Source organism: Vibrio eleionomae, from assembly GCF_009874545.1.
In the GTDB taxonomy this organism is placed as follows: Bacteria; Pseudomonadota; Gammaproteobacteria; order Enterobacterales; family Vibrionaceae; genus Vibrio; species Vibrio nitrifigilis.
In genome coordinates, this window is record NZ_WEKT01000046.1 from 1 (window position 1) to 44,248 (window position 44,248).

Sequence of the window (44,248 nt, forward strand, 5' to 3'; positions counted from 1 at the left end):
AAATAAGGGTTAAAAGTAGTAAAAGCAAAGTAATCATTGGGCTGGTGGTTTTATGAACGCTTTCGGCAGGGGTGTAACGCCATTTGTTAGGTATCGACTAGATTTGTGTGAGTAATTATTTTAATGTTTTCACTAAATCAACCATCTAGGTAGAAGACAATGGAACAATCTTATACAGAATTTAATCGACATAAGAAGAAACTGACAGCAGCGTACGGTAAGGCGAGTCCTGATGTTATGGCGGGATTTCGTCATCTACAGCAAGAAGCGCTCAAAGAAGGGGCGTTAAGTACAAAACAAAAAGAACTGATCGCGCTTGGTATTGCTATTGCAGTTCGATGTGATGGGTGTATCGGAGCTCATGTCGCGGGTGCAATACATCAAGGCGCGACCAAGCAAGAATTAGTTGAAACCATCGATGTGGCATTATTAATGGGTGGTGGCCCTTCCATTGTTTATGGGTCTGAAGCCTATGCAGCGGTAGAAGAATTGCTAGGTGAATAAGTTCACCCAGCATCTTCTGTTTTGTTAGTGGTCTAGGCTTTATAGCGCAGGCCACTGATAATGGCAGCAATGACAGCTAATACCCCCCCAGTGACAAGGCAAATATGGGTTCCGTTGGTGGTGAATAAGTTAAACATCAACGCCACTAGAGCGGTACCGGATGTTTGCCCGACTAATCTTGCAGTACCTAACATACCACTTGCTCCTCCACTTCGGTTACGCGGAGCAGAACTCACGATCGTGTGATTATTGGGCGATTGAAATAGGCCGAATCCTGCCCCGCAAATGGCCATTCGAATTGCCACCTCAAAGTAACTTGGTGCGGTGGGTAGCAATGCGAGCGAGAACAGCCCAATAGAAAACACCGCTAAGCCGATAGCGCCTAATATCCCCGCATGAACTTTTTCGATTAATCGCCCAGCAATGGGGGCGGTGATCATGGTGGCTAATGGCCAGGGAGTTAAGAGAAATCCTGTTTCTGTTTCACTCAGCCCAAGCGTACGCTGGAAATAAAACGGTATGGAGACCATGGCGAGCATTTGCGCGCAGAAGGAACAGATTGACGTGCAAATAGAGAGAGAAAAAATAGGGATTCGAAGTAGATCGATGGGCAGTAAAGGAAAAGGGTTACTCAGTTGGCGGCGAACAAAAACGGTGCCAATAAGCAATGTTGCAATACATTCTATAGCGACGAAGGTTAAATTCTCACCTTGGGCGAAGCTGGTCAGGGCAATAAAAAACAATCCGAACGTTAACGCATTTAATACACCGCTGACACCATCAAATCTGCGATTGCCTTTCGTGTCATTTGCAGGCAGGTATTTGACTGCTAACGTAAAAGCAACGATCCCTAGCGGTACATTAATCGCGAATAACCATGGCCATGATGCCAACGATAAAATTAGAGCCGCTACCGTTGGACCTGCTGCTGCCGATATCGCGACGACTAGGGCATTAATGCCCATTCCTCGTCCTAACTTAGATTTCGGATAAATAAGCCTCAATAATGCTGTATTGACGCTCATTAAAGCCGCCGCCCCAAAGCCTTGTAGAATACGAGCAACGGTTAAGGTAAGCAGTGAATCTGATAAGGCACAGCAGAGCGACATTCCTGAAAACAGGATTAACCCTACTTTATATACACGGCGATAACCGATAATTTCTCCTAATGAAGAGAGAGAAAGTAAGGTCATGGTAATCACTAATTGGTAGCCGTTGACGATCCAAATAGAGGCGCCAGCACTAGTGTTTAAGTCTGTAGCAATACTAGGTAGAGCCACATTAGCGATGGTTCCATCGAGTACCGCCATAGTGATACCTAAAGCAATAGTGATGATAGCCCCAATGCGTTGTGGCATAGGTAAGCCATCAGTAGGGTTCATTAGATGTCCTGTATAACATGGTTGAAACGTGCGATTCGAGTTCTGGCTGGCGCAAGGAGAGTTATTCGTTCTAGATACGTGAGCCGTTAGATTTGGATATATTACCGAAATTATACTGAAGCACAAATGCAATACCCTATAAATTAGGTTATTGAGATGCACTCGGTTGTGTACAGAAACGAATCCAGTTAGTTTGAACGCATACGAACCATAACGTCAAAGGAAAGGAATCATGAAATTTGCAATGCTTGGTGCCGGTGGTATTGGTTGTTATTACGCAGCGAGGCTGATTGAAGCGGGGCATGAATGTATTTTAGTGGCTCGAGGCAATCATTTAACTGCATTACAACAGGATGGGTTACATATCGATCACGCTGATTTTCATTTTGATCAGCCTGTAACAGCGACCGATGTGGGAGGCTTATGTCGAGATCACGATAGTCAGAGTTTTCATTTATTAATTCTCGGGGCAAAAGGCGGCGCAACTCAAGCTATGTTGGCTGAAATGGACGATTGGTTGGGCACAAGTTCAGTGCCAATTTTATCCATTCAAAATGGTGTGACCAACGAGGGATTGATTGAAGCGTGTGTTGGGCGAGAAAGAACGATTGGCGGATTGGGTATTTATATCAGTGGCCATATTGTTGCTCCGGGGAAAATCAAAGCTCAAGGTGCTGGGCAAATTGATTTTGGCGCTTGGCCAACAACGGCTTTAAACCCGGAAATGGCTCAATTATGTCAACAGCTTTCGGAGGTATTTACTCAGGCACAGATTCCTAATCGACTCTATGATGATGTGCGTTACGCGTTGTGGCGAAAGTTAGTCATTAATAATGGCGTGAACCCTATTACTGCGTTAACCGATCTTAAAACGGGTGCGGTGACTCAAGATCCGGTGTTACGTAAAACGGTTTATACCATGATGGAAGAGACGGCCAGAGCAGCCAATGCGGCAGGCGTGCCTTTGAAGAAAGCAGATGTGGACGAAATGTTTGATCTTATTTGTCACTTTGGTGATATCAAAACATCGATGCAGGTAGATATGGAGCAAGGGCGCCATTTAGAAGTCCATGAAATTTGTGACCCTGTGATTGAATATTGTCGCCAGACGGATGAACCCGCAGTCACAACGGAGTTAATTGCGAGATTACTAGTGAATGCGGCAACTGCTTAATATGGCGTTATTTCAATTGTTCGCGCTAGGCGGCAAGATCATTGAATATAGACAAAGAAAAGCACATGATAGCTGATACCTAAATGACCTCAAGATACCGTGTTCAGAGCGTCATCAAGGTTACTTGGGTATAACGGATTGATTATAAGGAATAACCATGGAAAGGGTACTTACTGATCAACAACTTGAATCATTATTGGCAGATGATGCGCCGTTTGGCGACCTCACCACATCCCTGCTTCTTGCGCCTAAACATAGTATTCATATCGAGTTGACGGCTCGCTATGATATGACAGTTAGCGGTGTGGAAGAGGCGGCTAGAATGTTCGAGCTGAAAGGGGCGACTGCAACTGTATTGGTCTCATCGGGTGATCATTGCCGAGCGGGAGATCATATTCTAAATGCCTCTGGGAATGCTCATGCGCTCTTTTTGGTGTGGAAATCAGCTCAAGTATTGATTGAATGGATGAGTGGAGTTGCCAGCTGTACGGCGAGCATGGTGCAAAATGCCAAAGGGATGCCGATTGCTTGCACACGTAAGCAAGTGCCTAATACGAAGGCTCTTTCCGTTAAAGCGATTCGATCTGGTGGTGGAATAATGCATCGATTAGGCTCATCAGAGAGTATTTTGGTATTCGCAGAGCATCGGCAATTTAGCTCTTTAACGCCCCGCGCAATGTTACATCAATTTGATAAAAAATCACCAGAGCACAAACCTGTAGTTGAAGTTCACTCTGTTGAAGATGCGATGTCATGGTTGGATGCAAGAGCTCCGGTGCTCCAGCTGGATAAGTTCACTCCAGAACAAATCACGGTATGTCGGCAGTTTATTCAAGAGCATCAACTGAACACTAAATTAGGTATAGCGGGTGGTGTTAACCCCAATAATGTCGTAGAGTTTGTGGCTGCAGGTGCTGATTTTATTGTCACCTCTTTTCCTTACTACGCGAAACCTAAAGATGTCCAAGTACGCTTCTTTGAGGCTTAATTGTGCTTGAATTTGTAGAACGAAGTGGCTCCCATGCTAGATGATATACTCGATCACCACTTAAACATCGTGTTCTGCGGCACTGCTGCTGGCGCAGTATCGGCTAAACGGAACCAATATTATGCGGGCCCAGGAAATAAATTCTGGCCAACGCTGTATAAAATAGGTTTAACCCCTCGTCTTTTGTCACCCAGTGAATATCGTTCGGTTGGGCAATATGGCATTGGCCTCACTGACGTCGTCAAAGGGCAATCTGGCAGTGATGCTGATATCGATTTTAAAAGTTCAAACCCTCAAGTGCTTCGTGAGAAAATGTTGCATTATCAACCGAAAATATTGGCATTTAATGGTAAGAAATCGGCACAGGTATTTTTAGGTAAAACTCGAATCGCGCTGGGTTTACAAACAGATATGATTGGAAAGACGCAGCTAGTCGTACTGCCATCTACCAGTGGTGCAGCCAACGGGTTTTGGCAAGAATCTACTTGGTTTGAATTAGCTGGTCTGCTTGATATTTAAAGTGGTTTACAACAATCGATAATCAATCAAGGTTTGCTCGTTATGAGTGCCGATAAATGGTGAGAATAATTTGTCGGCACTAACCGCAATAGAATGGGGATTACATTGAGGCGAGAGAGAGTGATGGATTATTGCCATGATGTTTTCGTTGGCGAACAATAAAACCACACAAGACCAATCCTAATAGCATTGTGCCTAACGTACCGGGTTCTGGGGTTTCTACGGTTTGTGTGTCCGGATCTGAAACGGGTGTGACATGAGGGTGAGGGCGATGCATCGGCGGAAAATCTCGATGAGGCATGGTAGGAAATGAGAGCGTGCTGGTACTGATGATTCGAGGTTGATCATGCCCACATGCCCAAGCATTATCGGTTGGAATAACTCGTTCTCCTTGGTCAATCACATTAAATGCTTGTTCTCTATCAGATGGAGACCAAAATTGGCGATGATTAGATGGCATGTTGTTGTCAGAGTTCGTGATGGATGCAGATGTTGTGGTTACACCACTTTCTGTACCATGGGGCTGAAAATATTGGTCGAATAATGGGGAGCTATTATCGCATGGCGTAGCATTCGCCACTCCTGCAATGGTTAAACAAGCTGCAATAGTTAACGTTTTAAACATAATTAATAATCCACAATGAAGATGAGTCGTATCGCACAGTAGTTATATTTATGAGAATGTGCGGTATACCCAAGTAACCTTAAGGTTCTGTTTCAGCGCATACAACTCGCCTTTTGGCGCTCATCAATAAGCTCATATCTGCGCCCAGTAACGTTGAACAGGAATGACCATCCTCTCTGCGATTGAATTTGGTCTGTGCTCGTTGATGACGATCTGAATACTGTCTCTTGTGGTTATTTGGGTATGTCAGTTTACATTGAGATATTATTTCCAAAACTGATTGAAAAGAATGCAAAAAATGCTCAATAGTTGTTCAGTTTCATTATTGAGATTTTTCTTGCAAATTTGCGGTAAATTAATCTAAAAATGATATTTTAATCAGTAGGTTAAAGTTAGAAAGGGCAGTTAATAATAAAAATAAGCCATAACGACCAAATTATGACTTATTGAATAGGTTTGCTGTGCCAGATGAATGGCTTATTTGTTCAAACGAGCTTTGGCTTCTTCAACTTTTGAAAAGTCTAAACCAAGCTCATTGACTGCATCTTTAATTAATGCAGGATTTTGCATTACTTGTCCCATCAACGCTTGAAGCTGTTCTTGAGGTAAACCCAATTGGCCGATAGTCGCCATTGCAGCAAGAGGGTTCTGCGTTAATGCTTCGAAAAGCTCTTTAATTTGCTGATCGCTAATATTGTTTTCTTTTAGCATTGCGATAATTGGGTTCATCTCTTTACCTTTGTACATCATTAACAATGAGAAGCGTTAGTTTACATTGACTCTCTAGGAATTGCACTTCTCATGATTATCAGTCTTTTTCATCGCTTCATAGCGCAGCAATATTTAAGAGTATTTATTCTAACTAACTGTTAGTTAACATTTTAAGTGATATTGATCATCCTATGAGTCTCAATAATGAAATTGCCCATGTTTTTATAGTGGTTAATATAATGGAGTGCTATTCTACAACTATCTAAAATGATTGAGATAGACCGATGAGCCAAGCCCGAGAGCAATGCGGGATAAAGCATCAGGACGTGGAATATCGAACGCTGGTCAGCGAGTGTGCTTGTATATTGTTATTTTTGATAACGGCAGGCTCTGTTAGTGGTTATTTATTTTCGGTGCCAGCATTGTATCGGATATTTCCTGATGGACCTGCAACGAATTTGCTGACAGCCTTGACTGTAGGGTGTTGTGCTGTTTCTATTCTCTGTTTTTTGCACGATAAGCGCCGTCTGATGGCGTATTTTTTAATGCTAAGTAGCTTAGTTCTTATCTTTAAACTCCTCTCTTATTACACGCATTTAACCGTGGTCTTAGATTTAGATAGAGAAATTACCTTATTTCATCAACGATATGGCGACCACAAAACGAATCAGATGGGTATCAACACCGTGTGGATGATGGTGTTATTGACCTCCTCATTGTGGTTTTCTTTCTATCGGCGGCATCTCTTTGCTCAAGCACTGGCCATGTTATCTTTCATTATCCCATCAATATCTATTGTGGGGTATGTGTTTAATCTCAACAGTTTCTATGGGCAAATGTCGCTAAACACCATCATTTGCGGTGTATTTATGATATTCGTCACCTTAAGTATCAATGCCAAATATGGGCTAATACACGCACTACTAGCCACTACGGTTAGTGGCCGTTTAGCTCGCGTTCAATGTTTCTCTGGCATCGTGTTTGCGCTTGGCTTAAGCATTATGGTGGTGAGATGGCGCAATGACATTGATATCAACGTCCTGTTGCCTGTTATTATTATCTCGCTATTTTGGTTTTTATTATTGCAAGCATTTAGCAGCGCAATGGTCTTTTCGAAAATCGAAGCTAAGCGGCAGACGATGGAAAAGAAATTGATCCATGCAGCACAATATGATCCGTTAACGGGGTTATATAATCGCATGGCATTTTCGGATGAATCGCACAAAGCCATTCAGCGCCAATCTCGCGATGGCGGAAATATTTGTGTGCTATTGATAGATATCGACTTTTTTAAAAATATCAATGATACCTATGGGCATGATGTCGGCGATAAAGTCTTACGCTGCGTGGCAAGCACCATTAATCGTACCGTGAGAAATACAGATATTGTCGGCCGATTTGGCGGGGAAGAGTTTTCATTGTTACTCCCCAATACTACTTGGGAAGAAGGATTGCATGTCGCTGAAAAAATTCGCATTCGGGTTGCTCAACTCGGTTTGAGTTCTGTTGTCGGGAAAAAAGAAAAAGTATCGGTATCTATCGGCTGCTCTACTATTGATATTAATCACCCTAGCTTGGATGAATCTTTAAAATGGGCCGATTTGGCGTTGTATGATTCGAAAAATTCAGGACGTAATCAGGTTCAAGGCGAAATGGGACTCACGACACTACGTAGCCGCGCAAAACGTTATTCTAATTGTTAGAATAAGAGATACAGTTCAACTCGCAAACGTCAAAAAGCAACGGCCGATCAAACAGAAACAAAATAGTTGTGTAGGAGCTGTTTACCGCGATGGTAAACAGCTCTTATAATGCCGACTATGGAATCAAACCTGTTACTGTCTTTGCGAAAGCTAACAACCTTGTTAGTGCTCGCGTTAGTTGTCTCTGTCTATTCTGGTATTAGTTCAAATACCTGGAAGGATTTGAGTACCACTAAATTCAGCACTCAGCAGGTTTCTCACCATGTGACTCATGATGTTCATACCGTAAGTTTAACTCAGAAACAGATCCCAACGCTGCATAACACAGACAATCATGACGGGCTTTGGTATGCACCTGCAACCAATCAACGCTGTTTAAGTATGGCTGAAATCGGCTCTGACGTTGATCCACCTGCGTATGCTTTGGTTGCTGAGCTTCCTCATCCAATACACCCGTTGTTTAGTCACGATTTTGCTAGCGCACTGCCTCGTGATAATTGGGCCTTACTGCCACAAACTCGCAGTTTAAGATTGAACGGTTGGAAACAGTCCAACTTACAATATCGTTTTATCCAACAAGCCTAAATTTTCTATCTCGTCATTTTATTTCGTCATGCACCTTTGTTCCAAGCAATGGAATCAGAGTCGGTGCGTGGTATTTGCGGTTTCTACCGCGGCTCGAAAGAGATAGAAAGCAATTATGCAAAATTTAAATTATTCAACGTCGTCTCAACGACGTCGTCATGCTGTGCTTAACCACAACGCAATATGGAAATACGCAGTATTGATCATTGCCATCGTTATTATGGCTCTGAGTGCTTTACCCACTTGGTATGGTGAGAATGCTGCCATACAAATATCCCCCAAAGCTGGGTTGAATCTGACGCCGCCGGCGGTGGTGAATACCTTGGCAAAACATCAGATTGCGGTACGCCGTTTAGACAGTAATAAGCAAGGTATGCTGGTTGTTTTAGCTAACAATCAACAGCAAACGCAAGCAAAAGAGCTCTTGGCTTCTTTCGCTAAAGATCCGGAGAAATTGACTTTAGCAATGACGCCATCAGCCCCTAAATGGTTATTGAATTTAGGGTTCGAACCGATAAAGCTTGGCCTTGATTTACGTGGTGGGGTGCAGTTTTTATTGGAGGTTGATGTCGCGCCAGTCTATCACCAACAAAGTGAAGGAGTGAGTGATGCTGTGCGTCAATTTGCTCGGGACAATCAGCTTTATGGTGTGCGTATTCATCTACATCAAAATAACGAATTGCAAATCAATACGTCCGATCTAACTCAAGCCAAAATAGAGTCGTTCTTACGGCGTCAATATCCCACATGGAATGTCTCGCCTACCAAGCATGGCTTGACGCTCTCACTGAATACACAAGAGAAAGTCACGCTACGCAATATGACGGTAGAGCAAAATTTACAAATCATGCGTAGCCGAATTGAGGAGTTAGGGATCACTGAAGCATCTGTGCAGCGGCAAGGTGAAAGCCATATCTTGATTGAGCTTCCAGGTGTTCAAGACCCTGCCGCGGCTAAGGATGTCATTGGCGCGACCGCGACATTAAAATTCTATGCAGTCATGCCAGAGGGAAGTCGTAGCAGCCAATTGATAAAAGATACTCAGGGTAAGCCAATTTCTGTCGCCAAACAGCCAGTACTGACCGGAGAGCATATCTTAGATGCTCGGGCTGGGAATGGTGAGATGGGACAAGCGGAGGTCAATATCACCTTGGATTCCGTGGGCGGCGATAAGATGACGTCTTTCTCCAAAACTCATATTGGGAAACCGATGGCAACCGCATACAGCGAGTATAGCCGGGATCCTAAGGGGCAATTACACCAAACCAATCAGATCATTAGTGTTGCAACCATACAAAACGTCTTACCGGCAAAGTTTCGTATTACTGGAATAGGCAGTTATGAGCACGCTCAGCAACTCGCACTGTTGCTGCGTGCTGGATCAATGACTGCGCCAGTGACGATTGTTGAAGAGCGAACGATTGGCCCTAGTTTAGGAGCGGAAAATATTCATAACGGCTTTGCTGCGTTGGCATTGGGAATGGCCGTGACGTTGGTATTTATGGCGCTTTGGTATCGCCGATTAGGCTGGGTGGCAAATCTTGCATTGATTGCCAATATGGTGCTGCTTTTCGGTTTAATTGCGCTGATTCCCGGTGCGGTATTGACTCTTCCCGGTATTGCTGGACTGGTACTCACTGTGGGGATGGCCGTCGATACTAATGTGCTTATCTTTGAGCGAATTCGAGACAAGCTCAAAGAAGGGCGCAGTTTTGCGCTCGCGATTGATAGAGGTTTTGATAGTGCGTTTGCAACCATATTCGATGCCAACTTTACTACCATGATCACCGCTGTTGTTCTGTATGCCATCGGTAATGGTCCTATCAAAGGGTTCGCTTTGACACTAGGTTTGGGGCTGCTAACCAGCATGTTTACTGGTATTTTTTCTTCTCGAGCCATTATCAATTTGGCCTATGGCCGTAATCAATCGCGTGACGTGAGGGTATAAAATGAATATTACGATGAAAAGTCGCTGGCGTTACGGTTGCAGCATGGTGTCACTCTGTTTAATGGTGATGTCTGTGGTGATCATTAGTATAAAAGGGCTCAATTTTGGTCTTGATTTTACCGGTGGGGTCGTCAATGAAATCCGTATGGATAAGCACATCGATGCGAGTGAGATCCGTAGTCAGTTGCAGCAATCTTATGGTCAAGATGTCGCACTGGTTTCAGCTGGTGAACCCGGGCGCTGGGTGATTCGTTATCAGGCACCTAAAGCAGGGGAGGTGCAACCTGATATTAAGCATGTATTAATGCCCCTTACTCATTCGCTAGAAGTACTAAATACCAGTATTGTGGGGCCTCAAGTGGGCTCAGAACTTGCGCAGCAAGGCGCACTTGCTCTACTTGTTACTGTCATTTGTATTATGGGGTACCTGTCGTTTCGATTTGAATGGCGCTTGGCATGTGGTGCTCTATTTGCTTTGGTTCATGATGTTGTGTTTGTTTTCGCGTTCTTTTCTTTAACGCAAATGGAGTTCAACTTAACTGTACTTGCTGCGGTGCTAGCAATTTTGGGCTATTCACTGAATGATTCGATCATCATTGCCGATCGAATCAGAGAGCTATTGATGGCCAAACCGAAAGAGCCTCTGGCGCAAATCAATAATGTGGCAATCACTGCGACCTTCTCCCGCACTATGGTGACCTCAGGAACGACGTTACTTACTGTGGCAGCACTATGGTTTATGGGGGGAGAGCCTTTGGCTGGGTTTTCTATTGCCATGTTTATCGGCATTTTAACCGGGACGTTTTCTTCAGTTTCAGTGGGTGCGACATTACCTGAGTTTTTGGGATTGTCGAGTCGACACTATTTGCTTAAACCCATCTCTGAAGATTTTTAGCTAGATTCATCACTTAAATGGAGCCGACATCAATTTTGTGTCGGCTTTTTATTATCTTCAATGTTTCTAATTAACTGTTTTTTATAAGTAAATAGAAAAAGGCCAAATGTTTCAGTGATAATAATGAGTAAGTTAACCATAAAGGAGAGTTCTTTATGATGAATTCTGTCGGTAAAGTACTTCTTTTTTAAATAAAAGCCGAGAGTTCGGAGATATTCTCTATGACTGAAATTCTGCACGAACGCATTGAGCAGTGTGTTTCGGAATTAAAAAGTGATATCCATGTATTGTCGAAATACATTCACACGGAGAACAACTTAGGGTTCTTTTTTTCTGCAGATTGCACAGGATTAACCAAAGCCGATTGTGCTCATCAGTTTATCATCGATTCGCTGATGAAAAAGGGACTGTCAGAAGAGGCGTTGGCCAAAATACCGCAAGAGATTGATGAATTGACCAAATTATTTTTGTGGGAAATCGCACTAGATACTCTTGACCCTCGGTGTTATTGATCGAGCACTAATTCATCAGTTCCACTCAATCTTTTTGATGCTTACCTGTAAAGTTTTACCGCATCGGCAATTTCATCACCCAAATTATGTTCTAATGCGTTAACAGAGAGAGCATATGGTGGAAAGATGGCAAAGACGAACAAGATTCAAAATGAAGATAAGTTATTTAAACGAGCTTTGCAGATTGGCAGTAAGATGGCAGAAATGCAGGGATATAAATTAACAGAAGAGAGCGCTTCATTGTCGTTAAAAACCAAAGCGTTATATCTATTTTTAGTACAGGTTCGTCAGATAGCGCCATTACCTGAAGATAAGCAAGATGGGCAAAGTCTGAAAAAGCGGATTGCGTTGTGGATGTATAATGCTTTGCCCGAGGGCGATCCACTTAAATAGTGCGCAGTCAGTAAACAAGGTCGCAGCATAAAAAAACACCGCATAAAGATGCGGTGTTTTTTCTTACTCATATCAACTATTGGTATTCACACAAGTAAGCTGTTGATTGTTTAACTTGAAGATCAAACGATGAATCGCCGTTTACATTAAAGCTTTCGCCATCTTTAAAAGAGAGCCAATTTTGTTCACCTTGGCGTTTAATTGTAAGCTCGCCTTTAATTACAGTCATTTTTTCAGGTGCTGCAGTGCCGAATGTATATTCACCCGGAGCCATGACACCAACGCTACTTTTTTCACCTTGTTGTTCGAAGGCCAGTGATTGTACGTTCCCTTCAAAATAGCTGTTAGCCTTAATCATTGTATTTCCTTATGTCTTTATCTCGTTATCAACTTGTTAGCGTTCTATATTTACCCCATTACACTACGTAACACAAGTAAGACTCTTTAGGGGCTAAACAAAGAATTAGCCAAACATCGTATTCGGCAACCAAGTAGAGATAATGGGAAAAGACAATAGAATAGCTAATACGACCAAATCACAAGCAACAAAAGGCCACACACCCGCAAAGACTTCGTTAACTTTAACATCTTTTCCCGCCGCGCTATTTAATGCAAAGGCATTGAGCCCTACAGGAGGAGTCACGCCAGCAATTTCACACATTTTCATCGCAATAATGCAAAACCAAATGGGGTCATAGCCCAATTGGGTAATGATGGGGAAAATAATCGGTAATGTAAGGGCAAAAGCTGCTGCTGGTACAATGATCATGCCCATTAGAAACCAGATGACAAGCACCATAGCCATGATACTCCAACCGGGTAACCCTGATGAAACTAGGTAGTGGGATATATCAAATGGAATTCGTGTGAGCCCCAAAAAGCGACTGAAAAACAAAGCACCAATGATGATAAAAAATAGAGTTGTGGTGATTCCAGCGGATTCTCGTAGTGATGAACGCATGGTTTTAAGTGAGCGAAGAGGGCCTTTTATTAGCCCCATCAACAGCGCGCCTAATGCGCCGATAGCTCCGGCCTCTGTTGCGGTAAAAAGCCCCGAGTACATTCCACCAAGAACAGCGCCGCCTAGTAATATAAGCTGCCATAAATCCAATAATCCAGCCATGCGATCGCGACGCTTCATGTGTTTCTCTTTATCGGGAATGGGGGCGATCTCAGGGTGGCGTTTGGCTTTCCAATAAATGACAACCACATAGGCCAGCGCTGTTAATAAGCCGGGTAGTACACCTGCCATAAAGAGTTTGCCTACAGGCACGTCCGTAAATAATGAGAACAGAATAAACATCCCACTTGGCGGAATCATGGCTGCTAGTGAGCCTGAGCAGGCGATACTGCCTAATGAGAATTTTTTTTCGTAGCCGTAGCGAATCATTTCAGGGTAAGCGATACGGCCAAATACACTGGCTGTTGCTAAGGAGGAACCACATACAGTGGAAAAAGCAGCGCTACCAAATGCCGTCGCAACCGCTAACGAACCCGGTAATGAGCCTGTGAGTTTTGATATTCCTTTATAAGCCTGCTCCGCGAAACCAGCCGTTGCCGCAAAAGCGCCCATTAACACAAATAGAGGCAGGACGGTGAAGGTGGGCGAGGCAATAGCACTATAGGCCGTTTCACCAAGTAATGACATTGCACCGTGCACATTGAGTAGCACTAGAATGCCGATAAAGCTGGTTACAACGAAACTCAGAGCCAGTGGTAGGCCGATAAATAGGAAAAAGAGTAACCCTAAGATGGCGATGGTGCCAATAATAGTAAAATCCATAGGTAGTTAAACTCCCTGTGAATTACGTTGATGGTGAAAATTGAGTAGGTGAGAATAGCCATTGATTGCCGCCTGCACAAAATATAAGGCTAAGGCAAATGTCATGATAAATTTCACAGGGTAGAGCAAAATTGGTTGAGGGCCAGCAATTGCTTGCTTACTTTCAAAAGCCGCTAAGGCATTGTTCCACAGTGCCCATGTAATAACTCCAATGGTAACAACCGAAATTGACGAGATAAATATATTGAGTAAGCACTGCCAGTAGGTGGGGAGTTTCTCAAGTAAAAAATCGACATTGATATGTGAGTGAGTTTCTTCACTGTGAGATAAACCAAGATAGGTAATCGAGATCATAGTAAACATTGCTAACTCTGATACGCCATATAGGGGCTTGGATAAGCCCCGAGTAATTAAATCAATACACATGAACAGCATCATAAATATGAGTAACCATCCACACAGCTCCGCAAGTGCTTGATTGACTTTTGTTAGCCAAAGCGGTTGATGAGAATAAGGGCTCATGATTGTTTATCCTGTGCTAATGCATTATCGATAACTTCTTCCATCTTATCTAACATGGCTTCAGGCGCTTTAGCGTGTTTCTGTTTGGCTTGCTCTAACCAAAGTTGTTTATTTTCTTTAATGGCGGGTAATTCAACAAACTGTTGAATTTCTTCGGTGGTGGCGGCTTTGACGTGATAGCCCGCTTTCTTTTCTAGTTTGACAATGGTGTTGAATAGATTTTCATAGTAATGCCCAAAGTCGATAGAGGCCTGCTGCTGTGCTTGATTAAAGTAGCCTTGCATCTCTGGTGATAGGCTATTCCACTTATCCAAATTCATGGTGAGTAACACAGGAACAGCAGCCCATAACTTCTGAGTGGTGAGTATGTTCGGTGCGATTTGATCCATACCAATCCGGTGCATGCTATCGTAGTTTGTCACGACACCATCAATGGTACCGCTATCAAGGGCTTGGTAAGTATCACTCCAAGGGATAGAGACAGGAGTCGCTTGCATATCTTTGATAATGTTCAATAACCATCGGCTCGAAGCGCGAATTCGTTTGTCTTTTAAATCGTCTGTGGAGTTGAGCGTATCTCTGGAGATAAAGGCATAAGGAAGGTATGCATAGGTGTAGATTATCTTTTGTCCTTGAGCAGCAAATTCTTGATTTAATTGCGGTATCTTTTTATAAATCTCTTTGTAAAGCTCCATTTTTCCATCAAAGCTCACCGGACCTTCTGGAAATAACTGAAATGCACTATTCAACAGTAGACGGGTAGGGTAGTAATTAATGTTGATAAAGCCTATGTCTGCAATACCATTTTTTACACCATCGAGTACTTCGTTACCTTTAAGTAGCGAACCTCCCCAATAAGGTACAATTTTAATATTGCCATTAGAGACTTTCTCTAAGCGATCAATAAACCCTTTTTCCGCTTCTCCACGTAAGCCACTGACTGCAGTATTCGTGGCAAAAGTGAATGTTTCAGCTGCATTTGCTTGATAAGCAACGCTTAAGCTCAGTGTAGAAAAGAGCAAAGCTGACAAGACCTGGTGTTTACCTTTAGTAAAACATCGACTTAATTTCATAACACACTCCATTGTGATTTTTGAATGTTAAACCAGATTTTTTCCGTCCGTAAAAAGTCCTTTGATTAATTCTTATAAAAAATAGGGTTTTTGTCCTATACCAATTTATTCGTTATTCATAACAAGATGTTAAGGATTGCTCTTCCCGTAAATGTTGCTGAAAAATATCGATAAATATCTGGGCTGTTTGTGAAATAGGTGAGTGACGTAGATGCAATAAATTGGCATGCAATTGATAAGGAGTGACTAAAGGAAGTATTTGGATTTTGTCGTCGCGGTGTGCTTCATAAGAAAAGGCATCAACCAGAGCGATACCTAGACCTGACTTAACCATTGAGCACGCATATTGGGGAGAGCTGACTTCGATAGAGGGAGAATAGTGGACGGAGCGTTCGGCAAATACGGATTGGGTTAATTCACAGAAAGGTGTTTCAGGTGTGTAGCCTACAAACACTTCGTTTTCTAAGTCGGAAAAATGAACAGCATCAGCTTGGGTTAATGGATGCTCACTAGAGCAGACAAATAGTAATTTGGCTGGAAACTGTTTGGATATGAGAAGGTTTGGATGATCAAAAGGAAATAGCGAAATGGCCAGATCGACATAACCATCGATCACTTGATTTTGCAGAAGAATATGCCTCATGCACTCAAAGCTGACCCGTACATCAGGACAGCGTTGATGAAAGGTGTGAATAACCTCTGGCAGTAATTGATGACCTAAACTTGGGCTACTGGCTAAGCGTAAAATACCTTGTTGTTGTTGGCGTAAATCTTTCACTGTGGAATTGATTCGCTGCACATCACGATACACATGTTCGACATCTTGAAATAAACGCCGGGCTTCAGGCGTCGGGCATAAACGCCCCCGTACTCTTTCAAATAGAGTTAACCCTGTGCGTTGTTCTGTATAGGAGAGCATTCGGCTGATTGCTGGTTGAGAGACCATGAGTAGCCGCGATGCTCCGCTGATTGTTCCTGTAACCATGATTGCGCGAAAGACTTCTATCTGACGAAGGTTCATATTGGTGGAAGATGGGGACATAGTATTAGCTCTTATGTAATTAAATGGATGATTGGGTAATTCATGACGAAAAAATCTGTTTATCATGTTATCCAACCTTAAATAATGCCATTAAATTAATAAGTTATATTTATTTAGTTACCGGTTAAGAAGGACTGTGTTAGATTTTGTATTCAAGCGTTGCTTGTTATCGCTGTTTTCATATTGATGTATTGCAGTATGTCGTGTTGCGCCAAATACTTAACCAATAATGATTTAAAGCGATTTTAAAAGCTGCTATACCCAAATGACCTAAAGATGCAGGATTCAGAGCTTCATCAACGAGCCTAGGTCAAGTTCAATTACGGCAGGAATGGTCATTCCCTTTAACGTGATTGAGGTATATAACCGATTGAAGTAATTATGNTTTTATAGTGATCATAGTTAGTAATGAAATTATATGAACGGTACGACAATATTTATCGATCGAATATTGAATTAATTAGAGACAATCAAATCAAAGTCGATCCTTTACCTATCGAAGGAGAAGATCGGTGGGGTGTAAGCGCTGTCTTTCGCCCTAAATTTCCGTCAGAAGTATGGCGCGATCTCGAACAACTAAAAACGGTACTTGGTCAGCAGCATGCCTACTATCATGAGAATAATGTTCATATTACTTTTCGCTCTTTAGAAGCATATAGAGATAATATTGGTTCCTCTGATGAGTTGATAAAACAGTATGCCCATGAGTTAGAGAACGTATTACGTGATGCTGGCTCAATGACAGTCTCGTTATCAGGCATTATTGGTGTAGCAAGTGGTTTGATTCTTGGTGGTATACCTAATTTTGATATTGAAAAGTTAAGATTAGAATTTTTCACCCGATTACGTGAAAAAGGGCTAGTTACCTCTGGGCCTGAAACATCGGTAAGTCAGTTGAGAAATACCTGTCATGCTAGTCTTGCTGTCTTTGCCTCTAAATTATCCCTCGCCGATGAAAGTCATGATGCTTTATCTAAGTTGCACCAAAAATCGTACGGTGACATTCAACTTCATGACATAGAAATTGTTGCTTATAAAAGAACGCTAAGTGCTATTGACGTTAAATCATTGGCTAAGATAACCCTATCGTAATGTTGTTACCTATCTTGAGTTAGCTAAACATCAATCTTACAAATTATGGCATGCTCTTCACTACATTTAGCTATATGAGCTAAATAAAAAGCGAACCAAACGGTTCGCTTTTGCTTAGGTTATCGTATTAGACTTGGTAAGTCTCAATACTTGGGCAAGAACAGATGAGATTGCGGTCACCGTACACGTTGTCAACACGATTCACTGTTGGCCAGAACTTCATTTCTTGGGTTTGTTTAGAAGGGTAACAAGCTACCTGTTTTGAATACGGGTGTGTCCATTCTTCAGCCACAAGATCCACTTGAGTATGTGGAGCATTGACGAGTGGGTTATCTTCTAATGTCCAATTACCTAATTCTACCTGTTTAATCTCTTCACGAATGGCGATCATCGCATCACAGAAGCGATCCAACTCAGCCAAATCCTCAGATTCGGTCGGCTCTATCATCAGTGTGCCAGCAACTGGGAATGACATCGTTGGGGCATGGAAGCCATAATCCATCAAGCGCTTAGCGATGTCTTCTTCGCTAATTCCTGACGCGTCTTTAATTGGGCGAATATCGATAATACACTCGTGTGCTACGCGACCATTTTTGCCTCGATAAAGAACGGAGTAATGCGGACGCAAGCGTTCCATCACATAGTTAGCGTTTAGAATCGCAACTTCTGTCGCTTCAGTCAGTCCTTCGCCCCCCATCATCGCAATATAAGCCCACGAGATAGGTAAAATAGAGGCGCTACCCATATCTGCAGCAGACACTGCGTATTCTTTCCCTTTCACACCATTTTCAATATGACCTGGCAAGAAATCAGCTAAGTGCGCTTTCACACCGATAGGCCCCATACCAGGACCGCCACCGCCGTGAGGAATACAGAAGGTTTTGTGCAAGTTTAGATGTGATACATCTGAACCAATAAAGCCTGGTGATGTTAATCCAACTTGAGCGTTCATGTTGGCACCATCTAGATAAACTTGTCCACCTGCTGCGTGAACCATGTCGCACACTTCACGCACTTGTTCCTCATACACACCGTGCGTTGATGGATAAGTAATCATAATGCATGACAGATTATCATGATGTTTCTCGATTTTTTGCGCGAGATCGTCGAGGTCGATATTACCATTATGGTCACATTTAACGACCACGACTTTCATCGAAAGCATGGAAGCCGACGCTGGGTTAGTCCCGTGAGCGGAGCTAGGGATAAGACAGACATTGCGATTCTTGTCACCGCGACTCTCGTGATAACGTTGAATTGCTATGAGTCCAGCATATTCACCAGAGGCTCCAGAGTTCGGTTGCAATGAGAATGCATCATAGCCTGTAATTGCACAGAGTTTGGCGACTAAATCGTCAGCTAATGCGTGGTAACCTGCCGTCTGTTCACTTGGCGCAAATGGGTGTAGAGAGCCAAACTCAGGCCAAGAGACGGGAATCATCTCAGCAGCTGCATTGAGTTTCATGGTGCAGCTTCCTAGCGGGATCATGCCATGCGTTAGAGAAAAGTCTTTATTCTCTAATTTTTTCAAATAGCGCATCATCTGTGTTTCACTGTGATAAGTGTTAAACACGGGATGAGTCAGGTATTGAGTGGTACGGCGGCATGCTTCTGGAATTGATGCATATTCATCCCCTGAAATCTCTGCTGACAGATCGTAGGCCGATTCGGTCACACCGAATGCAGTCAGTAGGGTATGAACATCTTCAAGCGTTGTGGTTTCATCAAAACTGATACCGAGGCGATCGTTGAATTTACGTAAGTTGATATCCAATAATTGAGCTACAGCATATAAACCTGCGGTATTATTCTTTGTTACTACTGTGATGGTATCAAAGAACGTTTCATGGGCTAGTTTGAAGCCCGCTTTTTTTAGTCCGGCGGCTAATATCGCAGTCAGGTGATGAGTTCGACGAGCAATGGTTTCCAGCCCTTTAGGGCCGTGATAAATCGCGTAGAATGCAGCCATGTTGGCAAGTAGTGCTTGCGCCGTACAAATATTCGATGTGGCCTTTTCACGGCGAATATGCTGTTCGCGAGTTTGCATTGCCATTCGCAGTGCTTGGTTACCCTTGGCATCGATAGAGACACCAATCACACGACCTGGCATCGTACGTTTGTGTTTATCCTTGGTTGCCATAAATGCAGCATGTGGTCCACCAAAACCCATCGGTACACCAAAGCGCTGCGCTGATCCGATAACCACATCAGCACCCATTTCACCTGCTGGTTTTAGCAAGGTAGAAGCAAGTAAGTCAGTTGCAACTGTGGCTAAGGCTTTTTGATCGTGAATTGCTGTGATCACATCGGTAAGATCAATAATGTTACCCGTTGTAGTTGGGTATTGAAGTAGCGCACCAAAAAATTCGTGGGTCTTTATTTGATCGAGTGATGCAACAATAACGTCGAATCCGAGGAATTCAGCGCGGGTTTTGACGACTTCAATGGTTTGCGGGTGAACATTGTCCGCAACAAAGAACTGATTACTTTTGCTCTTACCTGCGCGTTTACACAATGCCATCGCTTCTGCAGCGGCAGTCGCCTCATCAAGCAATGATGCGTTCGCAATTTCCATACCGGTTAGGTCAATGATCATTTGCTGAAAATTAAGCAAAGACTCTAGGCGACCTTGAGAAATTTCTGGTTGGTATGGCGTGTAAGCGGTGTACCAGCCCGGATTTTCAAATACATTACGCAAAATGACATTTGGCGTGTGGGTGTTGTAATAACCTTGGCCGATGAATGAGCGTTTCAGTGCATTTTGCTGAGCAAATTCTTTTAGACTGTTCATCATTGCGTATTCACTTTGCGCGGTAGGTAAAGCGAGCGCAGAAGGAAGACGAATGGATGCCGGTACTGTCTCATCAATGAGTGCAGTTAATGATTCAGCGTTAATAGTATTGAGCATAGAGCGATGATCATCGCGACGTGGGCCATTATGGCGAGTCACAAAATCATTCGCAGGGTTTAGGCTTTGAAGTAAATCAGTCATGTTTCCTTTACCTTCTCAACCTCCCACTGTTAGGAGCATTGAAAATAGTGACTTAATAAAGCATGCAAAGAAGATACTTTATGTCCAGATAGGTGGTTCGTTTAAACTGTGCGTGCGGAAGTTTTCTATTGGCACGCACAGCAAATGAGGAATCAGTCCTCGTCATCTTCTTCTAAAGATATTTCATATTCATCTGCGCTTTGTAACTGTTCAAGTTCACTCGCATCAGACATTTTGATTGTTGCAATCCAACCACCATCGTAAGGTTCTGAGTTAACCAATTCCGGGCTATCGTCTAGATCCTGGTTTACTTCAACAATAGTGCCAGAAACAGGCGCATAGATATCGGACGCTGCTTTCACAGATTCGACCAAAGAGAATGCATCGCCTGCATCAATGTCGCTATCTACTTCAGGTAGTTCAACAAAGACCACATCACCAAGCATTTCTTGGGCATGCTCAGAGATACCGATGGTGGCAGTACCGTCACCGTTATCGCGAACCCATTCATGGCTGTCTGTGAACTTCAGTGTTTTGTCCATTGCTAAATCTCCAAAATAACGTATCGATAAATAGGGTTAAGTAAAGTGAGCCGCTAGGCCAAAGCGCCCAAATGACCATGTTGTGATGTTCTGTTGTTGCACTTTGCTCGACCACTTACCGGTTGAAAACTATTGTTTTACTGTTTGCTTAATGGGCATGAACAGCGTTATTGACTGTTAAGATCTACGCTAAGCATAGGTGCTTTTTTATCGAAAAATAGTTCAGGGTTACGTCCTGTGATCTTCGTAAAATTTCCTAGTTAAAACCGATGGCAGCGTAAAATCGGTTGATTGAATAAAATCAGTTTGCAACAGATATGCCATCATGTTTGTGCCTTTGATCACCGATTTATGCCATGCCAGTTAGGCACAATAATTAAGTAATCGTTTGCGTAGCCTTTAGCTTTTAACCTCATTATGGCAATGATAGAAGCAGAGAATAAGAACGAGGCAAGCGTGTGGACATCTCGATATTGAAGATGAATAACGCTATGTATCAGATTTGAATATTTGAATAGTCGTGGTGCACCCATCGTTAAGATTTAGTGCATACTCTGAAATCAAATGTGAGAGGTGTTATATCACTTTTCAGAGCCGGATTATCCATAATCTTTTTTAGCTTCCTTCGCTCTATTTATCCACTTTACATCACTGATAAATAGTTGATCGCCGAAGTTTTCACCGATAATCGGGGGGCTTCGGCGTTTGGTAACTGCATCACGATAAGTTATTCGAACTTACCTTTGTGCATTATTCACCAATAAGTTGATAACATACTCGGTGTGGTAACAATGATCAATAGAAAAGTTTCTTATAGGAAACTTATGTTCATAAGGTGAAGCGTGCGCTAGGATTAAGGCATACTATGAGCATCAATAATGAAAGTGTATTACTGCTTCGTAAATATGCGCCTAACAATAAGTTGAAGAAATCATGTCCGATAATATTTTTGATGAATACCCCTCAATGACACTAGCCAGAGAAGCAAGTGAAGCACCAAATATTGAGCCATTACGTTTAGGGGAGCGGATCAAAACCATTCGTGGAGAACTTGGCTTAACCTTAGAAGAGGCTAGTCAACGAACTGGACTCGCTCGTTCTACACTAAGTAAAATTGAAAATGAACAGATTTCTCCAACTTTCCAAGCGATGCAAAAATTAGCGTTTGGGTTACAGATAGATATGCCTCAACTATTTGAACCACCACAAAAAATTATTGCAACAGGCCGTAGAGATATTACGCGTAAAGGCTCAGGAAAGCCGCATCCTACTCAAACGTATGAACATGAGTTACTCGCCACACAGTTGTCGAATAAAAAGATGATGCCATTTAAAAGTCGTGTGCGCGCTAGGGCATTTGACGAATATCGTGACTGGATTCGTCATGATGGTGAAGAGTTTCTTTTGATCTTGGAAGGTTCTGTGATGTTCTATTCTGAATTTTATGAGCCAGTAGAATTAATGACAGGGGACAGCGTTTATTACGATGCTACGATGGGGCATATGCTCGTTTCGACAAGTGAAGAAGACGCTTTAATCCTGTGGGTTACGGCGAACACTCGATAAATATTCTCCCTATTCTTATATCAATGCATAAAAACGCGCCATTATTGGCGCTTTTTTTATGCTACTAAGGTTTCCTATAATGAATGCAAACGTTTGCCTTTGATTGTTTATCCATTGGTTTTTACGTTAAATGACCGCTTGTGACGACTGTAATCGCGAATTTGGCTCTTTTTACTTGTCTATTGAGAGAAAATTTCGCATTCTGTTTATTATTGGAAACATAATGGTATTTAGGAATAACACGTTAACGCTCATTTACTGTGCGAAAACGATCAAGGGAGAAAGTTATGAGCCAAAACTTAGATGCTGGCCAACCGTTGTTAACCACACCTCTTCACGCACTTCATCTTGAAGTGGGCGCTAAAATGGTCCCATTCGCTGGCTATGATATGCCAGTACAATACCCTCTGGGTGTAAAAAAGGAACATTTGCACACTCGTGAGTTTGCTGGATTGTTTGATGTGTCGCACATGGGGCAGTTACGTTTAACGGGCCCAGACGCCGCCGCTGCATTAGAAGCCCTAGTCCCAGTTGATATTATCGATTTGCCTCAAGGTAAACAGCGCTATGCGTTTTTCACCAACGAGCAAGGCGGAATTTTAGATGATTTAATGGTGGCTAATCTCGGTGATCATCTGTTCGTGGTGGTGAATGCGGCATGCAAAGCACAAGATATCGCTCATATTCAATCTCATTTTCCTGATAACGTTAGATTAGAAGTGATCGAAGATCGCGCTTTGCTTGCTTTACAAGGGCCACAAGCCGCTAAGGTACTTTCTCAACTACAACCTGCTGTTGCATCCATATGTTTTATGGATATCCAAACCATCGATATTGCAGGTATCGACTGCATTGTTAGCCGCAGCGGATACACGGGGGAAGATGGTTACGAAATTTCAGTCCCTGCTGATAAAGCACAAGAGCTAGCTTGTAAATTAACGGAATTTTCTGAAGTCGAGTGGATTGGTTTAGGGGCTCGTGATTCTTTACGTTTGGAATGCGGCTTGTGCCTCTACGGTCACGATCTTGATACCACGACAACTCCCGTTGAAGCGAGTTTATTATGGGCAATCAGTAAATCTCGTCGTGCAGACGGAGAAAGAGCGGGGGGATTCCCTGGTGACTCAATCATCTTAGACCAAATTGCGACTAAGAATGTCGTGCGTAAAAGGGTTGGACTTGTGGGGCAAACCAAAGCACCTGTGCGCGAGGGGACAGAACTTTATGATGCAAACGACAATAAGATAGGTATTGTCACCAGTGGTACGGCTGGACCAACAGCTGGAAAACCGGTCTCAATGGCTTATGTAAGCACTGAATTTTCTGCCATCGATACTGAAGTTTGGGCGTTAGTTCGTGGTAAAAAATTACCGATGACAGTAAGTAAAATGCCTTTTGTTCCTCAGCGTTATTATCGCGGTTGATAGCACCTGATAATTTGTAACGACAAAAACAGCACTATGGTAGTGCTGTTTTTATTTTTATCGAGGTTGATTTGGGCTCTTATAATGCATCTTGGTTAATATTGTGATCCTGAGCCAAATATGTAAATCAATGAAAAACAGGTTAGATAATTTGGTGCGATTGTATAAGCTTAATGTTGCTTATCCACTAGATTGTCCCTATGAAAAATATCACGTTATTACTTACCTTTTTACTCACTAGTTTGACTGCTTCTGCGGCTGACGTTTCTACTTATATCGTTAATGGTACGACAGCAACCGCTAGCGACTATCCAGCCTATGTCACCCTATTTTATTACCGTGAATATTCGGGGGGCTACACCTATGGTATGTATTGTGGGGGAACCATGATTGATAGTACCCACGTACTAACTGCAGCCCACTGTATTACCGATGAAGATAGTGAACCGAATGAGTCATACCTTCTCTATACTGTCGTTGCTCAAGTTGATGAACTATCAGATTTCCCTGGAAATGCGACCTACGTGCAGGCCAAATCATTTTATTATCCCGATGATTATGAATACTCTTCCACTGAGTTATGGCCAAATGACATTGCGGTGATCACATTGGAATCCAGTCTGAATGTTAGTGGGGTCGTTAGCTTACCAAGCCAAGATTACGATAGCTATCGAGAGAATAGTGATGATACCTTTATCACAATTGGTCATGGGAAAACGTCATCAAGTAGTAGCACAAGTAACACACTGCTTCAAACTGAAATGGACTACGTGGATAACGCGACATGTGAGACAGACCTTGCCAATATTAATGATTCCCAACTTTGTTTTGCCGGTACGAGTAGTGGAGATAGCACCACTAGTTTAAGTAGTGGCGTTTGTTCAGGGGACTCTGGTGGCCCCATGTATGACACCACGGATTCTAGTGCAACCGGTAGTGGTTACCTACAAATTGGCGTGACCAGTTTTGGCCCCTCGACTTGTGGACAAGCTTTAGGTTCGAGCGGTGTAACAGGGGTATTTACTGAAGTCTCTAATTACGTGGATTGGATTAACGAAGTTGTTGCAGGTTCGGTGACAGCAAAATACACAGCCACAGATGCAAAAAGGGCGAGTTACAGTGGAAGTCTCGATTCCAGTTCATCTTCTGATGATGATAGCAGTGTATCAACGACATCAAGTGGCGGTGGTGGTAGTGCTGGTGTCATAGGATTAATGATGTTAGCTCTTATTGGGCTAATGAGAGTGAATCGACGTAGCTAAATCAACGAAAAAGTGTGAATTGAAGGGGCAGGGGGGCTGTCCCTATCTGTGCTGCTGGTTAGGCGGATTATTTATTCATATACGCGGGGCTCGCTAAACTAACACATTGTTATTATTTGTTTGATAGCGATAAAGGTGTTATTGCACTAGTGTTAGCGGCGTTTCTTGGTTCGCAGCGCTTAAGTTATTGCTAGATAATGTATAGTAACTGGCACTGGCTAACGATAGTGGTTTAGAGAACCAATAGCCTTGTAGATATGAGGCGCCTAATTCACTAAATTTTTGATACATGACACTGTTTTCAATCCCCTCAATCACAATATCAATTCCTTTTTGCACACAAAGATGAATGATAAATTCAAGATATTCATTGAGGGCGAAGTTATGCATGGTTTTGCATGCCATGGTGCGATCGATTTTTATTTGATTGAGTGGTAAATCAAAGAAACTATTGATTGAGCTAAAGCCGGTACCAAAATCATCTAATGATAATCTAAAGCCTAATTCACTGAGTTTCTGTAGCTGGATCAGCGCGTTTTTATTTCCATCTAAAATAACGGTTTCAGTTAATTCTAAAACAATCGATTTTGTCTCTATCCCATACTCTGTTGCGATACGCATGATATGTTCGGGGAAAGAACGATCTAAAAGTTGCAGTACTGAAACGTTAACGTTGACTCGCACCGTTACATGATTTTTATGGTTGTAATGAGTGATAAATTGGCAGGCTTTAGTAAATACTTGATAACCCAATTCATTAATTAAGCCTTTTTTTTCTGCGACGGGAATAAATTCATCTGGATAAATCTCGCCGAACTCTTTTGATTTCCAACGCACTAAAGCTTCAAAACTTGCTACTTTACCTGTTACAGCATCAACAATTGGTTGAAATTTGACGCTTAACGAATGTGAATGTAAGGCTTCTTTTAGACCTCGTTCGACAAAAAAGAAACGATCGACTTTTGATTGGGTTTTCCCTTGATAAATCGCTATCCAAGATTCTTCTTGCTCTGAGGCAAACTGACAAGTACGTGAGGCGATATTAATGATGTCTTCTGGACTGACGTTAAGCTCGAAATTAGGATACACGCCAATACTGATGTTTTCACCGTATAGATGACCATGTCCCTGAATGGCACTTGTGTAATCTGTGTAGATAGAACGGCAAAGAGTGTACAGCTCTTCCTTGCTGTGTTCACCTTTCACGATAATTGCGAAATCATCAGACCGAGCTCGGTAACATTCAACTAAGTCATTTGAATCGACTTGGACCGCCGCGATAACATGGCTAATAAGATGTTCGACGACTTCATTGCCATATTGATTTACGTATGTGCGAATATCATCTATCTGCATATAAATAAGACTGTGTTTTTCAGCTGTATTTTGTGCCAGCTCGATATCGGCTAATAATTTTGCTCGATTGAACATACCGGATGCACTATCGAAATAAGCGGCTTGCTGGAGATAGGATTCAAAAAGCTTTTGTTCTGATACATCGCAATGACGGCCAACAATGAAGAATTCATCACCATCAAATTTCAAAACGGAATGTGTTTCTATCCAAATGTATTGGCGGCTTGTTGTTCTTAAACGGAATTGGATATTACGGATTTTGTTGGGTTCTGGACTGTAGACTTGTCGCTCTATCGCTGCGCTTACACTTTGACGGTCAAGAGGGTGAACGTACTCTAACCACTCATCGACACTAATCGTTTTAGATTTAATGCCAAATTTTTGATAAAACTCGGGATTATAAAACGTTACTTGTAATGCGCTATCCACATGAAATAAACCTTCGGAAAAAATATCTAGCACATGTGGCAGACGTTTTTCGAAAAGCGGATGAAAGTCATTTATGTCTAATATTAATTCTTCGCTTAAAGTCATGGTTACACTACTACAGTCGTATATGTCAGTGGAAGATGGTCACCGTACGTAATTTATTCTGCATTTTTATATAAAACGCTACATCATAATCAAGAGATGTATTTTATGTATATATCAACATTTGCTTATAATAATCAACTTGTTGAGTCAGTTATCCTATCACAATTATCAATATCAAGTGACATATTATTATACCCAAATGACCTCAAGATGCAGGATTCAGAGCTTCATCAACGAGCCTAGGTCAAGCTCAATCACGGCAGGAATGGTCATTCCCTTTTAACGTGATTGGGCGCAGAAATAGGTTTGTTGATGAGCTCCCGAAGGGCGAGTTTTATCCGCTCTTAGGCTGTGTTACTGATTTTCAACGTAGAATGACTATGTCTTCAAATCAGTGCCTTGCCTAAGAGCGAAACCATTCTCGCTGAAACAGCATCTTGAGGTTACTTGGGTATACTTATCCGACGTTTTTTAAAATTATAATTTTTATTATTCAAAATCAGCTGGTTAAAGTTAACCGGTAACAAAAGAGCAGCCTTAAGCTGCTCTTTTGTTTGATGTGTTTGCTTAACGCTCCCAATATGCCTCTTCAAGGCTATCTTCACGCTCTGGCAGAGCTTTAGACAGTCGTGGTGAGTGTTGGGTTAACACTTCATAACTTACGCGGTTTGCGTAACGACATACCTGAGACAAAGATGAATAGGTCAAAAATGGGTGTTGATGCTTGGCTGAGTTAGGAACATTTTTCGCATGATAGCTGTTGGCTGCCATATCGTGTAGCAAAGCAGCGAGTGCACCATCGCCCGCACCATTAGTATTTTTTATTTTAGCCGGGCCACCTAAGTACGGACCGATGTGAGAGTATATCTTCACAGGGGTATCACATACCGATTTTTGCATCGCACGACTAAATTCATATTTGTTAAATTCAGGAATGTTGCCAGGCAATAACGAAGATTCCGTTTCGCGTTTCGCAGCGTCATCGACATAGCCAGCCATATATAAACCGATTGGGCCAGCTGTGCATAAGACTAAATCAACCCACTCAAGCGCCTGATTGGATGCCATAAGTGGATCGTCGTGTCCGGTTAAGGCTAATCCTTCTTCTTCGTTCATAGCCAAAACGGAAACGTTTTCCTTAATGTAGTTTTGCCACCATTCGACATTATTTTCAATAACATATTTCGTTCCAAGGGTTAAAACCACAGGAACATTGTTCTTTTTGGCTAATTTTACAGCACGTTGAACAGCTTGAGGCATAGGATCGCCAGGGTTTCCACGCATCAAATAAGAAGAGAGCAGTAGGGCTGAGGCTTTCTCAAAAATGTGATCTGGGATACTTTCTGGGCGCAATTGATTCATTTGCCCTTGGTTGATGGCAAATGTGCGCTCACCATCCTCAGAAATCAGTGTATAACAGCGTCCTATCGGTCCATCTACGGTTTGAAAGTGGTTCATATTAACGCGTGAAGAAGTGCGGCACAGGTAGCGGTAGGCATAATCACCTACTTCAATGTTTTTGGACATCACGCCGAGTAAGACAGATTTACTGTCAGCAAGTACAGAATAGTTGTGTAATGTATTACCAATTGTGCCACCAGGGTGTTGGTGGGTTATTAATTCCCTGTCGACCAGCTCTTGGTAGAGAGCATCGGCTGTCTGTTCCTCGACAACAAGTGAGTGTCCTTTACTCAATCCGTATTTATTTAGAAATTCGGTGTCGACCTTCGCTTCAATATCAACAAGGGTTTGCCCTATCCCAATAATGGTTGGGTTATACAGTACAGGGGCTTGCTGCATTTGTTTCACGAGAGGATCGCGTTTTTCTGTTGGGAAATAGTGTTTAGATTTACGTTGTCCAGGAAATTTCATGAGGATTCAGCTACAAAAAAATTTCGCGGATAATAGCATAAAATAGGTGAGGTATTGGATTTTTTGATCTATCAATAACGGATTGACACTCTCTGAAATTACATCAGAGAGTGTACGTGTCGACTTTATTTGTTATCAGCTGGGAAAGCATTAAATGCCTTAGTTCCCCATAATGGAACTGTCGATAAACTGTGTTTAAAACTGCCAGAAGTTTCTTTTGTTGAATAAGAAACATACATGAGTGTTTGGTTTTTAGCATCAAATATGCGGCGTATTTTCATTGACTTAAAGAAAATGCTTTTTGATTTTTTGAACACAATTTCACCTGAGTTCGATTTATCAATATCAGCGATCATTTCTGGTGTGATTTCGCCGGTTTGGCGACACGCAATGGATGAATCGGATGGGTCTGATAGGCTAAGGTTTGCTTCAATACTTGCGATATGGCAAGTGACACCTGTCACGATGGGGTCATTTAATGTGTCGATTTTGATATCTTTGGTGGTGAAAAGCCCAAGGCTGACATCACCCACCTCTGAGTTATCACAGCCGTTCAATACTAAAGCGATGATGGCCACACCAAGTATTCTTTTTAACATATTCTTTGATCCATTATTCGTCTGAGCTGTGCCTGACATGAGCGACATTGTACAACAGCTACTAAGTTATCCTATGCTATCAAATCAGTGCACTCGCTAGAAGGTAAACTCTATTTATGCCCTAGAATATGGACGTGATTTAGATTCAAATATCGCTTTTTTGCCTTGTTAATTTTATACCAAACTTACCTCAAGATGCTTTTTCAGTGCGAATGTATTGGCTTTTAGGCACAGCATTGATTTGAAAATTTGGTCATTTGGGGATAAATCAGTACAAATACCTTGTTGCTAGCCGCAATGCTCAGTATGCTCCAGACTCAGATTCTTGTTATTCCACTTAAGTTACAGTTGTTTTACCATCTGTTTCATGCTGATGTTAAAGCTTTCTCAGACTGTTCAGGATAGATGAACCAATATTATGACGACGATGCCTTCTCAACTACTAAACGTGAAAAATCGCTGGTTATGGCAGCAAGTAGAGGTCGATTACCCAACACCTGAAAGTATCAGAGGACGTCAGGTCTATGAATCACTCAGCCAGAAAGCATCAGCTATTCCATTCACTGATTCACCATCGCACCAGCAGAGCCTTCATCCCAACGTGCTTGCCGCTGACTTTCACCGCATGACGATCATGTTTTCTTTGCTGCAAGCGAATCGGGTAACTGCACCGGAAGAAAAAGAAGCACTAGTCGAATTTTTCACGCAAATTATCTATTCAGAACCTTGCACTCTTTATCTCGGATTTTCTCAAGGAGAAGCTGTTGCGGCAGCCCTCTTGACCATCGATGATAATCAGTGGTTAATTTCTGATGTAGTCATGTGTGACAACCAAGAATTCAGTCACAGTGACGTATTTATCAACCAGGTCATTGCCAATCATTCCGCCCAATGTTCGGTTTGTCCCGAACGAGTATGGCTAGAATCTTTTGGTGAAAACGCTTCCCCAGAATTAATGTAATCGGTGCATGGCTTAAGTCACTCTATTTTGTTGTTGATTTAGCTGATTAAGCACCGTTTAGTGACTTGGTTTGAATATATTTACATTGCCCAATAGGCAAGAGATTATTCTGTTAACTCTGTCCTTACTTGATAATCATCTGCGCATACACTGCATTAACCGAAATTTATGATGGTGAAGCCACCGTATGCACAATAATAACAAGCAATGTGTGATTTTTGATTGTGAAGGCACATTAGTAGACAGTGAACGGCTATGTTGTCAGGTGCTTCTTGGTTTGTTCCAAGAATTGGGCGCGGTGCTCACACTTGATGATGTGGTAGAGAGTTTTGATGGTGGTTTGGTTGCTGAACTGCTCAATAGGCTCGTTGAAAAAACCGGTGTTAATGCTGATATCGATTCACTAGAAATAGAATATCGGCATCGAACGCATGAGTTATTTGACCATCAGTTGCGCCCAATGTCTGGTGCTGTCTCCCTACTCGAGCAATTACGTCGTCATCATATTGATGTTTGTGTGGCATCTAACTCACCCAAAGATAAAATTGAATCGCTACTAGAACTGTGTGGTTTGCGTAGCTATTTCGATGATCAAATCTATTCTGCATTTGATGCAAATAGTTGGAAACCTGAACCGGATTTAATTCATTATTGTGCGATGAATATGGGCTATAGTCTCGATCAATGTGTCTATATTGATGATACTTATCAAGGTATTGAAGCTGGGATTAGTGCGGGAGTAGACACGATTCATTTTAAGCCCGCTATTAAACAAGTATCACCGATAGAACATTTATCGTTGGTGAAACAACCCGCTCAGTTCAGTGATGTTGAAAGTGATAAAGTTGCAGCAGAGCGTATTGAAGCTCATGATTTTCTGGATAGTAAAGTTGTGGCAGTCATGCATAAATTAAGTGAAGTTGAACAATATTTAAGTATTTAAATTTGGTTTGATTGTCATTTGGGTATTAAACATTTATCACGTTAAGGAAGTCAGCTAAAATTATGTGATGATTTCCTTTGGAGGTAGGTAATGAACCCCCAAGATTTTTGCATCGTACTAACAACGACGCAGCGTGCGGAAAACGCACAAGAATTGATTCAAAGTTTGCTGGATAAAAAGTTGGCTGCATGCATTCAAACCATGCCTATTGAGAGCCATTATGTGTGGCAGGGTGAAATCTGCCACGACAATGAGATATTAATGGTGATCAAAACTCAGCGCGAATGTTACGTGGATGTAGAGCAAGCTATTACGGCACAACATGATTACGATGTACCGCAAATTATTCAAGTTCCTTTTACTGAAGGCTTCCACCCTTATTTAGCGTGGATTAAACAAAACACCCAAGCTCATTAGCCCTATTTAAAACGTGCTGAGTTGGCACCACATTGCCAACTCAGCAGAATGAGTGCAGCGATAGCGCCAAGGGTATCGCACAACATGTCTTTTTGAGCATCCCAAATATCACCTTGCGAACCTAAAAATGCCGCACCATCTTCCCCGCCAGCAAGCGAAGCGTACCACCATTCGATGATTTCATAGCTTGCAGCAAGGCTCATAATTGCGAACAGAGCAAAGACTCTTGCTAACCATGTGTGGGCGAGTTTACGACGAATCACAAACTCAGCAATAGGATAGGCGTAAAGGCCGATAGCAAAGTGCGCCACACGATCAAAATTATTCCGTGATGAACCAATCATGTGATTAAACCAATCGAAAGGAACATTGGCGAAGGTATATCGTGCCCCTATTGTATGCAGGGCTATCCAAATAAACATTAATACATAAGCTGTTTTGCTGAAGGGCATATAGAGTGACACACACCAGATCATGGCGAGAATAAGCACGACAGGAATAATTTCAGCAATCCAAACGGAACGAGAGGTAGGGGCAACAGCCGAAAAGACAAAAAGCAAGGCGTAAATTAATGTTAACCACGTTAGATGACGAGGAACGGTCATGAGTATGTATCCTTATACTTTGAGGTTACCGAGGGAAAAACGTTAACTCTCTAAAAATATTAGTCATTTTTTACGTACAATTATCTACCTTGTTCTATTCTTATTGCTAGAGCCGTGTCATACCTCAGTTAACAGTTTGATGCCGCGTTGTTTATCGCTTAGATGTATCGATAAATAGGCTTGGGACTGCTTCGTGCTTTTGAGGGGAAATATTGATGCTACTCGACATCAGTAAATGGACTCTAGGTCAAAATCCTGTTATTTCTCCATCTACGTCTATCGACAAAGAGCAGGGAATGGATTTGAATGGTACGACGAAACTTGCAGTGGATGCGCTATGTTAGAAACTCAACACCTCACAAAAACGTTCCAAACAGAAATGGAAAATCCGCTTGTTTGGCCTATTTTTGAAGTATTGAAGCACCAATCATCCGGATGGAAAGTGCACACGTTAGCTTCCCATCTTGGCGAATTAGGATTTATGCCGAACTTGGATGATGCACCTGAGAAGGATTTGTTCAAACGTAACTTCCTCATGATGAATGCGCTGTATCAGCTCCAAGATACTTTGTACCCAGAAAAGTGGTTACAAGTAGAAGCGATGAACATTGTGCTTAGTCCAATGTTTCGTAGTGACATGCACTATATTGATACTGATGATCCACTCCGTGATTATTATATGGAATGGTCAAATTATGAGGCGAGCGAAGGTGAAGTTAGACGCCTACTGAATGAATTTTGGACTCGCTATCGTAAGTTTGTCGGTGGAGATGAAACCGAGCACAAGAATTTAAATCGACTACAAGCGTTGCGTTTGTTTGAATTGGATGAGTCAGCAACATGGAGTGATATTCGTAAAACATGGCGCAAGCTTGCTTTACGTTGGCATCCAGACAGAGAAAATGGCAACTCAGATAAATTTAGAATCTTATGTGAGGCGTGGCACGTGCTGCGTTGTGACCATTAAATGCGAGATATTTTCGCGCTAGTTTAAAGCTTAATTAAAAAAAGGAGAGCAATGTTATTGCTCTCCTTTTTTTAATTAAGCTTTAAACTGCGATTGGCGCATGCGATTGAGTGTCGCTAAAATATCCAAACGGCGTGGACGAGCTAAATCGCCATGCTTAGGCAGGTTTTCATGCCAATGACTATTGAGTAAGTGGTCAAACTCCTGAATGATATTTGATGACCAACTCGGTTGTTGTGCAAACAGAAACCATAACCAACCAATAGCGTGTACTTCGCTAGCCGATTCTAATTGTTCTAAAGCGCTAATATCGATAGTTTCTTTACCAAAGCGTAATGCTTCTTTCCCCTTTGGCGTGACGCGAAATTTTCCGTCGGCCAGAATTTTTTGTAAAGAGCCCCGGTTAAATTGGCGCGGTTTGAAACTTGCGAGTGGTGTTTCACACTCATTAGTGCGTTCACTCGGATATTGTTGCATTATCGCTTGTGCTTTTTCTGTCACATCAACGGGTTGGTAGTCGTGCATTTGAATGACTGTATCTGCAACGTCAAGATAATCGCCAGATCCGCCCATGACGATTAATGTTGAGATATTTAATTGATCGCGCAACTGGCCAATTCGGTCAACGAGCGGAGTGATGGGCTCGTCATTTTTGGCGACTAAAGCCTGCATTCGTTCATCACGGATCATGAAGTTAGTCGCTGATGTGTCTTCATCGATCAGCAACGTTGAAGCGCCACCTTCGATCGATTCTTGTAACCAAGCAGCTTGGGAAGTGGAGCCCGAAGCATCCTGAGTACTAAAGTCTTCAGTTGCTTTTCCCATTGGTAAGTGGTTGATGTAATTTGACAAGTTTAGGTTATGTACACAACGACCATCTTCTGCTCGGATCTTCATCGCGTTTTGGTCAGTTACGATGTATTCACGCCCATCGCCGGAAATATGATCGTAAATGGATCGTTCAACTGCGGTTAAAAGCGTTGATTTACCATGAAAGCCACCACCAACAATGAGGGTAATCCCTTTCTTGATACCTAAGCCGCGAACATTGCCCTTATTTGGTGCTGTTAACGTCACCGCCAATGATTCAGGAGCACTAAAAGCGATAGCATCTTGCATGGGTAAGTCACTATTACCAGCAAGACGAGGCAGAATGCTTCCGTCTGCAACAAAAGCCACTAAGCCCTGCTCAGATAACTGAGATCGTAAGCTCTGTTGGTCTTCAATGACTTCGCAATGATGTTTGAGCGCGTCAATATCAAGTTCTCGAGCGATGGTCGCACGACGAATGAATTTCGGTAGATGAAACGTTAATAGATTCAGGGCCTTTTTAGCTAAAATATTGCGGCCTTCAGCAGGAAGATCAACTCGAAAACGTAGTTCAATGCCTTCTTCGGTAAATAGTACGGAAGTTGAGTCGAGAACGGTTTGTCCCGTCAGTGCGATAGATACCGCTGTTTCATGACGAGCAAACTCAGCAAAACTACGAGCGATGAAATCTCGGGCTGCAATCTGATACGCAGGTGAGGAATCGAGTAACCACTGGAGCCCAGTTAAAGACCACGCGCGAAATGCTCGTAGTCGCGATGCCGGAGCATGTGAGTCGGCCTGTGTATGATCGATATACAGAGTGAAGTCTCCAAAATCATATTGGCCTTTAATCTGTTGGTAAGCGCGATAATTCTGCTTTTCGAGTTTCTTCAGGCGCGATGTTAATTGTTCCATCGTATTGCTGCTCGTCTTTGAATGTCTATAAAGGGGGTGGATTATAAAAACCGACTTAGTGAGAGTAAAGGTATATTGAACGTGAAGAAGAAAGTTACCTTGTATTCAAGGTTAACTATAGAACATGGTACAGTAGCCTCAAGATGTCAGTTGTAAAGACAACGAAAGGTTAAGCTCAATATCCACAGCAATGGCCAATTTCTTAAATCTCATTGGATGTTTATTCACTCAATGAAGAAAGCCTGAGTAAACTCAGGCTTTTAACACAGTTGCTCATTGCTTTTTGGGGTGTAATTTACAGTGTAATTTATGCCCATTCGTTATCTTTTTTGTAGATGCTCAGATCGACATCTTGTGCATAGTCAACGTTATCGAAGCCAAACCCGTTGAGGTGCATAAACTCTTGTTTGAAACCTGCATAGTCACCAATTTGGGCAAAATTCGCTTCATTCATTTGTGCTAGTAGGGTATTGACCGCTGTTTGAGTTTGCTCACTTAATTCATGATCATCCATACGAATCAACCGTTCACCATCGACAGGTACTGTGTCTAAGAACAGTTTTTCACTGAATAAACGTTGCATCTGTTGGATACCTGTTTCGTGCGTGCCTTCAGCTTTCATGACTTTATATAATGCAGTCATGTATGGGCTCAAACCAGGAATAACCATACTTGCTTTGGTGACGATAGCTTTACACACAGTGGCAAAGGCCCCACCGTCGTAATTTGCTAGTTTCAAATTAAGTGCATGACTGGTTTGGTGTAGGTCAATTTTCGCTTGGCCTAATGTTCCATCTAGATAGATTGGGTGCGTAATTTCTGGGCCCATGTATGAAAAAGCAATGGTTTTACAGCCTTGGGCAATGGAATCGACATTAATAAGTGCATCAATCCAGTTTTCCCAATCTTCACCACCCATGACTTTGATGGTGCTACTTAGCTCTTCATTTGTGGCTGGCTCGAGTTGCAAATTGCTCCAAGCGTCATTCTCGAGAACGACGGTTGAACCCGCGACAGCATCGCCAATTGGTTTGATGTATGAACGCCAAAACTTCTCATTATCTGGTTGGCGGCGTTTACTGCTCGCAATACTATAGATAATAAGGTCTACTTCTCCTTCGAAGTAGGTTTCAATGGCTTCAATAACTTGATCTTTCATGTCTTGAGAAAAAACATCACCTTGCAAGTTAACCGCAATACGTCCAGCTTTTTCTGCTTGTTGCTTAAAGTAAAAATTATTGTAAAAACCAGCACTTCCGCTTTGGGATTCCGTTGGATTTCTTTCTAATGAAACGCCAATTGTATCTGCTTCGGCGCCACCGAAGGTTAGCGCAATTCGAGCCGCAAGCCCGTAACCAGAAGATGCACCCAAGATCAGAACTCGTTTCGGTCCTTTAGTGATCGGTTTTGCCGTTTTCACGTATTCAATTTGTTGTAAGACTGCTTGCTCACAACCTAATGGGTGTGCGGTTTTTGCCACAACACTCTTAATAACGGGTTCTATGTGCATTATTGTCACCATCGTGTTGAGAAGAATGGACAAGAATACATGAGCAATAGCGGGGATTTATTGAGCTAGACCATTAAAAGTGTCGATTATTGACAAATTATTGCGGCGGTTAGTGTGGGTAAGCGAGTGTGTATAAAACGTTAAATTTAATCGGTGGTTATATACCCAAATGAGTTCAAACCCACAGAATTGAGCAGCTTGAGTTCATTTAGGTATATGCTTGTTAGAGATAGGGCAATAATGATTGTGCCATAAAGTTAGCGATCCACGGCTGAGCTTTTGGTCTTGGGTGTAATCCATCTTCAAATATCCAATCTTGGCGAGTAATGATACTCGCTAAGAAAAAGGGGATGACGGGCGTGTTTGTTGCGTTAGCGACATCGGAAAACACATTGGCGAAAGCTTGGGTATAGCGTTTGCCATAATTGGGTGGCATACGGATTTGCATTAGAATAGCTTTGCTATTGGATTGTTTTATCTGAGTGATAATTTGGTTGAGATTGGATTCCAAGACTTGTGTCGGAAAACCTCGCAAACCGTCGTTCGCACCGAGTTCTATTAATACGATATCAGGATGATGTTGTTGGAGTAGACCCGGTAAACGAGCCAGTCCGTTACCTGATGTATCGCCAGAGATCGCTGCGTTAACAATGGTAACATTTTTACCTTTTTCTTTAAGTTTGCTACTGAGTAAACTGGGCCAAGCTTGTTCAATTGGCATTCGGTAACCCGCGCTGAGACTATCACCAAGAATCATTAAAGTCTGGCTCATGGCGCTAGTGGAACACATCAAAAGAAACAGCAAGGAAAGAAGTTTAATCATGCAATCATCCATTATTTCTGCAAATTCTGTATCTAAAACAGTCTCCACCAAACAAGAACATTTAACAATCCTCAAAGATGTAAATATTTCTATAGAACCTGGACAAAGTGTTGCTATCGTTGGTACCTCGGGGGCTGGCAAGTCAACGTTGATGACATTACTCGCTGGCTTGGATACTCCCAGCTCAGGCGATATTACGATTCTTGGCCAATCGCTTTCTACCATGACTGATGAACAACGTGCAGCAATTCGGGCCGATTCGGTTGGCTTTGTATTCCAGAGTTTCCTGTTAATTCCTAGTCTGACCGCGATAGAAAATGTAACTTTACCTTGTTTACTCAAAGGAGAAAGAGAAAATGTGACTCGGGCAAAAGCGTTATTGGAATCCGTTGGGCTTGGTCATCGGATCGATCACACACCCGAGCAACTGTCTGGTGGCGAGCAACAGCGCGTTGCTTTAGCCCGGGCATTTATGATTCAACCCAAAATTTTGTTTGCTGATGAGCCTACGGGGAACCTCGACCAAGAAACCGCAAAAACGATTGTTGATCTTTTGTTTGATTTGAACCAACAACACGGCACCACGTTAGTACTTGTCACTCATGATCCTGCATTAGCCGAGCGATGCCAACGGCGCTTTTACATGCATAGCGGAGAGTTGGAGGAACAGTCATGAGCCGTCATTTAACCGGTTTGCAGATGAATGGACGTCTATTCCATTGGAGCGTCATGGAAATTCGTCAAGGAAAGCTTTGGCCTGTGGTTTTGGCGTTAACACTCATTATTGCTTGTGTTTTTGCGTTGACGGCTTTGGCTGCAAGAATGGAGCAGGTGATTGTAAAACAGGGAAAAGATGCGCTAACAGCGGATACGGTTTTTGTCTCTGCGAATCCGATTCCCCCACAGGTGTTGAAACAAAGTAATGCAGATCAGTTGGTCACCGCGCAGATGATTCGCTTTGGCACGATGGCATTTAGTGATGATAATAAAATGCAGTTAATTTCGGTCAAAGCGGTGGATGAACGTTATCCATTGCGCGGAGAATTGCGCCTAAAAACGGATAGTTTAGTGCAGCACCACGTACGTCCAGGAGAGCTTTGGCTTGATGAGAGAATTTTAGCTCAGCTTAATGTCAAAGTAGGGGACCACTTAGCCATTGGCGATGCTGATTTCACGATTAACGGGGTAATAGAGCAAGAGCCGGGTCTGAGTTTTAATCCGTTTCAGCAAATGCCCAGTGCGTTTATTAGCCGTGAAGATGTCGCTAAAACAGGTGCAGTGCAGACAGGAAGTCGGGTGCAATATCAGTTGTTTATCAATGGTAATGAACAATCGATTGAAAAACTTAAAAAGAGTGTTGTGCTAAGCCCTAGTGATAAATGGCGTGACAAAAACAGCGCGAGTCGTACATCGGATGTGTTTGACCGCACCGAACAATATCTTTCTTTAACCGTTGCTATTGTCATTATGATGGCCGCGACTACGTTAGTGTTGACCTGCCAGCATTATGTTTCGAGCCGCAGACAAACGATAGCAATGCTTAAAAGCTTGGGAGCGAGAAAAACGTGGATTATTCGTTGGTTGGCAATCCAATTGATGATCTTATTTATCTCTGCATCAGCGTTAGGCTTATTAGTAGGCGTTGGTCTGGAATATCTGTTGCGCTTGCCTTTAAAAGATATGTTGCCAACCCCATTGCCTGGTTACGGCCGGACACCCTGTTATACCGCATTAGTTACTTGTTTCTTGATTGCTGTTCCAGCATTAGGGATTCCATTTCATCAACTACTGAATATTAGTGCTTCCAGTGTTATGGGGCAGGGCTCTCTAGAAGTCAAACAACGCAAAATCTGGCTGTTACTACTGGTGCCGATAATACCGTTGCTAACGGTCTATTTTGATAATGTGTTGGTATGGATGATTTTCGTTGGTATTTGCGTTCTGTTTGTTGTTTTGGGCGGTGTGAGCTTATTGATAACACATCTTTTGAGCAAAGTTGCCATTCATCCAACATTAACATTGGCCTTGAGTCGAATTAACCGTTCTGGAAAGGCATCAAGCCTTCAATTTGGAGCGCTGGCCTTATCTTTAATGTTGTTAGCTGTCATGTGGTTGGTTCGCACTGATTTACTGAGCGATTGGAGTAAAACAATACCGCCGGATGCGCCGAACGCATTTGCTTTGAATATTGCACCGTATGAAAAACAATCTTATCTGGATGCGCTGGATAAAGCGGGTGTAGAGCGTTCCCCCGCCTATCCAATCACTCGGGGACGACTCACTGAAATTAACGGTATCGATGCTAAATCGCGAGCGGAAGGTCGTGAGGGGCATGATGCGCTGCGGCGTGAGATTAATTTTACATGGAGTTCAGTATTACCTGATTACAACGACGTTATTGCAGGTAAGTGGACCCCCCATGCTGGCGTTTCGGTTGAGCAAGACTTAGCGGAGGATTTGGGGATACAAATTGGTGACACGTTAACGTTTGTTATTAATAGCCAGACGTTATCCGCTCAAGTTAATACCATTCGTCACGTAGAGTGGCGACAGATGAAACCTAACTTTTATTTTATTTTCAGTCCGGATGTCATGGCGAATATGCCTGCTACTTGGTTAGTCAGTTTTCGATTAACTCAACATCATGAGTCGTTATTGGTTCAGTTATCTCGAGCGCACCCGACTGTGAGTGTCCTTGATATCAGGACGATGGGGGCCAAGATTGAGTCTCTGTTACGCCAGATTGTCTGGTCTATTACTGTGCTCGCTGCTTTGGGCGTGGTCGCTGGATTATTGCTTATCTTTACGTTGTTGCGGTTAAGTTTAAGTCAGCGTCAAAACGAGATTCGTTTATATAGGACATTGGGAGCAAGTCGTCGAAGAGTTGCCAATACCATTTGGTTGGAATATGGCATCATGGCTCTTGTCGGTGGTATTGTTGCAAGTGCGGGCGCTGAGCTAGTGGTGGGCCTGATGATGAAGTATGGATTTAACCTCACTCCAACGTTTCACGTCATGCTGTGGATAGCTCTTCCTGTGGTGACTTTTGCCATATTAGCTGTGGTGATCAGCAGTTTAATTCGTCGTTTGTTGGTTCCAATAAATAAAGCGTTTAGCTAAGGTTGCAGGGGAAAACTTGCTTAGTTATCCACAAAATCAGTGGATAAAGTTTTGGATAACTTTAGCTGTTGATAACTCATGATCTGCCGCTAGCCATTGTACCACCTCAGGAGGGCGTAAATTCGTTATGCACAAAAGGCGAAATCGAACGATCTGGAAGATCTCAGTCAAGCTTTTTTTTTGCAAATTTTGCCTTGAAAATTTAGTATTCGTGTATATGCCTATGTATAAATTTCGTGCTGAAACTTGTTGCTTGAATTTGCTCACGCTTTCAGTAACAGTAAGCACTACGGAGTGTGAATAAAACCGCGTAAAAGTTGTGATTTTTTTCACTGTGAGCAAGGATTACAATAGCGGGAGATAATGATGAGTAGAGAGATAATGTCTAACAAAAACCCGCAAGCCGTCAAACCTCTTATCGCTGTGATCGGTGGGGGAGTCGCTGGTGCTACCGCAGCAGTACACCTCGGAGAGCTTGGACAACAGGTATTACTGGTTGAAAAAGGACCAGGCTTAGTGAATGGCCCACCTATTTGTCATTTGCATGCTGGTGGCAACTTGTACCGGGAAATTTCTGAGCAGCAGTGTATTGAATTATTGCGTCAGTCTTTAGAAACCATTCGTCTGTATCCTCATACGCTAAACAAACGTCCTACTGTTATTGCTGTCCCGCATTCTGATCCTGGACAACCACAAGATATTGTTCCTCGCTTAGAGGTGATTCGTAGCGCTTATCAGCAACTGGTGGATGAGGATGCTCGGAATAAGTTGTTAGGGGAACCAGACCAGTATTTTTGTACCTATCAACGTGAAGAATTAGAAGCGATTGCAAATAAGACTCAGCCGATTAATCCACAGACACTGGAAGATTGGCTAATTCCTGTTGTGCAAAATGTGGATCTGGATGCAATAAAATACCCTCTAATCGCAGTGCAAGAGTATGGTTGGAGCGTTTTTCGTTTAGGTGCCAGTGCTGAATTAGCCCTAGCCAGAATGCCAAATTGCGATGTTCGGTTGAGTACAACAGTCATTGATATGCAATATGTCGACGGTAAATGGTTGATCAGCTTATTGAATCACAGTGGTGAAACTGTGGTGATCAGCGCTGACTATGTTATTAATGCGTGTGGTTACCAAACGGGGTCGATTGATGACATGGCCAAACATTATCGCCATCGTCTGGTGGAGTTTAAAGCCGCCTATGTGACTCATTGGCAAGATTGTTGCCAATCATGGCCTGAAGTGATTTTCCATGGTCCTCGAGGCACTCCTCAAGGCATGGCACAGTTAACACCGTATGCAGATGGTGTATTTCAGCTGCATGGCATGACGGAAGGCATCACGTTATTTAAAGATGGTTTGGTGTCCTCTGATTTACGCTCAGCTCAGCCTAAGCTACCAAGTTATCTAGCCGCTAAATTGAATCAGGGATGGTCGTTAGATGCGCAAATAGAACGGACAGGCAGAGCCATAGATCATATGAGTCAGTTTGTGCCGTCATTTGTCACTGCCGATATTGCAGGTAAGCCATTATTTGGTGCTCAGCAAATACCCGGTGAAGATGCAACATTGCGAGCGGCGGATGTGAGTTTTGAAGATGATCACTATGCCCGGATCGAGATCGTAAAAGGTTCATCCGCATTAGAAGCAATACAAAAGATAGTCGCCACTTGGCAATTGGCTGATGTTGATCAGCATTCGATTGAACTTAATCATCCGATTAGTTTGTCACTGACCGCGCAGCAGGTGGAGGAAAAAGCACTGCAAATGGCGGATGACCGTGGTTATCCACAGGCATTGGCTAAAGTGCTGGGGATGCCTTGATACCCCAACAAAATGATATATACCCAAATGACCTCAAGATGCAGGATTCAGAGCTTCATCAACGAGCCTAGGTCAAGCTCAATCACGGCAGGAGTGGTCATTCCCTTTTAACGTGATTGGGCGTAGAAATAGGTTTGTTGATGAGCTCCCAAAGGGCGAGTTGTATTCGCTCCTAGGCGGTGTTACTGATTTTCAACGTAGAATGACTATGTCTTCAAATCAGTGCCTTGCCTAAGAGCGAATTTGTTGATGAGCTCCCAAAGGGCGAGTTGTATTCGCTCCTAGGCGGTGTTACTGATTTTCAACGTAGAATGACTATGTCTTCAAATCAGTGCCTTGCCTAAGAGCGAATACATTCTCGCTGAAACAGCATCTTGAGGTTACTTGGGTATAGCTGTGAGTATGAGTTAAGTTTGAAAAGCGCCATGAAATAGTGGCGCTTTTTGTTGCTACTAACCTGAATCTTGTTCCCATAATTGTGTTAGACCTATGTGAAGCTGTGACCTTCTGCTCAAGGAGAAAGTAATGGAATAGCGAATCAAGGTCAGTATCCTGTAAAAGTAACGGTAGGCATGACGTTAACCGCGTGATTTTCAAGATTTTAGTCGCTACAATCGACCTAACGTCAAAGGAGGCTAGGAATGAAGGTATTAGTAACCGGCGGTATGGGCTATATTGGCAGCCATACTTGTATTCAAATGATCTCAGCAGGTATGACGCCTGTGATCATCGATAACCTATATAACAGCAAACCGACGGTGTTAGATCGTATCGAAGCTGTTTCGGGGCAGCGCCCAGTCTTCGTTAATGGTGATGTTCGTGATAAAGCATTACTCGTTGATGTGATGACGTCTCATAAGGTCGATGCGGTGATTCACTTCGCTGGGTTAAAAGCGGTCGGTGAATCGGTGCAAAAGCCGCTGGAGTATTACGACAATAACGTGAATGGCACATTGGTTTTGGTTGATGCGATGCGCGAAGCGGGCGTTAAATCTATTGTATTTAGCTCTTCAGCAACCGTATATGGTGATCCCGCAAGTGTGCCAATTCGCGAAGATTTTCCAACGAGTGCAACCAACCCTTATGGTCGAAGCAAGTTGATGGTTGAAGAATGTCTGACTGATTTTCAAAAAGCGAATCCAGACTGGAGCATTACGTTACTGCGCTATTTCAATCCTGTTGGCTCACATCCGTCAGGCCAATTAGGCGAAGATCCGCAAGGGATTCCAAATAACTTGATGCCTTTTGTATCTCAAGTTGCCGTAGGTCGTCGCGAATTCTTATCCGTGTTCGGCTCTGATTATCCGACTAAAGATGGTACGGGTGTCCGTGATTATATCCATGTTATGGATTTAGCTGATGGTCATATTGCAGCACTAAAAAATGTTGGTACCAAAGACGGACTGCATATTTATAACCTAGGTACTGGTATTGGATATAGCGTGTTGGATATGGTGAAAGCATTTGAAAAAGCATGTGGTACAACCATTCCTTATAAATTAGTTGACCGTCGCCCTGGTGATATTGCTGAATGCTGGGCAGATCCTGCGAAGGCCAAACAAGACCTTGGGTGGACTGCAACGCGCTCTCTTGATGAAATGACTCAAGATACATGGCGTTGGCAATCGGAAAATCCACAAGGTTATCCTGAGGTATAAATAGTTAAAAAGAGCCGCATTTTACATGCGGCTCTTTTATAAATAAAAATGATAATATATTTTAATTTTCAATAGATTGAAATGAACTATTATAAGG

The 44,248-nt window shown here is 42.7% G+C and carries 40 protein-coding genes; 23 read left to right on the forward strand and 17 right to left on the reverse strand.

The genetic code is table 11. The annotated features are described in order from the left end of the window. Nucleotides 1–159: 159 nt before the first annotated feature. Nucleotides 160–504: a carboxymuconolactone decarboxylase family protein gene (locus tag F9817_RS18295; RefSeq protein ID WP_161157611.1), complete on the forward strand. Its 345-nt coding sequence runs from the start codon at nt 160–162 to the stop codon at nt 502–504. 32 nt (nt 505–536) lie between these two features. Here F9817_RS18295 and F9817_RS18300 read toward each other — a convergent pair whose 3' ends face one another. Beyond that, complete coding sequence (locus tag F9817_RS18300; protein WP_161157612.1) at nt 537–1,886, reverse strand: MFS transporter; 1,350 nt, start codon at nt 1,884–1,886, stop codon at nt 537–539. Nucleotides 1,887–2,118: 232 nt separating this feature from the next. On the opposite strand from F9817_RS18300, the gene F9817_RS18305 reads away from it, so the two are divergent. The 3 genes from F9817_RS18305 to F9817_RS18315 all read left to right on the forward strand — a co-directional run bounded on the left by F9817_RS18305 (nt 2,119) and on the right by F9817_RS18315 (nt 4,567). Continuing rightward, nucleotides 2,119–3,060, forward strand: coding sequence for a ketopantoate reductase family protein (locus tag F9817_RS18305; protein ID WP_161157613.1), 942 nt, complete (start codon nt 2,119–2,121; stop codon nt 3,058–3,060). 157 nt (nt 3,061–3,217) lie between these two features. Then, entirely contained in the window at nt 3,218–4,048 is an 831-nt protein-coding gene (modD, locus tag F9817_RS18310) for a ModD protein (protein WP_161157614.1), read from the forward strand. Nucleotides 4,049–4,081: 33 nt separating this feature from the next. Continuing rightward, nucleotides 4,082–4,567, forward strand: a complete 486-nt coding sequence (locus F9817_RS18315; RefSeq protein WP_161157615.1) for a mismatch-specific DNA-glycosylase — start codon at nt 4,082–4,084, stop codon at nt 4,565–4,567. 100 nt (nt 4,568–4,667) lie between these two features. On the opposite strand, the gene F9817_RS18320 is transcribed toward F9817_RS18315, so the two are convergent. Then, nucleotides 4,668–5,192, reverse strand: coding sequence for a PEP-CTERM sorting domain-containing protein (locus tag F9817_RS18320; protein WP_161157616.1), 525 nt, complete (start codon nt 5,190–5,192; stop codon nt 4,668–4,670). A gap of 477 nt (nt 5,193–5,669) precedes the next feature. After that, a complete protein-coding gene (locus F9817_RS18325) occupies nt 5,670–5,921 on the reverse strand; it encodes a DUF2999 family protein (RefSeq protein ID WP_161157617.1) in 252 nt (83 codons plus the stop codon). 266 nt (nt 5,922–6,187) lie between these two features. On the opposite strand from F9817_RS18325, the gene F9817_RS18330 reads away from it, so the two are divergent. The 6 genes from F9817_RS18330 (at nt 6,188) to F9817_RS18355 (ending at nt 11,939) form a co-directional block, all read left to right on the forward strand. Next, nucleotides 6,188–7,606 (forward strand): GGDEF domain-containing protein, encoded by a 1,419-nt coding sequence (locus F9817_RS18330; RefSeq protein ID WP_161157618.1) that lies wholly within the window; start codon nt 6,188–6,190, stop codon nt 7,604–7,606. A gap of 108 nt (nt 7,607–7,714) precedes the next feature. Beyond that, nucleotides 7,715–8,191 (forward strand): hypothetical protein, encoded by a 477-nt coding sequence (locus tag F9817_RS18335; protein ID WP_161157619.1) that lies wholly within the window; start codon nt 7,715–7,717, stop codon nt 8,189–8,191. A 115-nt stretch (nt 8,192–8,306) separates the two neighbouring features. Beyond that, on the forward strand, nt 8,307–10,139 hold the full coding sequence (gene secD, locus F9817_RS18340; protein WP_161157620.1) for a protein translocase subunit SecD: 1,833 nt from the start codon (nt 8,307–8,309) through the stop codon (nt 10,137–10,139). A gap of 1 nt (nt 10,140) precedes the next feature. Continuing rightward, a complete protein-coding gene (gene secF / locus F9817_RS18345) occupies nt 10,141–11,034 on the forward strand; it encodes a protein translocase subunit SecF (RefSeq protein ID WP_161157621.1) in 894 nt (297 codons plus the stop codon). A 221-nt stretch (nt 11,035–11,255) separates the two neighbouring features. Further along, nucleotides 11,256–11,546, forward strand: coding sequence for a hypothetical protein (locus F9817_RS18350; RefSeq protein WP_161157622.1), 291 nt, complete (start codon nt 11,256–11,258; stop codon nt 11,544–11,546). Nucleotides 11,547–11,672: 126 nt separating this feature from the next. Next, complete coding sequence (locus tag F9817_RS18355) at nt 11,673–11,939, forward strand: DUF5062 family protein (RefSeq protein WP_161157623.1); 267 nt, start codon at nt 11,673–11,675, stop codon at nt 11,937–11,939. 76 nt (nt 11,940–12,015) lie between these two features. Here the strand turns inward: F9817_RS18355 and ppnP are convergent, their stop codons facing one another. From ppnP to F9817_RS18380, 5 genes are all read right to left on the reverse strand, one after another. Continuing rightward, nucleotides 12,016–12,297 (reverse strand): pyrimidine/purine nucleoside phosphorylase, encoded by a 282-nt coding sequence (gene ppnP / locus F9817_RS18360; protein WP_161157624.1) that lies wholly within the window; start codon nt 12,295–12,297, stop codon nt 12,016–12,018. Between the two features lie 105 nt (nt 12,298–12,402). Next, entirely contained in the window at nt 12,403–13,722 is a 1,320-nt protein-coding gene (locus F9817_RS18365) for a TRAP transporter large permease (RefSeq protein ID WP_161157625.1), read from the reverse strand. A gap of 6 nt (nt 13,723–13,728) precedes the next feature. Further along, on the reverse strand, nt 13,729–14,244 hold the full coding sequence (locus F9817_RS18370; protein ID WP_161157626.1) for a TRAP transporter small permease subunit: 516 nt from the start codon (nt 14,242–14,244) through the stop codon (nt 13,729–13,731). Next, the gene (gene dctP, locus F9817_RS18375) at nt 14,241–15,317 is read right to left on the reverse strand and encodes a TRAP transporter substrate-binding protein DctP (RefSeq protein WP_161157627.1); all 1,077 of its coding nucleotides are present in this window, start codon (nt 15,315–15,317) and stop codon (nt 14,241–14,243) included. Before dctP ends, F9817_RS18370 begins: the two co-directional genes overlap by 4 nt. 112 nt (nt 15,318–15,429) lie before the next feature. After that, entirely contained in the window at nt 15,430–16,359 is a 930-nt protein-coding gene (locus F9817_RS18380; RefSeq protein ID WP_161157628.1) for a LysR family transcriptional regulator, read from the reverse strand. Between the two features lie 408 nt (nt 16,360–16,767). Between F9817_RS18380 and F9817_RS18385 the strand changes: the two genes are divergently transcribed. Next, the gene (locus tag F9817_RS18385) at nt 16,768–17,451 is read left to right on the forward strand and encodes a hypothetical protein (protein ID WP_161157629.1); all 684 of its coding nucleotides are present in this window, start codon (nt 16,768–16,770) and stop codon (nt 17,449–17,451) included. Nucleotides 17,452–17,578: 127 nt separating this feature from the next. Here F9817_RS18385 and gcvP read toward each other — a convergent pair whose 3' ends face one another. Together gcvP and gcvH are read right to left on the reverse strand one after the other, a co-directional pair. Then, entirely contained in the window at nt 17,579–20,443 is a 2,865-nt protein-coding gene (gene gcvP / locus F9817_RS18390) for an aminomethyl-transferring glycine dehydrogenase (RefSeq protein WP_161157630.1), read from the reverse strand. A gap of 152 nt (nt 20,444–20,595) precedes the next feature. After that, nucleotides 20,596–20,985 (reverse strand): glycine cleavage system protein GcvH, encoded by a 390-nt coding sequence (gene gcvH / locus F9817_RS18395; RefSeq protein ID WP_161157631.1) that lies wholly within the window; start codon nt 20,983–20,985, stop codon nt 20,596–20,598. A gap of 933 nt (nt 20,986–21,918) precedes the next feature. Here gcvH and F9817_RS18400 point away from each other — a divergent pair. The 3 genes from F9817_RS18400 (at nt 21,919) to F9817_RS18410 (ending at nt 25,237) form a co-directional block, all read left to right on the forward strand. Beyond that, nucleotides 21,919–22,551, forward strand: a complete 633-nt coding sequence (locus F9817_RS18400) for a helix-turn-helix domain-containing protein (RefSeq protein WP_161157632.1) — start codon at nt 21,919–21,921, stop codon at nt 22,549–22,551. Between the two features lie 287 nt (nt 22,552–22,838). Next, on the forward strand, nt 22,839–23,975 hold the full coding sequence (gene gcvT / locus F9817_RS18405) for a glycine cleavage system aminomethyltransferase GcvT (RefSeq protein WP_161157633.1): 1,137 nt from the start codon (nt 22,839–22,841) through the stop codon (nt 23,973–23,975). Nucleotides 23,976–24,175: 200 nt separating this feature from the next. Continuing rightward, entirely contained in the window at nt 24,176–25,237 is a 1,062-nt protein-coding gene (locus tag F9817_RS18410) for a S1 family peptidase (RefSeq protein ID WP_161157634.1), read from the forward strand. A 138-nt stretch (nt 25,238–25,375) separates the two neighbouring features. Here the strand turns inward: F9817_RS18410 and F9817_RS18415 are convergent, their stop codons facing one another. From F9817_RS18415 to F9817_RS18425, 3 genes are all read right to left on the reverse strand, one after another. Next, nucleotides 25,376–27,127, reverse strand: coding sequence for a sensor domain-containing protein (locus tag F9817_RS18415; RefSeq protein ID WP_161157635.1), 1,752 nt, complete (start codon nt 27,125–27,127; stop codon nt 25,376–25,378). Between the two features lie 567 nt (nt 27,128–27,694). Next, on the reverse strand, nt 27,695–28,999 hold the full coding sequence (locus F9817_RS18420; RefSeq protein ID WP_161157636.1) for an inosine/guanosine kinase: 1,305 nt from the start codon (nt 28,997–28,999) through the stop codon (nt 27,695–27,697). A gap of 125 nt (nt 29,000–29,124) precedes the next feature. After that, nucleotides 29,125–29,598 carry a CreA family protein gene (locus F9817_RS18425; RefSeq protein WP_161157637.1) on the reverse strand — a complete coding sequence of 158 codons (474 nt, stop codon included), beginning with the start codon at nt 29,596–29,598 and terminating at the stop codon, nt 29,125–29,127. 418 nt (nt 29,599–30,016) lie between these two features. Between F9817_RS18425 and F9817_RS18430 the strand changes: the two genes are divergently transcribed. From F9817_RS18430 to cutA, 3 genes are all read left to right on the forward strand, one after another. Continuing rightward, the gene (locus tag F9817_RS18430) at nt 30,017–30,559 is read left to right on the forward strand and encodes a hypothetical protein (protein WP_161157638.1); all 543 of its coding nucleotides are present in this window, start codon (nt 30,017–30,019) and stop codon (nt 30,557–30,559) included. Nucleotides 30,560–30,746: 187 nt separating this feature from the next. Continuing rightward, nucleotides 30,747–31,502 carry an HAD-IA family hydrolase gene (locus F9817_RS18435; protein WP_161157639.1) on the forward strand — a complete coding sequence of 252 codons (756 nt, stop codon included), beginning with the start codon at nt 30,747–30,749 and terminating at the stop codon, nt 31,500–31,502. Between the two features lie 90 nt (nt 31,503–31,592). Further along, a complete protein-coding gene (cutA, locus tag F9817_RS18440; RefSeq protein WP_161157640.1) occupies nt 31,593–31,919 on the forward strand; it encodes a divalent-cation tolerance protein CutA in 327 nt (108 codons plus the stop codon). A gap of 2 nt (nt 31,920–31,921) precedes the next feature. Here the strand turns inward: cutA and F9817_RS18445 are convergent, their stop codons facing one another. Continuing rightward, nucleotides 31,922–32,524, reverse strand: a complete 603-nt coding sequence (locus F9817_RS18445; RefSeq protein WP_161157641.1) for a DUF2238 domain-containing protein — start codon at nt 32,522–32,524, stop codon at nt 31,922–31,924. Nucleotides 32,525–32,739: 215 nt separating this feature from the next. Here F9817_RS18445 and F9817_RS24330 point away from each other — a divergent pair, with 215 nt between their 5' ends. Both F9817_RS24330 and F9817_RS18450 read left to right on the forward strand, forming a co-directional pair. Next, complete coding sequence (locus tag F9817_RS24330) at nt 32,740–32,868, forward strand: hypothetical protein (RefSeq protein WP_268982069.1); 129 nt, start codon at nt 32,740–32,742, stop codon at nt 32,866–32,868. After that, nucleotides 32,862–33,491, forward strand: coding sequence for a DNA-J related domain-containing protein (locus tag F9817_RS18450; RefSeq protein WP_161157642.1), 630 nt, complete (start codon nt 32,862–32,864; stop codon nt 33,489–33,491). The genes F9817_RS24330 and F9817_RS18450 overlap by 7 nt, the downstream gene beginning before the upstream one ends. Before the next feature lie 75 nt (nt 33,492–33,566). On the opposite strand, the gene F9817_RS18455 is transcribed toward F9817_RS18450, so the two are convergent. The 3 genes from F9817_RS18455 to F9817_RS18465 form a co-directional block, all read right to left on the reverse strand. Then, nucleotides 33,567–35,216 carry an ABC-ATPase domain-containing protein gene (locus F9817_RS18455; RefSeq protein WP_161157643.1) on the reverse strand — a complete coding sequence of 550 codons (1,650 nt, stop codon included), beginning with the start codon at nt 35,214–35,216 and terminating at the stop codon, nt 33,567–33,569. A 307-nt stretch (nt 35,217–35,523) separates the two neighbouring features. Continuing rightward, a complete protein-coding gene (gene fabV, locus F9817_RS18460; RefSeq protein WP_161157644.1) occupies nt 35,524–36,726 on the reverse strand; it encodes an enoyl-ACP reductase FabV in 1,203 nt (400 codons plus the stop codon). Nucleotides 36,727–36,949: 223 nt separating this feature from the next. Next, a complete protein-coding gene (locus F9817_RS18465) occupies nt 36,950–37,549 on the reverse strand; it encodes an arylesterase (RefSeq protein ID WP_161157645.1) in 600 nt (199 codons plus the stop codon). Here F9817_RS18465 and F9817_RS18470 point away from each other — a divergent pair. The 4 genes from F9817_RS18470 (at nt 37,548) to galE (ending at nt 44,151) form a co-directional block, all read left to right on the forward strand. Beyond that, a complete protein-coding gene (locus F9817_RS18470; protein ID WP_161157646.1) occupies nt 37,548–38,225 on the forward strand; it encodes an ABC transporter ATP-binding protein in 678 nt (225 codons plus the stop codon). The genes F9817_RS18465 and F9817_RS18470 overlap by 2 nt on opposite strands. Next, nucleotides 38,222–40,669: an ABC transporter permease gene (locus tag F9817_RS18475; RefSeq protein ID WP_161157647.1), complete on the forward strand. Its 2,448-nt coding sequence runs from the start codon at nt 38,222–38,224 to the stop codon at nt 40,667–40,669. The genes F9817_RS18470 and F9817_RS18475 overlap by 4 nt, the downstream gene beginning before the upstream one ends. A 381-nt stretch (nt 40,670–41,050) precedes the next feature. After that, nucleotides 41,051–42,493, forward strand: a complete 1,443-nt coding sequence (locus F9817_RS18480) for an FAD-dependent oxidoreductase (RefSeq protein ID WP_161157648.1) — start codon at nt 41,051–41,053, stop codon at nt 42,491–42,493. A 641-nt stretch (nt 42,494–43,134) separates the two neighbouring features. Beyond that, complete coding sequence (gene galE, locus F9817_RS18485) at nt 43,135–44,151, forward strand: UDP-glucose 4-epimerase GalE (protein ID WP_161157649.1); 1,017 nt, start codon at nt 43,135–43,137, stop codon at nt 44,149–44,151. The last annotated feature ends 97 nt before the right edge of the window (nt 44,152–44,248 follow it).

What these genes read in the sequence shown, in the direction of transcription:
- F9817_RS18295 (WP_161157611.1), top strand. Translation starts at nt 160, where the DNA reads ATGGAACAATCTTATACAGAATTTAATCGACATAAGAAGAAACTGACA.
- F9817_RS18300 (WP_161157612.1), bottom strand. Translation starts at nt 1,886, where the DNA reads ATGAACCCTACTGATGGCTTACCTATGCCACAACGCATTGGGGCTATC.
- F9817_RS18305 (WP_161157613.1), top strand. Translation starts at nt 2,119, where the DNA reads ATGAAATTTGCAATGCTTGGTGCCGGTGGTATTGGTTGTTATTACGCA.
- modD (WP_161157614.1), top strand. Translation starts at nt 3,218, where the DNA reads ATGGAAAGGGTACTTACTGATCAACAACTTGAATCATTATTGGCAGAT.
- F9817_RS18315 (WP_161157615.1), top strand. Translation starts at nt 4,082, where the DNA reads ATGCTAGATGATATACTCGATCACCACTTAAACATCGTGTTCTGCGGC.
- F9817_RS18320 (WP_161157616.1), bottom strand. Translation starts at nt 5,192, where the DNA reads ATGTTTAAAACGTTAACTATTGCAGCTTGTTTAACCATTGCAGGAGTG.
- F9817_RS18325 (WP_161157617.1), bottom strand. Translation starts at nt 5,921, where the DNA reads ATGAACCCAATTATCGCAATGCTAAAAGAAAACAATATTAGCGATCAG.
- F9817_RS18330 (WP_161157618.1), top strand. Translation starts at nt 6,188, where the DNA reads ATGAGCCAAGCCCGAGAGCAATGCGGGATAAAGCATCAGGACGTGGAA.
- F9817_RS18335 (WP_161157619.1), top strand. Translation starts at nt 7,715, where the DNA reads ATGCCGACTATGGAATCAAACCTGTTACTGTCTTTGCGAAAGCTAACA.
- secD (WP_161157620.1), top strand. Translation starts at nt 8,307, where the DNA reads ATGCAAAATTTAAATTATTCAACGTCGTCTCAACGACGTCGTCATGCT.
- secF (WP_161157621.1), top strand. Translation starts at nt 10,141, where the DNA reads ATGAATATTACGATGAAAAGTCGCTGGCGTTACGGTTGCAGCATGGTG.
- F9817_RS18350 (WP_161157622.1), top strand. Translation starts at nt 11,256, where the DNA reads ATGACTGAAATTCTGCACGAACGCATTGAGCAGTGTGTTTCGGAATTA.
- F9817_RS18355 (WP_161157623.1), top strand. Translation starts at nt 11,673, where the DNA reads ATGGCAAAGACGAACAAGATTCAAAATGAAGATAAGTTATTTAAACGA.
- ppnP (WP_161157624.1), bottom strand. Translation starts at nt 12,297, where the DNA reads ATGATTAAGGCTAACAGCTATTTTGAAGGGAACGTACAATCACTGGCC.
- F9817_RS18365 (WP_161157625.1), bottom strand. Translation starts at nt 13,722, where the DNA reads ATGGATTTTACTATTATTGGCACCATCGCCATCTTAGGGTTACTCTTT.
- F9817_RS18370 (WP_161157626.1), bottom strand. Translation starts at nt 14,244, where the DNA reads ATGAGCCCTTATTCTCATCAACCGCTTTGGCTAACAAAAGTCAATCAA.
- dctP (WP_161157627.1), bottom strand. Translation starts at nt 15,317, where the DNA reads ATGAAATTAAGTCGATGTTTTACTAAAGGTAAACACCAGGTCTTGTCA.
- F9817_RS18380 (WP_161157628.1), bottom strand. Translation starts at nt 16,359, where the DNA reads ATGTCCCCATCTTCCACCAATATGAACCTTCGTCAGATAGAAGTCTTT.
- F9817_RS18385 (WP_161157629.1), top strand. Translation starts at nt 16,768, where the DNA reads ATGAAATTATATGAACGGTACGACAATATTTATCGATCGAATATTGAA.
- gcvP (WP_161157630.1), bottom strand. Translation starts at nt 20,443, where the DNA reads ATGACTGATTTACTTCAAAGCCTAAACCCTGCGAATGATTTTGTGACT.
- gcvH (WP_161157631.1), bottom strand. Translation starts at nt 20,985, where the DNA reads ATGGACAAAACACTGAAGTTCACAGACAGCCATGAATGGGTTCGCGAT.
- F9817_RS18400 (WP_161157632.1), top strand. Translation starts at nt 21,919, where the DNA reads ATGTCCGATAATATTTTTGATGAATACCCCTCAATGACACTAGCCAGA.
- gcvT (WP_161157633.1), top strand. Translation starts at nt 22,839, where the DNA reads ATGAGCCAAAACTTAGATGCTGGCCAACCGTTGTTAACCACACCTCTT.
- F9817_RS18410 (WP_161157634.1), top strand. Translation starts at nt 24,176, where the DNA reads ATGAAAAATATCACGTTATTACTTACCTTTTTACTCACTAGTTTGACT.
- F9817_RS18415 (WP_161157635.1), bottom strand. Translation starts at nt 27,127, where the DNA reads ATGACTTTAAGCGAAGAATTAATATTAGACATAAATGACTTTCATCCG.
- F9817_RS18420 (WP_161157636.1), bottom strand. Translation starts at nt 28,999, where the DNA reads ATGAAATTTCCTGGACAACGTAAATCTAAACACTATTTCCCAACAGAA.
- F9817_RS18425 (WP_161157637.1), bottom strand. Translation starts at nt 29,598, where the DNA reads ATGTTAAAAAGAATACTTGGTGTGGCCATCATCGCTTTAGTATTGAAC.
- F9817_RS18430 (WP_161157638.1), top strand. Translation starts at nt 30,017, where the DNA reads ATGACGACGATGCCTTCTCAACTACTAAACGTGAAAAATCGCTGGTTA.
- F9817_RS18435 (WP_161157639.1), top strand. Translation starts at nt 30,747, where the DNA reads ATGCACAATAATAACAAGCAATGTGTGATTTTTGATTGTGAAGGCACA.
- cutA (WP_161157640.1), top strand. Translation starts at nt 31,593, where the DNA reads ATGAACCCCCAAGATTTTTGCATCGTACTAACAACGACGCAGCGTGCG.
- F9817_RS18445 (WP_161157641.1), bottom strand. Translation starts at nt 32,524, where the DNA reads ATGACCGTTCCTCGTCATCTAACGTGGTTAACATTAATTTACGCCTTG.
- F9817_RS24330 (WP_268982069.1), top strand. Translation starts at nt 32,740, where the DNA reads ATGCTACTCGACATCAGTAAATGGACTCTAGGTCAAAATCCTGTTATT.
- F9817_RS18450 (WP_161157642.1), top strand. Translation starts at nt 32,862, where the DNA reads ATGTTAGAAACTCAACACCTCACAAAAACGTTCCAAACAGAAATGGAA.
- F9817_RS18455 (WP_161157643.1), bottom strand. Translation starts at nt 35,216, where the DNA reads ATGGAACAATTAACATCGCGCCTGAAGAAACTCGAAAAGCAGAATTAT.
- fabV (WP_161157644.1), bottom strand. Translation starts at nt 36,726, where the DNA reads ATGCACATAGAACCCGTTATTAAGAGTGTTGTGGCAAAAACCGCACAC.
- F9817_RS18470 (WP_161157646.1), top strand. Translation starts at nt 37,548, where the DNA reads ATGCAATCATCCATTATTTCTGCAAATTCTGTATCTAAAACAGTCTCC.
- F9817_RS18465 (WP_161157645.1), bottom strand. Translation starts at nt 37,549, where the DNA reads ATGATTAAACTTCTTTCCTTGCTGTTTCTTTTGATGTGTTCCACTAGC.
- F9817_RS18475 (WP_161157647.1), top strand. Translation starts at nt 38,222, where the DNA reads ATGAGCCGTCATTTAACCGGTTTGCAGATGAATGGACGTCTATTCCAT.
- F9817_RS18480 (WP_161157648.1), top strand. Translation starts at nt 41,051, where the DNA reads ATGTCTAACAAAAACCCGCAAGCCGTCAAACCTCTTATCGCTGTGATC.
- galE (WP_161157649.1), top strand. Translation starts at nt 43,135, where the DNA reads ATGAAGGTATTAGTAACCGGCGGTATGGGCTATATTGGCAGCCATACT.